The organism is Enterococcus hermanniensis (genome assembly GCF_001885945.1).
Taxonomy (GTDB): Bacteria; Bacillota; Bacilli; order Lactobacillales; family Enterococcaceae; genus Enterococcus_A; species Enterococcus_A hermanniensis.
Genome location: NZ_JXKQ01000003.1, coordinates 173015 through 230685, shown reverse-complemented (window position 1 = coordinate 230685; position 57671 = coordinate 173015). Strand labels below are relative to the sequence as shown.

Here is a 57671-nt window from a genome sequence, read left to right as displayed (position 1 = left end):
CGGATGCCGGATAAATCCTTTGATGGGATTATTGCTGGGGGAATTACTTTCAAAGAAAAAAAGAAGGGGACATCAGCTACGATTTCTACGAGAACTGACGGGAAAGGTTTAGCAATCAAAAATGAGTATTTTTATGTCATTGCCCTATTGATGAGACAAACAACTGCTAATGGTTCACCAGATTTAAAATTAACTAGTGCATATCCAGCTCAGCGAAATGCTCGAAATGTCATTAAAGGTGTTTTACAAAATTCCAATGCCACTTATTTAAATCAATTAGCTGTAAAAACAACCATCACAAAAAAAGATGATTCTAAGATTCTTTATACAAATGAACAATCTCAAATGCAAGTAGCACCAAATACCCATTTTGCGTTATCTGTGCCATTAAATGGAGAACATCTGCAAGCGGGAAAATATACGATGAACATGGAAGCGTATGGTGAAAAAATGGAAGCGGGCTCGTATCCATTTAGAGCTACTGATAGCCAAGCCGAAGAAAACTTTCGCTATCATTGGTCATTAGAGAAAGATTTTGAAATTAAAGTCGAGGAAGCAAAAAAATTAAATAGCTCTGATGTCACAATCAAAAATGACTATCCGTGGTTGTATATTTTGATCGGCATCCTTTTATTACTCTCGATTATTCTGTTTGTTATTTGGCAAAGGAAGCAATCTCAAAAAAAGGTGGATTAAAAAAATAGAAAAGCCATTGTATTTCTTAAATGAAATACAACGGCTTTTCTTGTTGAAATTTTATTTAAGAAATCCCTGTCAGCATCATAATACCGGGAATCCAGGTCGTGAAGATCCCACAAGCAATAGCAAAGTAATGGATCGATTTACCGAAGCGTACTTTGATGACAGCATCTAAAAATCCGCAGAACCATAAAACACCCCAAATCAACCAAATTAGAGCAAATATTGGATCACCTTCTATTTGCCAAGATATCCATGCAAAGGGAAGCGTGTTGATCGCAACAAATAGCGCGTAAATACCATAGATCCGCATATCTAAATCAAATAAATAGATAATTCCTACGAGTAGATAAGTAAAAGCAAATAAAAAACCCGTTCCTGCTTCATAATAGCTCCCTTGGATCGTATATAAAACATTGATAATAAAAGATAACGAACCGGTAAATAAATTAATCAAAGCTAACGAGCGATGATCAATATTCAATAAACTTCCCCATCCATTGATGATTAAGGTTATTCCTACAAAAAAAAGTCCAATTCCTAGCATAGTAGCCTCCTATTCTTAGCATTAGAATAACAAATTATTTTAATAAATAAAAGAGGTTCTTAAATTATGAGCTAAAAAAGCGAAGCACTTTTTTTTGGAAAGATCAAAAAATACTTCTTTCGACCCATGACGTAGTGCAAAAAATTAAGCATAATAGGAGTATAAAATCGAATGATTGAGGAGCGATCATCATGAATCAACGGGAACAAATTTTAACCTCCATAAAAAAAGGAATTTTAACGCCTGAAGAAGGCTTAGATTTTTTGGAACATCTTGAAACAACAGCATCAGAATCATTTACGGATAAGACGCTGTTTAAAACGGAGCAAGCAGAAGATGCCGCTGAACAAATTGAAGAAGAGGTCTTTCATGAAGAGCTAAATACTGAAGCGCCACAAGTGGACGCAACAACTTCTGAAGAAACTATTTTTCAACAATCTGATAGTGTGACGGATTTGATTGATGCTTGGGAAAAAGATTCATTTACAGCTGACTCAGCCGATCCTGTAACGAGTACGATGGAAGAATTTGATCAAACATTCGAACAAAAAAAAGCAGAGTTACGAACGTTGCAAGAGGAGTATCATGAATTGAATTTAGAATCGGAGTTAGGCATCATTACAAAAGAAAATGAACTTCGATACGAGCACATCCAATTACAAATCAAAGACTTGGAAAAAGAAATCCAAGGAATCAAAGATAGTTATGCAGCGTCGGAGGAAGATTTTTTTACTTCAACTTCTGATAAGAAGGAACAACCTGATTTTTTTGGAATACCAGATGACTTTGATGAACAATCTTATCGTCCAAGTGATCTGTTTGAAGAAGCACCACAGTCCTTTAACAATCGACTAGAGCGTTTTGTAGTTAAAGCTTCTAAGAAAGTAGAGACACTGGCTGATAAACTAAATAGGGAACAAGTTTGGAAAAATAGTAATCACAAATTTGGTTTCAAGAATGAATCGGCTACACAATTTAGCCGTCGTTTTTCATTTGATGACGTGTATGCAACAAGCATCGACATCAAAGTTGCTAAAGGAAAAGTTCAAATCAAAACGTGGGATAAACCAGATGTCGAAGTTGAAGCAAAGATCAAACTATTGGGTGAAATGGATCAAGCAGATCCCTTAGATGCCTTTCTTGAACGAAGCCAGATCGACATCGAGGATCATCAAATTTTGTTTCATGTCCCTAACAAACGCGTGGAGGCTCAATTGACCTTTTACCTACCGAAACGTCAGTATGATGAAACAATCATTCGTATGTTATCTGGCGATGTATCAATTGAGGGTTTAACGAGTGGACTATTATCGATCAAGTCAACGTTAGGTGATCTCATGATCAAAGAATCTGACGTTTCAAGACTCAAAATCAAAGGAACCACGAATAAAATTGAAATCCTAACTGGACAAATAGCTGATGCAGAAATCGAAACTGTCGATGGCAAGATTATTTCAAAAGCTGTGGTAAGTCATTTAGCCGCGTCGTTGATTAACGGAGATATCAAACTGACCTTGGGAAATGAGTCATTAAGGACACTGACTGCTCATACGATCAAAGGGGATGTCAAAGTTGCCTTACCGAAAACGGTTGGTATCGAAGGAACGGCTAAAACAGTTAGTGGAACGATCAACGAACGCTTTGATGATTATGAAACTGTTTTTGAACGCAATGAACGTACACAAAAGATTTTCCATTTTCGTAGAGTTGCTAAAAAATCAGCAATCGTAGATGTTTCTTCAAAAGCCGGGAGTGTCTATTTAAAAGATTACGAAGGAAGGTAGTTAGTTATGAATAAAAAATTGACTAAGTCATCAACGAATAAAGTTTTAACGGGAACGTTAGCCGGATTGGCTGAATATTTTGGGATTGATCCAACGATCGTACGGGTCGCATTTGTTGTTGCGATTTTTATTTTTGAGGGTACGCCAATCCTACTCTACCTTTTATTTGCGATGTTGATGCCTAAAAAAAATCGAAGCAGGAAAAATTTTGATAAGGATTCGTTTCAACAAACAAGTCAATCTACTAAAAAAGAAAGTGATTCAGAAGATAAGTGGAGTGATTTTTAGATGAATCTGATGCTCGTTCAATCATTTCAGATTGAACGAGCATTTTTTTCGTAAATTATAATAATTTCCATCTTTTTTGAGCAAATGATAATACTTCAAATTATTCAAAAAAACTGGTAGCATAATAGGATAAGTAGGCAGTTAGTTTGAATGGGGTGTAATTGATGAGAAGTGAGCTATTTGATTTGTTGGAAAAAAGAAATCGGGTGAGCTGTTCACTGATCGAACTTTTTCAATTAGAAGATGATTGGTTGGAAGTAAAAGATATCAGTTTAAATTTAGATATCAGTGATCGCAGTACGCAGAGGTACATTCATTACTTAGAAGAAGTGATTGATGAATATAACGATAGCGAAGAGAAACATATCAAAATGCATTACGAAAAATTTAAAGGAATCAAATTTGAGTTTGAAGATTCTTCGATTGAACAATTAAAACTTTATATTATCAGTAATGATGAAAGTTTGAAAGTATTGATTGATTTATGTTTACTACGAACCGATGTAATAAAAAAATACTCAGAAAAGAATTTTATCAGTGTATACTCGATCAAAAACTCCTTAAAAAAAATCGAACCATTATTGCGTTCCTTTAAAATTACTGTCGATTCAGGAAAGTTAACTTTTGTCGGCGAAGAAAAATATATTCGGATTTTTATTTATAGTATTTTGTGGTCGCTTTACAAAAATGATAGTTGGCCTTTCCAATATATTGATGAAGGTCGATTGTATAAATCAATCGATAGCATCGAAAAGAGTATGGATCTTACTTTTACCGACATCCACAAAAAGCAAATGACATATTTCATGGCGATTTGTTTGATTCGTAATCGAAAGAAAATGTATATTGAAGACTTTAAAGAATGGGAAGACTATGTAAACGTTGAGTCATTACGCAAAAATGAAGAAATTATTATCAAAGGCATGAACAATTATCAAATTTTCTCAAGTAGTGAGATCATCTTCATTTTAGTTGTGATGGAAACCAAACATCGGATGTACAAATCAGATGATATCAAGGAACGAGTACTAAAATATCATAAAAAGCGCCATTCAGATGTTTACCAATTAACCACATTAATAGTAGAAAAGTTTCAACAAGATTTTTCCCTATTCCGGAAGAAAGTATCGATATTTTCTTTACCTATTGCTTCTGTAGCCATTTACAATGCCGCATTTTTCCAGGGATCAATTTTGACTTAGAAGGCTATGATATTTTTGGTCATTCAGATACTTCTCGCAACTTGATTAAAAAATTACATCAATTCCTGGATGAGATGAAAGACGAATCAAATCAAGTGATGCTTGAGCAAGAAGAGTTTTTGATCAAAAAATACTTACCGCTATTTTCTTATTATGAAAGCTCAACGATTTATGAACCACAAATCGAATTGGTGATTGATTCTGATTTGCCCTTCTTAGTGCGTGAAGGATTGAAGAAAAGACTGCAAGGTCAATTTGAAGAACGCTTCAATTTAAAAATGACAGAGTCTGTTCCTGAGAATCAGGACAACTATCTAGTCATTACGAATATGCCCTCTTTAAATGAAGAAGCAAAAAATGTTTGTGTGATTGAATCCCCATTACGTCACGGTGATTTCCAATTGATTGAAAAAAAATTAGCTGAAAAGCTAGAACAACTGTATCGTGAAAAATAAAAGAACTAAAAACACAGCCTTCATTTAGGGTGTGTTTTTTTTGTGCCAAAAGTCCCAATAATATAATAGAAGAAAAATTTAAGTAATTGAAAAAAAGGTAGGTTCAAGGACGCTATAAAACAATAATTTTAGCGTAAAAAAAACGTCGGATTATCAGACAATACTTGTTATTATTGCTGGCACTAAATGCATTATTCTATATTCAACAAGGAAATAACAAAACAAACGGAGGTCGATAAAAAAGTAATCACAAAAGAGAGAACAATAAGGAAATAAGATAATGAGGGGGAAAAGACAATGAGGGAAACAATCAACCTGATTAAACAATTAGTGAATGGAGGTATTTTATCCGCGTTCAAAAATAGTGAAGTGGCCCGACAATTAAAATATTGAAAATTGAAAGAAGTGACACATGATGCAAGCCTTACTAGAGTACTGGAGTGACATGTTCAAATGGAATTATACAGCAACGAGAAAGCAGTATTGGATTCCAACTATCGTCTACAGTATCTTATATAACATTTTATTCTATAGCACTGGGATCGCTGTTACAGGATTTTCGTATATCGATTTTTCAACGACTAATTCATTTGTAGCAGCTTTAGGGGTTGTCTTCTTCATAGCACAATTCACGCTGACAACTCGACGGTTGCATGATACAAATCGTTCTGCCGCTTGGATCTTACTTGGATTGATCCCAGTCATTGGTTGGATCGCATTAATCGTTATACTATGCCAGCCCACAAGAACATACGAGAATCGAACATTTGCAACATACTTAAATCAATCAACACGTTAAACATAAAAAAAGGAGGGTCACACCATGACCAATTATGAAAAAAAAGAAATCAAAGTAGTAGAAACCATCGCAAAAACATTAGAAAAATTAGATACAGAATTATCAAAATTAGATTCATTAGAAGAAGGAACAAAAAAACATCCAATCAAAAAGTGGTTTGCAGAAAAGAAAGCACTTCATGAAATCAAGCATATCTTGCATGAAGCAAATCGTTATGAAAAATACGATGAAAAGGAAATGGTCAAGTTTGAATCCTACATTGATTCATTAAACATTTAAAAAAATAGAAAGTAGCTGACACGATGAAGAAAAAATTGATGAAAACAGGTTTTAGTTTAGGAATTATGACTTTAGGAATCGTCATTTTAGGTAAAAAAACAGGATTACTTGAAAATGATGCACACTTATACGATGAATATGATTCAACAAAATAGGTAATTGTAATGTAAAGGAGAATGAAACGATGCAAAAGAAAAAAGCAATCATGATCGGCGCGGGAATCGCGAATATGGCCGCAGCTGTTTATTTAATCCAAGAAGGCAAATGGAAGGGTGAAGACATCACATTTTATTCACTTGATGCTCATGGATCAAATGATGGAGCACCTACAGATACTGTTACCGATGAATACTGGAATAAGAATCATCCAATGGAAAATTCAAAAGGCTATATCGCCCGTGGTGGACGGATGTTGAATTACCGTACGTACGTAGACCTGATGGATTTATTGAGCCGAATCCCATCTGCTACTGAAGCAAATATGACCGCAGAACAAGACACACGTGATTTTGATTCGAAACATCGGACATTTGATAAAGCGCGCCTTTTAGAAGGTGGAAAAGGAATCATTGATGGCGGTAAATTAGGATTTAACAATCTGGACCGTCAACTATTGACGGCTTTGATCGCAATGCCTGATTCAGAAGAAGAAAAATTGGATAACGTCACAATTGCAGAATATTTCAAAGAAGATACTCATTTCTTTGAAACGAATTTCTGGTATATGTGGGAAACAACCTTCGCTTTTAGAATCAATAGCTCGGCTCAAGAATTCCGTCGCTATATGCACCAAATGATTTATGAGTTTACTCAAATCGAGCATTTAGTCGGTGTTAACCGGACACGATACAATCAGTTTGAAAGTATCATGTTGCCATTGATCAATTATTTGAAAGAACAAGGTTGTAAAATTGTCTTGAACCGTTTAGTGACTGATTTTGATTTCAAACAAACGGAAATGCAAGATGAAATTACTGTAACGGGAATCAAAATGACCAATACGCTAGATGATAGTGCAGAATATATCACGGTAGATGAAGATACGGCCGTTTTATTCACCAACGGTTCGATCACTGATTCTGCAACTTTAGGTGATTATGACACGCCAGCGGCAGAAAATATGGATTATGGTGCTGCTTCAAGTTTATGGAAAAATATTGCTAATAAATTTTATAACGTAGGAAATCCAGACAAATTTTTTGCTGATCGTGATTCAAGTGAATGGGTCAGCTTTACACTGACAAGCAAAGACCATGTACTACTTAATGAAATTATTCGCATTACGACACAACAACCAGGAAATGCATTGAATTCATTTATTTCAACAACACCGATCACACCATTGGGACAAAAAGATGTCAATATGTCGATCGTGGTGCATCACCAACCGCACTTCACGTCGCAAAAACCAAATGAAACAGTTATTTGGGGCTACTTCTTGTATCCACGTCGTGAAGGAGAATTTATTACTAAGCCATATATTGAAATGACAGGGAAAGAAATGGCCCAAGAATTGATCGGTCAATTAGCGAAAGTCGATCCTGGTCCTGTGAACATTCGTGAAAAAGAAGACGCGATTTTGGCTGGGATCGTAAATAATATCCCTGTGTATATGCCTTATGCATCCGCTTTGTTCAACAATCGAGCAAAAACCGATCGACCAAAAGTAATTCCGGAACATTCAACGAATCTAGCTTTTACTGGAGAGTTTGTTGAACAACCGTACCAAATGATCTTTACAGAACAAAGTGCTGTTCGTTCAGGTGAAATCGCAGCGTTCCATTTTGCGGGTGTACCAATGTCTAAACTTGTCAAAACACCAAGATACGATAAAGACATCAAAACGTTACTAAAAGCAGGAAAGAAAATGTTTGATTAATAAAGGACTAAAGTGAAGCGGGATGATAGTATCCGATCATCCCACTTTTTCTATCAATTAAAAATATACATAGTAGTACTTCACTAGTGAAAGCAACTATTTAATGAAAGGTGTGAAACCAATGAAATTTGAAAAAAACAGTATCCAATATCGAGTGACATTAGATACAGAACATAATCAATTTATTGTTTATGATTTAGCCAATACAGAATTTTATGCGCAAGGTTCAACGATTGAACAAGCCGTTGCAGAATTAGAACGAATGGAAATTAATAGCTGATCAAAAATAGCGTCAGCGCCAACCATAGAGAGGAGCATGGGAATGCAACTATGTTTAGTTAGCCTGATTTTATTTTTACTAAGTATTGCAGGTATCTGGTTCTACTCCGTGAAGCAGCCCAACGATAAAATCAGAAAAAGTTTGAGGGTAGCAGCTGCGCTTCTTTTTGTTGCTTTTGCCTGCTTTTTACCAGTTCAACAACTTCAAAGTAAATTAACAACGATTTCTGAGGATTATATCAAACAAGAGCAACAACAATATAAAGAACAAAAGAAACAACAACAAATGATGGTTGATTATCAAAAGTAATGACCTTCATTTGTTGTTGTACCTTTAAGTGCTGAGAAAATATGGCGTATAGTCAGACAAAAGCCGACATAAAAGAAGAAGGATCGCTTTTATAATAAAAGAGTAGCAAGAAATAGAAAATAAGTATAAATAGAAAGAGGAATTCAAAATGAAAAAAGTAGCATTAGTCACATTTAAAGATTCAGCAGCAACCTATGAGGCCTTCTCACAAGTTAAAAAGATTGCCAAAAGCAACACTTTAGAAATTAGACAGGCGGCGGTAATTGAAAAAAATGCGAAAGGGACCAATTTTACGATGCAAGATAGCGTAGATTATGAAAGTGGTGATCGGGTGATCAAAACCAGTTTGATCGGAATGCTAGTGGGTATTTTAGCTGGCCCACTAGGTATATTGTGCGGTTGGATCATTGGGGATATCGCCGGCTTGAGTACGAACTATTTAAAGAATAAGAAAACTGTCACAGTATTCGATAAAATTGCTGGTGAATTGAAAGAAGAACAATTAGGTTTGTTACTTTATATCGATGAAACAGATCCAGCATTGTTAGATACGATGATTGTTGAAAAATTTGATGGTTCAATCGAACGCTTTGATTACACTGACGTAAAAGAAGATGTTTCAACTGCTCAAAAACATTTAGAAAAATAATCAAGTTTTTAACGTAAAGATAGAAAAGTAATCAGAAAAATTTAGGCGTAGAAAGAAATGTTTTCTGCGTCTTTTTACTTAAAAAAATTTCTCAAAATACATAAGAAGGTGCATGATGAAAAAAATGAATTTAGTCGTTGGGGGACTACTAACATTCTTGATCGTAATTTTATTTATTTTTCAAATTTTTCAAAATGATTTACCTGAAAGTACTGTGTTGGGTAGCACAACTTCAGAGACAAAAGCCGCTTATTTTTTAACTAGCAAAAAAAAGAATCCAGAACTTCCTCACGCGGTGTCAAATAAAGCGATGAATCTTTCAGCAGAAGATAATCAAACCTGTAAGGTTATCCAAAGTGAATGGAAAGATAATGACAATGAGAATGGTATACGTCCTAACAATCTAATGATCGAATTGATTGGGGAATCGAATGCAGCGATTACGCCCGTAGTTTTGAAAAATGAAGAGAATTGGACAATACAAGGAGGCGATAGTGATGAATGGACATTTACCGATGTAAAAGCCTATACACCAGCTGGTTATCGATTAAATTATGAGGTGATCCAACAAGAGCAACAAGCAGTCTTAATGTTAACACTAAATTATACGGGAGCTGATCCCGATACTGTAAAGATTGAAGGACGACAAATTTGGCAAGACGGTGATAATCAAGATGCCTTACGCCCACAGAGTATGAAAATCCGTTTATTAGCGAATGGAACAGAAGTTGCTTCTGAAAGAACGGGCGAACAAGAAGGGTGGCATTACTCTTTTACGAATCTCCCAAAATTGGATGCAACGGGCACTGAAATTAGTTATAGCTTATCGGGAGAGGAGTTGCCAGATTATAACACTACAAATGCAGCAAATATGCTAGTCAGTACATATATTCCTAAAACGACTACGTTTATTTTGGAAAAGAAATGGGAAGATGGAGAAAATCGAGCAAATGCACGTCCTGCAAACGTACAGATCCAATTATATGCTAATGATGAAAAATTTGGTTCTCCAATTACGTTAAATGATGCTAATCAATGGCAATATACCTGGGAAAATCTAGCCTTAAATCAAAAAGGTAGTGAAGTAAATTATACTGTTAAAGAAACTACCAATGTCCCATATTATACTAAAACAATTGAAGAAACCGATAAGAATACCGTTATCCTAACCAGTACATATGATTCTACAGTTAAAAATTAAGGAAGCGTTTTTTTTGCTGGTTCACCAAACTAAGATCGTGCGGGCGTTTAAAAACAAACTTTTTGACACGAAAACGTTCTCAACGTAGACTACAACAAACGATAAAAATCTATGCCTAAACAAAATTAGTAGATTGAAAAATATATTTATGATTTTGATATGGAGGAGATAAGAATGACCGAACGTATTTCATTGGAAAAAGCAGCGATTGATTTTAGTGAGGAAAATGCAAGACATCCGCGAATTTATGAAGTACCACCCGAAAAAGGTCGAGCTTTACTAGAAAAAGTCCAGTCATCAGACGTAGAAAAGGCCGAGGTCGAATTTACAGATCACCTATTGAATACAGGCTCTTGGGGTGAGATCAATGTCCGAGTACTACGTCCTAAAAATAGCACAGGCAAACTACCAGTTATTTTTTATATTCATGGTGCTGGTTGGGTGTTTGGTAGTGCAAAAACACATGATAAATTGATTCGAGAATTAGCAGTTCGAACAAATTCAATCATTGTTTTTCCTGAATACAGTTTATCACCAGAAGCGAAATATCCAACTGCAATCGAACAGAATTATGCGATTTTACAGCAACTGCCAGAAGTGTTAAAAGAACAATCATTCGATTTGACTCGTTTAACAGTGGCTGGCGACTCTGTTGGGGGGAATATGGCGACTGTTATGACGATCTTAACGAAACAACGTAACGGATTACCGATTAAACAGCAACTTTTATACTATCCGGTGACAGATGCTAATTTTGATACAGAATCCTACCGACAGTTTGAAGAAAATTATTATCTTACTAAAGAAGGCATGGAATGGTTCTGGAATCAATATACAACAAGCGAAGAACAACGAGCAGAAATTACAGCATCCCCCTTACGAGCATCATTAGAAGAATTAAAAGAATTGCCTCCTACTTTGATCATTAATGCGGAAGCAGATGTCTTAAGAGATGAGGGCGAGGCTTATGCTCGAAAATTAAGAGCAGCAGGCGTGGAAGTTACACAAGCTCGTTTTCAAGGTGTTATCCACGATTTTGTGATGATCAATGCCTTAGATCAAACGAATGCTGCTCGTGGAGCAATGACCTTATCAAGTGAATGGTTAAAACAGCAAAATAGTAAATAGTTATTTTTAAAAGACTCGATCACTGATCGGGTCTTTTTTTGTTGTTATTAAATGGGCGAGGTAAAAAAATTTTAATAGCGAAATAAATGGATAGTTTTGTCCTTTTTTCCGACAACAATTGCGATTTTTATTGGTCCCATCGAAGGTAAACTAGGGTTAACTTAAGAAACGAAAGGAAAATAAAAAAATGAAAAAACAACATACTATGTCTAAGTTTGCTTTTTTTGCAATGACAGCATCGCTATTTATTACTGTTTATGAGTATCCAACATTTGCAGTTGTAGGAAAGTCTTTGATATTTTATCTGTTGCTATGTGGGTTGGGTTGGTTTCTTCCAGTCTCTCTTTGTTCCGCAGAACTAGCGACCATTGAGGGATACCAAGAAGGAGGAATCTACAGTTGGGTAGGAAAGCCATTAGGTGAAAAATATGGCTTCGCTGCATTGTTCTTTCAGTGGTTTCAAGTCACAGTTGGTTTTGTTACGATGATTTACTTCATTGTTGGAACCCTTTCTTACGCACTAGAGATACCGGCAATGAATAATGATCCTGTATTTAAATTCTTATCCGTCGTGGGAATATTTTGGATCTTGACCTTTTTACAATTAAGAGGAACAGAAACAACTGCTAAGTTAGCTAAATATGGTTTCAGCATTGGGATCATACTTCCAGTCTTAGTATTGTTTGGTTGTTCGATCAAGTACTTTATGAGTGGACATTCCATCTCACCACATTTCACCCACTCATCATTTTGGCCAACAAAAGCAACGATTGGTTCATTGACATCCTTTGTTTTAGCCTACATGGGAGTTGAAGCCTCGGCTACTCATTTTTCTGATTTAGAAGATGGCAAGAAAAACTATCCCAAATTATTGATGCTTTTAGTAATTGTCGGGATCGTGATGAGTACGATCGGCGGAAGTGTTGTTTCAATGGTCTTAACAGGCGATATTTCTTCAAATGAAGGAGTGATGGATACCGCAACAAAATTGATCTCACCAGGACATGTCAGTTTCTTTGTTAAAATGATTGGTTTCCTAACATCCTTTGGAATTTTAGCTCAAGTTAGTTCATGGATCGTCAGTCCAACTGAAGGGCTACAATTTGCAGCTACTAAAAATTTATTACCAAAAAAATTAGCTGAAAAAAATGCGAATGATGTTCCGGTAAGAATCTTAATGATCCAGGGTGTTATCGTCACTATTTGGGCCGCATTATTAACTTTTGGTTCTAGCGGTTCAGGTGGGAATGTTGGTTTTCAAACAGCGATTTCATTAACAGTATTGATTTACTTAAGTGCCTATATTTTATTCTTTGTTTCATACTTTGTTATCTTACGTAAACATAAAACGTTAGCACGGGAGTTTCAGATTCCCGGTGGAAATTTGGTCAAAGGGATTGTAGCGGGAGTCGGGTTACTGATTTCTATTGCGGCAGTATGTACAGCCTTTATTGTACCTTCAACGGTCCCAAGTAGCGAAAGTCATCTTTACTTAATCAGTTTATTAGCAGGATTTATTGTGACTTTAGCAATTCCATTTGTCTTCTATCATTTTTATGCTCGTCCGAAAAAAAAGAGTGCAATAATTGAAAGTGGTGAACAAGCTTGAAAATGGTAAAAAATGAGTTCAAAAATCTTTTAAAGAATAAAATTCTCTTGATATCAGTCATAGCAATCACATTTATCCCAATTATTTATACCTCTGTTTTTGATAAATCCTTATGGAACCCTTATGGCGGAATCAAAGATTTACCGGTGGCTGTAGTCAATGAGGATGAAAATGTCGAGATGATGGGTCAAAAAGTAAATGTTGGTGAACAGGTAATTGATAATTTGAAAAAAAATCATGATCTAGATTGGCATTTTGTTAGTAAGAAACAAGCTGAAAAAGGGATGAAGGATATGGATTACTACACCATAGTCACTTTACCAAAAGACTTCTCGGCTTCAGCAGCAAGTGTGATGAATAATGATCCTAAAAAAATGGAGATCACTTATACAACTAACGGTTCGTACAATTATATAGGAAAAGAAATTTCTGAAGTTGCTGCGAATGAGTTAGAAATGAAAGTTCGCGATCAAGTAGTGAAAGCCTATGTCAGTGCCGTAGATGGTGAGGCAAGTAAAATGATCGGTTCGCTAGAACAAGCAGCGGATGGTTCTAATCAACTGTCTTCAGGAACCAATCAATTAGCAACCGGTATTGGTCAATACACAAACGGTGTTTCTGAAGCGGATAGTGGTTCAGCAAAACTTGCCGCAGGTACCGCAGAATTAGCCGCTGGTGTGGGTCCATTATCTAGTGGTGTCGCCCAGTTAGATGCAGGTTCAGAAAAATTGAGTACGGCGTTAAATAGTATTGAAAAAGTCGTAGATACCAATAAAACGAAAATTTCGGAAATCGATGGTGGAATGGCAACATTATCCGATGCTGCTCAATCAATGGCTACGTCGTTACAAAATTTTGAGAATAATTTGAATCCGGAGGTTCGGACACAACTAAGTAGCCAAATCAAAGCAGCACAAGCACAACTTAGTGAGTTAGTCACAAATTCTGAGGAATTGAATCAAGCTTCAGTTGATGCCTCGCAATTAGAAAAACAAAATCAAGAAATATCAGCAAAATTGCAAACTTTAACCGGTGAAATTGGGTCGGTGAACAATACAATCAATAGTCAAATCAATAGTTTGATTCAAGGAAATGAAGAATTATCTGAGGCTTCAAAATCGGCATTGATTCAAAACATCAATCATGTAGTTGATAGCAATCTAGCAACGGCCGAACAGTCAATCGATAACAAAGTGAAAGATGTCAATAATAATTTGACCGCCTTATCCCAACTTACAGCGACACTTGCTCAGCAAGCAAATGAAGTAAGTAATGTTACTAGTAGTATGGCAAAGAATACTAAAAATATCCAAACAACTTTTGATGAAGTAGAAAAAGGCAGTCAACAAATTGAGGCAGCAGTCGGACTTGTTCCTACGTCAATCGATGCACAGACGGTTGTTACACAACTCAATCAACTGAGCGCAACACTTAGAACGGCGTCGAATGATATCCCAACTGCACTTTCAGCAGTACAACAATTAGCTTCAGGCAGTACCCAATTAACCAATGGGCTAGGTGAATTAGAAGCTAAGATTCCGACCCTAAGTAGCGGTGTCAGTCAATTGAATTCTGGTTCGGTTCAACTAGAAAATGGATTGAATGAATTAAATGGAAAATCACCAGAATTAGTTTCCGGTGTCACTAAATTAAAACAAGGTGCTGCAGAATTAGCTAGCGGGTTAGATTCTGGTGTCGATAAAGCTGAAAGTATAAAAATTACTCATAAAACAATCAATCAATTTACGAATCCAACTAGTTTAAAAAATGATCGTTACACTAAAGTGAATAATTATGGGGAAGCATTAGCACCATACATTTTATCATTAGCATTGTTTGTTGGTTGTATGCTATTTAACTTCGTCTATCCAGTTAGAAAGTCTTCTATGGATGGTCAGTCTAGTAAAGCTTGGCGCTTTATATCACCGCCTTAGTAACTGCTTGGTGTTATATGTCGATCGTTATGTTTTTAGCAATGACTTTTGATAATCCTGGACGGTTTGTCGCAATGATTTTACTCGTATTGCAATTAGGTGGCGCAGCAGGAACGTTCCCAATTCAAACACAAGGGAAATTCTTCCAAATCATCCATCCGTTCTTACCGATGTCATATTCATTGTATGCTTTTAGAAATGCAATTGCAGGTGGTATCAGCAACGCACTAGTAACAAAAAGTTTCACCGTTATGATCGTACTGATCATTGTCTTCTTAACACTATTACGTCTATCAATGGATTATTTGCAAAAACATCATTTAAGAGATGTCTCATTATTGAATGATAATCAAGAATTATTGGCTTTAGAAGTAGATGATCAATCCCGTTTATCATCACAGATTCAAGCGAATATTAAAAAAGAGAATGCGGAAAGCGAGGAAAAGAAACATGAATAATGCTAAACAGTTTTTTAAGTCATATCGGTTTCTACAGCTTTTGACAGGGCTCATTTATTTGATCATGGCGGTATTGGCAATGAGGTATACAGAAAGGACTATTATCCAATCGGTTCAGCTAGTCGGAATATTTTCATTGATCAAAGGCTTCTTTGAATTAATGAATCGCAAAAAAATCGCATTGCGAACACAACGTAATCAGTATTCCGCATTGATCATTGGATTCGTTGATATTTTGATTGGACTGATTCTTGTGGTGAATACGACGCTGGATGTCACTAGTTTAGCAATTCTGTTTGGTGTTTGGTTCATCTGTGATTCCGTCATCTCTTTCTTCATGTTAGATTTAGCGAAACTGATCGCAATGCCGTACTATTACATTTCATTGATCGTTGACTTGGTGGGCTGTATGATCGGTTTGCTGTTACTTGTCGGCGGAGAATCATTGATTATCAATATCCCATCACTGATTGGCAATTACTTCCTGCTATTTGGTTTCACCAAATTGATTGGCGGTGTCATCAACCGAGAAGATTTACATTCAGTTAAATAGATAAAAAAAAGAAACCATTTTATTGGTTTCTTTTTTTATCTGAATCAGTTATTTAAAACATATTTTTGGCGGTGAAAACGACAAGATCTATCCAATTTACCCAATATTTTTCTAATAGAATAGTTCTTGTAAGAAAGAGATAAAACAAATTAAACATTACTTTTAGAGCTAGTTGTTCTAGTTGGTAATTTTTAAGAGCTGTTTATACTTGCTATTGTTTTATTTTTAAAAATTTCTGTCAATAAAAAATAGTTATTTAAAGAACTTATCACGGACTGAAAAATGACGAAAAAAACGACAACATCTAAACATTTTGTCTAGTCATTATCCACTAGAATAGTTCTTGTAAGGTAGAGAAAAGAGGAGAAATGGCCAATGTGTACAAGTATTTTCATAGCAACTAAAGACAACAAACATCTTTTAGCACGAACAATGGATTTTTCATACCCACTAGGAGCTTCACCACTATATATACCTAGAAATCATACATGGAGCTCAGACAGTGATCATAAAAGTTGGCAAAATAGTTTAGGATTTCTCGGTACTGGAGAACAATTAGAAGACAACTACTTTGTGAGTGATGGAGTGAATGAAGCCGGGATTTCAGTAGCTGAACTTTATCTTCCCGGTGAAGTTGTTTATCAAAAAGAGATCGATCCAGCAAAGCTGAATTTTCGCCCGCATGAATTTATCATGTGGATCCTTGGAAATGTTCATTCTTTAGATGAGTTAAAAAAGCAGTTAGAAACAATTAATTTAGTCAATCAACCCGTCCCTGAACTAGGATTCATTACACCTTTGCACTGGATCATTACGGATGCAAATGGTCGATCAGTAGTGATTGAGCCAACAGAAACGACGCTTCATTTTAAAGAAAATCCGGTGAACGTAATGACGAATACACCGACTTTGGAATGGCATATTCAAAACTTACGAAATTATCTAAACGTGCAACCAATGCAATTTGCTCCAGTGGAATTCGGAGATTATGAAGCGCAAGCTTTCTCACAAGGCACTGGAACATCTGGACTTCCGGGAGGATATACACCACCTGAACGTTTTGTCCGTGCGGCTTTCTTCAAAGAAAAAATTGATGAGGCAGCTAATGAAGATGAAGGTGTAATGAATGCTTTGAACATTTTAGAAACCGTTAGTATTCCCAAAGGAATTGTGGTTAAGCAAACAGGAGAAGAAGATTACTCCCAATTTATCAGCATCATGTGTAATGAAAGTCAGACACTTTACTACAAAGACTATGCCAGTAACGGGATCACAAAGGTCTCAATGACCGAAGAATTATTGAATCAAACAGATGTAAAAATCTTTTCTGTAGATAGAACGCCTGTATATAAAAAAGCAAACTAAACTTAGGAGGAAATTATTATGAATAACAATATTCCATTATTTGGATCTAAACAAGCAGAAGGAAATGTCATTTTAAAAAAATTGAATCAGGAGTCAGTCGAACCTGAATTAGCATATCGTTTGATCAAAGACCAATTGATCGATGAAGGCGATGCACGACAAAATATGGCAACATTTTGCCAAACTTATATGGAACCAGAAGCCACTAAATTAATGTCAGAGACATTTGAAAAAAATGCAATTGATAAATCAGAGTATCCAAGCACCGCAGAAATTGAAGAATCATGTGTCAATATCATTGCTGATTTGTGGAATGCTCCAGATGAGGATAAAAAAATCGGGACTTCAACTGTTGGCTCTAGTGAAGCATGTATGCTAGGCGGAATGGCGATGAAATTCAGATGGCGTGAAGAAGCTCGTAAACGTGGGGTTGATGTCATCAATCAAAAACCTAACTTAGTTATTTCATCTGGCTATCAAGTATGCTGGGAAAAATTCTGTGTCTACTGGGATATCGAAATGCGTACCGTTCCGATGGATGAACAACACATGAGTATCAACATCGATAAAGTAATGGATTATGTCGATGATTATACAATCGGTATCGTTGGGATTCTAGGAATTACCTACACTGGTAAATATGATGATATCAAAGCATTAGATGCAAAAGTTGAAGCCTACAACCAACAAACTGGTCGTGAACTAGGCATCCATGTCGATGGTGCCAGCGGTGCTATGTTCGCACCATTTGTTTTCCCAGATTTAGAATGGGATTTCCGTTTGAAAAATGTGGTTTCGATCAATACTTCAGGGCACAAATACGGATTGGTTTATCCAGGTATCGGCTGGATCGTCTGGAGAGACCGTAAATATTTGCCAGAAGAATTAATTTTTAATGTTAGTTATCTTGGTGGAAGCATGCCGACGATGGCAATCAATTTCTCTCGCAGTGCCAGCCAAATATTAGGCCAATATTACAACTTCTACCGTTTTGGATTTGATGGATATAAAGAAATCCATTTACGGACTCAAAAAGTTGCTATGAAAGTCGCTCAAGCCGTTGAAGATACTGATTTATTCGAAATTTACAACAATGGCGCAAATATTCCAATCGTCTGCTATAAATTAAAAGAAAATCCAGACATTGCTTGGAATTTATATGATTTAGCTGATCGTTTGCAAATGAAAGGCTGGCAAGTTCCGGCATATCCATTACCAGAAGATTTAGATGAGGTAGTGATTCAGCGATTCGTTTGTCGCGGCGACTTTGGAATGAATATGGCAGATGCGTTGATTCGCGATTTAAATGCCTCAATCACAGAGTTAAATAAAGCCAATGTTTCAATGCATGCTAACGAAGGACCACATACTCAAGGGTTTACCCACTAAGGAGGAATAAAGAAGATGAAGACTTTAGCTTTGATTACGTATAAAGAAAATGCAACAGCTTATGAAGCACTTTCTAAATTAAAAACGTTAAATAACTGTAACACGATGAAAGTCAAACAAGCGGCGGTGATTGAAAAGAATCAATCAAATTCTGAAGTGACGATTAAAGACAGCTTGGATTTCCAAAGTGGGAATCGAGTAGCTACTGGTGGTTTGATCGGAATGATCGTAGGAATTCTAGGTGGACCATTAGGTGTTTTATCCGGCTGGATCATTGGTGATTTAGCAGGTGTTGGGACAAACTATGTAAAAACCAAAAAGAATACAACGATTTTTGATACAGTCAGTCAAAATTTAGCACCGGGTGCTTCGGGATTGATTATTTATATGGAAGAATCCGATGAAACATTGATTGATAGTGTTTTAGTAAATGAATTAGCTGGCTGTATTGAACGTTTTGATTATCAAGATGTAAAAGAAGATATTGATCACGCAAATGAATATATGGAGGAGAATTAAGATGAAAGTAAACAAACAATTAGGATTAGCAGCAGCAACTTTAGGAATGGTCGTATTATTAGGAGCATGTGGAAAAACAGAAGATGCTGGAACAGTCGTAGGTGAAACAGGTTCAGAAACAGTCTACACAGACAGCTCAGGTGATGATGTAGCTGTGGGTGAAGAAACATTAAAAAATGACGGTTATTTCAAACAAATCGTCACTGATGGGATCAATCCTAAGGTAAAAGATATCGTATCCTATGATACTCAATTCAGCAGTTCAGATTGGGATAAAATCAAATTTGACGTGGATCATGCCAAATTAGTAACGGTAAAAGATTTCAAAGATGAAGATGGCGATACGTATAAAACATTAGTATCATTGAACTATAAATTAGATATTGAAGATACGACGGATAAATACATTATGCCAGATCATGCGGAAGTAGAATTAAGTGATGGCAAGAAAGTTGATGCAGACTTCTTCATGGATATCTTTGATGATGAATTCTCAACGACGGACAAACATAAAGATGGCTTTATTCACTTCAAGATTAAAGACGAACAAAAATTAAAAGAAATCAAAGCAATAGATGTGACATTTAGAGCCAAAACAGACTCAAATGATGAAACAACTCATACGTATAAAATTGATTTTCCTTTAGAAGCAGAAGAATAAAAAATAGGAATCATCTAGATATAAAAAGAGTCGCTTTAAAACTTAGTGTTTAATGCGACTCTTTTTTTAGAGGTGATTCCTAGGGTGTCATTCAAGTAATAAAAACTAATTAAATGTAATCACCGATATAAGAATATTTTGGCAGATTAATGAAATCATAGGTACGTAAATCTTCAACCTGCCTAGTAAAAGCATGCAGCGATTCTGTCAACATGATATTGACTCTATCACCTATAGTAAGCAAACCAATCACGGGTTTTTGTAACATTGTTGCTATTCCGATCTCATAAGCTATTCCAGGATCAGTAATACCATGGTCATAATCTAAAAGAGCAACCAAACAATCAGCAGTTTTTATATGATGCATATCTTTTAAATAAGTTTCTTTGGCCCATTGAGGAGTGAATTCTTCAAATTCACCTGCTTGATCAAGGCGAGGAGAGTGAAAAGTATCAACGGTTGGATTATTTTTTAGAGCAGTTTCTACTTTTTCGATTAATTCGATTTGTTCTGCGGAAAAGAATGGACCAGCTAAATAAATTTTCATTTAGGCCACCTCTTTCATTTCAGCTAATTGCGTACTGATTTGATCAATAAATTCTTCATCCGCCGCATGAATCAAAAAATCAACTAAGGGCTTATAGAAGCCATCAATATCTAAAATTCCAATTGGTTTTTTAGGAATCAAACCAATGGAAATCGAACAAAGAACTTGAGATAGTTCTTCTAATGTTCCTAAGCCGCCGGGTAAAATCAAATAAGCATCTGATTTATTGATCAATAATTGTTTTCTCTCATCCATTGTCTCGGTATAAATAAATTCGGAAACTTCTTCTCGAGGCAATTCATCATCAAACAAGCCACGCGGATAAATCCCAGTTACATGACCATTTTTAGCAAGAACTCCGGTACTTACAGCACCCATTAAGCCACTAAATGATCCGCCATAGACCAAACCAAGTCTTTTTTCAGCCATATATTCGCCAATTTCTGTTGCTAAATTAGTATATTTTTTCTCTTTTCCGTAGCGTGCACCACAAAAAACAACTAATTTCATAAAATTACCACCTATCATTTTTCTTTGAGCATTTATCATAGCGCGAAAGAAAAAATAAAAAAGTCTATATATTGTATTTTTTTTGTGTTAATAATAATAGAGACACAATATATAGTGTTTATTTAAAACTTAGAATTTTTAATTATAAAAAAAGTCTAATTAAATTTATATTTTTGAATATTTACATTTATTTTCTGAAAAATAAATGTAGTTAAAATGATAAAAATGAGGAAATAAGAAATCTTTGGTGAATCGAGAAACAAATAAATGGAAATTGAATGTATTTCAGTTATGATAAGGACCGTCGCTAGTAACTTTTGGTTTGAAAAAAGGAGAACGCCTACTAATGAAAAATAAAAAAATGTTGTTGCTCGCTATCCCGATGCTCCTGATTGTCATTGGATTTGCTGGAAAAAATTATGCTGATAATATTATCAATTGGGGTGGTGAAGAAAATATCTCAACGATCAATAATAATTTAGACAAATTAAATACCTCATTAACAAATAAAGAAAAACAAATCGCTGAGTTGAATTCTAAATCAACGAATGCTCAATCGCAACTGACTGCGACTCAAACAAGTATCACTACGTATCAACAACAAATTACTGCATTGAAAACTGAAGGCACTCAATTGAACAGTGAAAAAACCAGTTTGGAATCACAACTAAATAGTAAAGATCAAGAAATTCAATCAAAGCAACAAGAAATCAATGATAAAATCAAAGAAATCGAACAAAAAACACAAGAAATCAATCAGAAAAATAATGAATGGAATGCTAAATTGCAAGAAGCACAAAGTAAAGCCAATACGCTACAGGATGCTGTAAATAGCTTAACGAATCAAATCAATACGGTAAACAATGAAAAAAGTTCATTGCAGGCGCAATTGGATACAACAAAACAACAATTAGCAAATTCAGAAAAAGAAAATTCTGATCTGAGAGACTATATCGCTAAATTGCAAAAAGCCAATGAAGACGTAAAAAATACTGCTGATAAATCACAACAAATTGTTGATCAACATCAATAAGACAAAAAAGCCGATCGAAGTGAAGTTCGATCGGCTTTTTTGTTCTTATAAATCTAAAACTAAATCATACCAAATTTCTCCAGCGTGTTGAGAACTTGAAATTCCTTCAACTTGATAACCATTTTTTTCATAAAAAGGGATCAGCTCCTTCAAACAGGTCAATGTGAGCCCGATTCGTTCCGCTTCACGAGAACGTTGAGCTAATTCGGTTAGCAAGGTACTAGCAATCCCCAATTTTTGATAAGCCGGAGCAACAACTAAACTTAGTATAGTTATAGTTTGGTATCCGCCAGTAGATGGATTAGGAACAGTTTTTTCAAACAGTTCATCGTAGAGATAACGCTCTGGAATCACTGGTCCAACAGCATATCCAATGGGCTGATCGTCTTCATTTACGACCAATAGAAAACTATCGTTGATCACTTGGATACGCTCGATCATGGCTTCTTTTGAAGCGGCTTCTGCGGGTGAAAAGCCTGATCGTTCAATTTCCATGATTTGTTCTAAATCCTGTATCAGTGGTCGTCTAAAAGAAAAATTCATCAATGTCACCTGGTTCATCAAAATTTCCAAGAAGGATTTATTTACTATAGCATATAATTCGAAATAACTATCGCCTCAAATGGGCGTAAAGTCATCACTTTAGTTAATTTCTGCTCGGGATAATTGGTTAAAATAATTTTATATTCTGCTTGCAGCCATCGATTAGGAAGGGTGACTACTTGAACTTTCTCACTTAAATTCACCAAAATTTTTGCTTTCTCCTGTGCGGTAGTTCTTGTATATGCCCAGACTTTCGGATGCTTTGGTAATTCAAGTTTGTAGTTGCCATCAGTAAATACAGACAACTCTTTTTTCAGCTTAATTAATTTCTTATAGTAATTAAGTGTGGAAGAGGGATCCTTTTGTTGACTTTCTACATTAATTTGATCCGCATTGGGATTAATCTTCATCCAGGGAATACTTTTAGAAAAAGCACCTGAAGCACCCCATTGCATAGGTGTTCTTGCGTGATCTCGAGCCCAATTTGTAGTTAGCTTAAGTGATTCAAGACTTGTGTAGTCTTTATCTAACCAATTTTGGTAAGCCATTAGTGAATCTGTCGCTCTGAGTTCGTCAATCGAACTAAATGGGTAATTGGTCATTCCGATTTCTCGGCCTTGATAAATAAAAGGCGTTCCTTTTAATAACATATAGGCCGTGGCAAGGGCCGTAGCGGATGCAGGAGTCTCATTACCAAAAATAGAATTACTCCGAGGGTTATCATGATTTTCTATATACAGAGCATTCCAACCTGAATTTTTTAAGCCAACTTGCCAACGGGACAACACCTCTTTTAGTGCTAACAAATCGCCTGTTTGCTTCCCTAAATCGCCAGTACGTTTTAGCTGTTCTAATTCAAATATCATGTCGATATACCCATTATCTTCGTTTGTCCAAAAAGCAGCCTGCTTACTTTTGACCCCACTAGCTTCTCCGACAGTCATAATATTATATTGATGAAATAGATCTTTCAGCTCAGTCATATAGTGTTCAATACCTGAAACATTAGAAAAAGGGGCCCATGGGTCGGTTTTTATCTTAAAATCCCAAGGTTCTTTTTGGATATGGCTAATCGCATCCAGACGAAAGCCATCGATCCCAAAATCGAGCCACCATTTAATCCTTTGATATATTTTTGTACGCATTTCGGAGTTTTTCCAATTTAAATCAGGCTGTCCTTTAGTAAAAATATGAAAATAGGCTTGTTTTGTTTTAGAGTCATAGGTCCAAGTAGATCCTCCGAAAAAACCTTGCCAGTCGTTGGGCATTTTTTCAGGCGTTGCATCCGCCCATAAATAAAAATTTCGATAAGGGTTATCAATGGATTTTTTTGCTTCAATAAACCAAGGATGCTGATCACTTGTATGATTAATTACTAAATCCATGATTATTTTAATATTGTGTTCATGTGCAATATGCAACAACTCTTTCAAATCATCTAATGTCCCAAATTCAGGATTTATTGATTTGTAATCGGAGATATCATAACCATTATCAATATTGGGACTTTTGTATATAGGGTTTATCCAGATAAAATCTATTCCTAATTCTTTCAAATAAGGAAGTTTACTTTGTATCCCTTTGATATCACCAATACCATCATTATTACTATCCATAAAACTTCGTGGATAGATTTGATAGCCTACAGCATTTTTCCACCATTTTGTCATGATTTAATCCTCAATTTCTACAGTGAATACATCCTATGGATTTCATTCTATAGGATTTTTTCTGTCGATAGTTTAGCTATATTATCGCACCCTGTATCGAAAACGCCAATCAATGTGTTTTTGGTACTAATAGTTGAATATCAGTGTGCTGTCCAAAGAAGCGATTCTTGGTTGGTAAGTATAGGAAAGGCGTATTTTATTAACTTTTATTTTTGGGATACCCTTTTTTTAGTTATGCAAAAAGGCAAATTACTAATCAGAGGAAAGTCGCCGTTCAATCCATCTATTTTTCTTTTTTAGATCTTGAATATTTTCATTGAAATTTTTTGCATAAATCAGTGAGAAAAGAGTATCTAAAATATATTCAAAAGCAACTTGTGACGAGAAAGTGCTGACTTTTATAAAATCCATTTCATCTTGAGCAAAAGCGATCGTTTGTCGGGCTAAAGGAATTAAATTAGAACGAGCATTTCCAGTCAGTAAGACTGAAGGGACATTTTCGTTTAAAAAGTGTTTTAAAATCCGTTCATATTGAGGAACTCTAGCTCGATAAGTAATAAATAATGCACAATCTTTTTGTGTAAGATTAACGGCATTCCAATCCTCATCAGAATATTCATCTGCGACGATCAAAAATTTATTGATTTTGACCAATTTATTTTGAAAACTCCGACCACAGATTTGCGAATCGCCTTGGGCAAATAAAAAAATTCGTTCGGCATTTGCAAGTAGGGCAGCTGCAGCGGCTAGGGAGTCTTGGTCTAATTGTGCATATGTTCGTTTAACGGTATCAACTGCTAAGTCAGCCATTTTTTTGGCTATTTCTTGCGTTGAGTCTTGTGGTAAAAAAGGAAAATTAGCATCAACCTGATCTTCACGGTATAGATTACTGTGGGCAACCGCTGAAATCGCCACTCGAAAGTCACGAAATCCTTCGTAGCCCATTTTTTTGGCTAACCGGATTACTGAAGAATGAGAAGTATAGGTCTTTTTAGCGAGTTCATCCACATTGATCGAAGGGATTGCCGATAAATGGTTCAAAATATATTCCGCAATTCGTTTTTCTGTTGTCGTTAAGTCTGCTTGGATTTTCAATTTATCAATTAATAACATAGGCACACCTTTCATCATTATTCTATTGTTATCATACCTTAAATATCTTGATTCCAGAAGTTAAACAAAATCAAAGCGAATCACTTTGGTACAAATGTTCAAAAATTTGTTGAGATCGATCGAATGATTGAAGAAAACGACCTGTTTGTTCTAGATTCCTTTTTTCTAACGTATCTTTTTGTATACTTAGGACAGCAATAAAATACTGGAGGAATCTGTTATGTTAACTATCGCTTATATCGGGAACGGCAAGAGTACAAATCGGTATCATTTGCCTTTTTCAACTAAACTCAAAGATAAAATTAAAATAAAAACGATCTATTCACCAAGTGGCAAGATTACTTGGGACAAAATACCAACTGTCAATTATACGAAAGATATCAATGATATTTATAATGATTCTGAGGTTCAACTGGTTGTTGTTACCACACCGAGTCCGTTACATTTTGAATTAGGAAAAGAAGCTTTGGAACATGGAAAGAATGTTTTGATAGAAAAACCATTTACGGAGACGTCAGCAGAGGCCAAAGAGTTATTTCGATTAGCTGATGAAAAAGGTCTATTTGTTCAATGCTATCAAAATCGCCGCTATGATTCTGATTTTTTGACTGTCCAAAAAGTGATCGAAAGTGGTGTATTAGGAGATCTTTTGGAAGTGGAAATGCATTATGACTATTTCCGTCCAGAAGTCCCAGCAAGTGTTACGTCTTTTTCGATTGGCACAAGCTATCTCTACGGTCATGCTTGTCATACGTTAGATCAAGTCATCTCCTATTTTGGCGAACCAGATGATGTTCATTATGAAGTAAGACAGCTTTTAGGTGATGACCGGATGAATGATTATTTTGACTTGGATTTATTTTATGGTCGCATGAAGGTTTCAGTAAAATCGAGTTATTTCCGTTTGAAAGAACGTCCAAGTTTTATTGTTTATGGTAAAAAAGGTGTCTTTGTAAAAGAAACAAAAGATCGGCAAGAAGAACATTTAAAAATGTTCTATTTACCAGAGCATGAAGATTTTGGCATCGACTTGCCTGAACATTATGGTACTTTGACCTATATCGATGATGAAGGTATTTACCACGAAGAAAAAGTTGTTTCAGAAATCGGCGATTATAGTCGTGTATATGAAGATATCTACCAAACATTGATCAATGGAAAACCTAAGTCCGTTAAAGATGAAGAGACCATTTTACAAATTGAAATGTTGGAAAAAGGAATTCAACAAATCGTTCAATAATGATTGAAGAAGGAGGGAATGAATATGAAATTAGCGATCTTAGGGTCAGGGAAAATCGTGCATGATTTTTTACCGGTCGTTAAGGATATACCGGAGATTGAAGTCAAAGCAATTTTTGGGACCGTTCGTAGTATCGGAAAAATGGAAATTTTACAAACACAATTTTCAATTGATCAAGTTTATACGGATATCGAAGAATGTTTAGCAAGTGAAGCATTCGATACGGTTTATGTGGCATTGCCCAATCACTTACATTTTAGTTTTGCCAAAAAAGCATTAGAACATGGAAAACATGTTATTTGCGAAAAGCCTTTTACGTTACAAAATGCTGAGTTGTTAGAACTAGAAAAATTAGCGTCAGAAAAAAATTTAGTATTGATCGAAGCGATCACCAATCAATATCTACCAAATTTTAAGAGCATCAAAACAGCATTAGAGACTATTGGTCAATTAAAAATTATTGAATGCAACTATTCTCAGTACTCTTCACGTTATGATGCCTTCAAAGAAGGAACGATTTTACCGGCCTTCAATCCTAAAATGGGCGGTGGAGCATTGATGGATATTAATATCTATAATATTCATTTGGTCGTAGGACTGTTAGGAAAACCGTTGAAAGTAAATTATTATGCGAATGTTGAACGTGAAATCGATACGTCAGGTATGCTAGTACTAGATTATGGAGAACAAAAAGTTGTTTGTATCGGTGCGAAGGATTCATCCGCTTCGATTCGTTCAACGATCCAAGGGACAAAAGGAGCAATTATCATAAATGGTCCAACCAATACATTGGAGAGTTTTACAATTGAATCATTAGGGGCAGTGCAATCCATAAACGACAACCAGCATACTCATCGTATGTATGAAGAATTCCTGGTATTTAATCGAGTTATTCAAGAAAATGATCAAAAGTTTGTAAAACAGCAATTAGCTCATAGTAAAATCGTAATGGAAATTGTGGAGGCAGCTTTGGCGGATGCTAAGATATCACTAGGTTAAATCCACAAGCGTTCAATAGTTAAAAAAGCTATTTCCATGAACTTTTCTTCTAGCTAGAGCTCTTAAAAGAAAGTAAAAATTTTGAGCGCTTGATAAATTAAATTAAAAATAAATAACAAAAATAGAGTCTCGAATGAGGCTCTATTTTTGTTATAAAGTAAGCAACTATGGATCTATTTCAGATAGTCTTTTCTTTATCGATTAAAAAGCTACATTTATCAAAAAAGTAATTTAGCCATTCCACAAAGCTTTTTGTCTCTTCGTCCACAAATCGTTGAAAAGCTAGTTTGAAGATCAACACAATCAGTTCTGCTGTAGTATCACAATCATTTTGATCGACTAAACCTGCACTTTTTAGAGCGTCTTTGATTGTTTCAGTCAACTCGAACATCTTTAAAAGTTCTCTTTCTAATAAGTCAGGATGATTTTGAATAATGTGATATCTAGTTATTATCCTCTCACGTTCAGCAGAAAACATGGGTGCTGTAAGGTCAATAAAGGCATCTACCCCAGTTCTGATATAATTAGAATTGCTATTATCCTGTTCTTTGATATATGCTGCTACAGATTTACCTAATTTATTGTCAGCATCAAATAATACATCAGACTTATCTTTAAATTGGCGATAGAATGTTCGCTTTGTCACGCCTGCTAATTGGGCAATTTGCTCAATAGTTGTGTTCTCATAGCCATTTTCAATAAATAATTTGTTAGCAGCCAGTTGCAATTTTTCTTTACTTTTCATGGATGAATTCTCCTCGGTGTCACTTTGAGACATTTTTTGTTGACAGTATAAAAAAATGGTAGTAAACTCCTGAATGTCACTTTGAGACATTATTCTATCAAATAAGGATGGTAAAAACAATGAAAATCACACTTTTAGGTTCTTTAGGAAATATCAATCGTAATTTAGTTCCACAATTAATTGAAGCAGGTCATGATGTTACTGTTATTACTTCAAGACAAGAAGGGGTAAAACCACTTCTGGCTCTTGGGGCTAAGGCAGCTCTTGGTACCAATACTGATTCAGATTTTTTGACTCGAACTTTTGAAGGAAGCGATGTTGTGTATTTGATGATTTCAAGCAAAGCATACAGTCCGACTGAGACTTCTATGCTAGATCTAGCAGATATTTATAGTCAAGCCATTCGAAATTCCGGTGTAAAGAAAGTAATTAATCTAAGTTCCGTGGGGGCACAAACGCCAGAAGCTGGTATTTTATACCAATATCATTATATGGAAGATGCATTAAATGCAATAGAAGAAGTTGCAATCACTCATATACGGCCAATGGGTTTCTATACGAATCATTTTAGTGAATTAGAAACAATTAATTCTGAAAATACAATCTATGAAGCAATCGCTAGTGATACCAAACGAGCGTGGGTCGATCCTGCTGATATTGCAGACTGTATATTTCAAGAAATACTCAATCTTCATTCCAATCAGACGGTTAGTTCGGTGAAATATGTAGTTAGCGATTGGGCAACTGGACAAGATTGGATCGATGCACTAGCTGAAAACGGACTTACGGTTAAGTACATTAAGATTACTATAGATACTTTAATTGCTAATTTTATGGAAGCTGGATTGCCTGAAACTGTTGCGAAAGGATTTGGCCAAATGGCACGGTTCCAACAAACTCCGGATAAATTATATGGAGAAATCACCCAGTCCAACTACTTTTTAGGAAAAGTAAAAAATAAAGACTTCGCAAAGGTATTCGCTAATATTCAGAAAGCACAAACTTCAAAAAATAATTAGCGTATGAACTGATCAGCGACTATAAGGGGAAGTAGACTTGCTTTCGAGCAGATAGTTAGAAAATCTCTTCTAAGTCTTTTCTTATAATAGTAAAAGTATTTTCATCGGCCACTCGGAAAATCACCCGAGTGGTTTTTAAGTATTATTTATAAAGAAATACCAGGAAGAACCATATGCCTTATATAAGATTGATCTGTGGAAATATTGAATATAATTAAAGTGTAGAGCAGGTTTTAGATGACATGTCTTATAGACTTTTAAATTATCAGCTAAACCTTTAACATTTAATAGAAAAAATGAACGTTGACCCTTTTTCAGGACTACTTGAAACAGTAACCTCTCCATCAATAAGCTCTAAAATTCTTTTCACGATCGATAATCCCAGTCCTAAGCCTTTAGCTTCTGAATTTTTTTGTTTTTGATAAAACTTATCAAAAATTTTGTTTTTTGTTTCTTCATCCATCCCAATACCAGAATCTTTAAAAGAAACAATATATTTTTCTCTCACTACTTTAGATGAAACTGATATTGCGCCATTTTCAGGTGTAAACTTAATTGAATTAGTTAAAATATTTGTCCATAATTGCTGCATCATGGACTTATTTCCATAATATGCCATTGGAACCAAATCTACATTTATGGCAATATTTTTGTGGGTAAGTTGAGGCATTAAAAGGATGATAACCTGTTTCAATTGTTCTTCTAAGGCGTAGGACTGCATTTCAACAACAATTTCTTGAGATTCCAAAGAAGTTAATAACATAATATTATTGGATAATTCACTTAGCCGAGCAGACTCATTTGCGATGATTTTCAAATAGTTATTTTTATCGTCTTCTGGGATATCAGTCTTTAGTAGCAACTCGGCAAAGCCTTGTATTGAGGCAATAGGTGTTTTAAATTCATGAGAAAAGTTATTAATAAAATCACTTTTCAAGGTAGTTACGCTATTCAACTCATCAGTCATTTTATTAAAATTTTTGAATACATCCTTGTAAGGGCCACCTTCAGCAACATCCAATTTTACAGTATAATCACCATTGGCCACATCATTTATTCCATCAGTTATTTTTGTGGTATATTGAAATGATTTTTTTGATACAAAGTAGAAAACAATAATTAATACAATAATGATTAAATAACTAGCACCTAGTTCCTTTTCAGGATAATATTTTTTTCTATTATTTAAAATATAATTTTGAAAAAAAGCATTCCATTGTATGGCCATATTGACCGTAATAAAAATAATTGTTGATTGAAAAAAGACCCATAGTCTAAAGGGGTTTTTTTTCTTATTTTTTTTCTTAAACCAAGATTTCACCTTTATAGCCCAATCCTTTAACCGTTTTAATTTTAAACTCTTCAAAAATTTCACACTTCTTCCTAATACGACTTATGTGGGTTTTTATGGTATCTTCACCGCTTTCAGAATCAAACCCCCAAATCTCATCTAATAATTGGTTTTTTGTAAATATTTGATTTGGATAAGATAGAAGCTTAAATAGTAAAGCAAATTCCTTTTTTGGTAATTCAATCCCATAATTATTTTTACTAATCATGTAGGTATCTTCATTCAAAATAACTTCACCAATTTTTATTTGACGAGCTACTTCAATATGGGCTCTGCGCATTAAGGCCTCGACTCGTAATATCAACTCTTCATAATTGACAGGTTTTGTTAAGTAATCATCTGCTCCAGAATGGAATCCTGTTCTTTTATCGGAAATAGTTTGTTTAGCCGTCAACATAATGATGGGCATTTTATACCCAGATTGACGAATTTCAGTGACCAAATCAATTCCATCCATACGAGGCATCATTATATCTGTGATCAATAAATCTATATGGGTTGTTTCAATTATCTCCATTGCTTCCAAGCCATCGTTCGCCACAATAATCTCATAAAAGGCTTTTAATTGCGCTTGAATTAATAGTTGAATATTTTTTTCATCTTCCGCGATTAATATAGTTGCCATTTAAAATTCCTCCTTTTTTATAAGAATACTTGTTAAAAGAAAACTCAAAGTAAATTAAGGGTTTAATATTTATAATTTTAACATGACTTCTATAGTAAGAAGAATCTATTAAAGCCTTATTTGTTTTCAGAAATTTTTTTGTTTACTTACAGTTTACTTATAAAAGTTATTCTCATTTCAGCAAAAAGATAAACAGAAAAGGAGTCTTATTTATGAATGCTATTGAAATAAATAATCTTACTAAAGATTTTGGGCATGGTCGTGGAATATTCAATGTTAATTTTGCTGTTAAAAAAGGAGAAGTTTTTGGCTTTTTAGGACCCAATGGTGCTGGTAAAACAACTACCATACGTCATTTAATGGGGTTCACACAACCTGACCAAGGAAGTAGTAAAATTTTAGGTTTAGATGCAAGTAAAAATTATGCAAAAATCATGGAAAATATCGGCTATTTACCGGGCGAAATTAATCTTCCAGAAGGATTAACGGGCTGGCAATTTATTAGAATGATGCAAAAAATGAGGAAATCAGAAAATGACGATTATTTGAATTACTTACTAAAACGATTTGAATTGGATCCTGAGGGAAGTACTAAAAAAATGAGTTTAGGCAACAAACGAAAACTTGCGATTGTAACTGCCTTTATGAATGATCCTGAGGTTCTCATTTTAGACGAGCCCACAAGTGGTTTGGATCCAGTAATGCAAGAACAATTTGTTCAATATATGATTGAAGAGAAAAAAAGGGGAAAAACTATTCTTCTTTCTAGCCACATTTTCCCTGAAATTGAAGCGACTTGTGATCGAATTGCTATTATAAAAGATGGTCGATTAATTTCGGAAATAGATGCTAGTACACTGAAAAATGAAGATGAAAAAAAATATGCGTTGCAAGTGAGTTCCAAAACAGAATTAAATTTGTTAAAGAAACAATTACATTCAATAAATATTCAATTCAATCCAGTTGGAATGGGACTTGAAATAAGTACTCGTAAAGAGAAATTAAATGAACTTTTTTCAGAACTAAGCCAATTTAAGATTACAAAATTCAAAGAGATCCATTTTAACCTGGAGGAATATTTTTTAGATTTTTATCGTTCGGATAAACTATTTAAGGGGTTGGAAAAATGATAACGCCAATAATAAAAGTAGAACATTTAACAAAAGATTATGGAAAGCAAAAAGGGATTTTTGATTTTAATTTTGAAATAAAAAAAGGAGAAGTCTTTGGGATTGTCGGCGTAAATGGTAGTGGAAAGACCACGACTTTGCGTCAGATGATGGGCTTTTTAAAACCAACAGCTGGGAATATATCTATTTTAGGAAAAGATGCATGGAAAAATCCAGCTGAATTAAAAAAACATATAGGTTATGTCCCAGGAGAAATTGCTTTCCCGGATACTAAATCTGGGAATACTTTCTTAAAAATGCAATCAGAACTACTACACTTAAAGGATGCTACTAAAATTAACCGGTTAATCCAAGATTTAAAATTAGACACCTCAGCAGATATAAAAAGGATGAGCAAAGGAATGAAGCAAAAAACTGCGATTGTCGATGCTTTTATGTCTGAACCTGATATTTTATTGCTAGATGAACCAACTACCGGTCTAGATCCTGTAATGAGAGACATATTTATTCAATTAGTTTTAGATGCAAAAGAAAAAGGGACAACCATTGTAATGAGTAGTCATATGTTTAATGAGTTAGAACCAACATGTGACAAAATAGCGTTTATTCAAAATGGAAAAATGATAGATATCATTGACCAAAGTAAAATCCAAACAATAAATACGTTCCAAAAAGTAACTATTAAATTGAAAAAAAGAACTGACTTTAAAAAAATTATTAAAACAAACGTGAACATTCTTAGCAGAGATGATTCAAAAAATACTTTAACAGTACAAATAACGGACAAAGAATTCAACATTTTTACTGATCAGATCAAACAAGTTGAGATTGAAAATATGACATTTGATCAACGTGGTTTAGACGATTATTTTGAAGAAAAATTAAACTTGGAGGTTTTATAAATGAGTTTTCCATTACTTAAACAATCAATCAAAGCAAATATATCCTTATGGGGTATCGTAACAGTTATTATGAATGTCATTCTAGCTCAATTACTATTAATGGACGGAATGTCACAATTAGTTCCGACCATGTATTATGGAATGTTATGTTTAATGATGTGTGCGTTGTATATTGTCATAGCAACAAATAATTTATTAGCTGGGCAAGTTGATAGAGGTTCTATGGCATACATTCTTTCCACACCGATCAAGCGGTCTAAAGTGGTGATCACTCAACTGATTTATCTAGCAGGTTCTCTATTTGTAACCTTTTCTTTATTAACGATTAACTTTTTACTTTGTAATCAAACACTTTCGGCTCAGGCATCCTTTGCAACAGATACCATCGTTTATATGAACTTGGGAGCTCTTTTAGTTGCACTTGCTTTAAGTAGTATTTGTTTTATGACCTCAGGGATTTTCAATTTATCTAAATATTCTATTGGATCTGGTGGAATGATTGTTGTAGCCTTTTTACTATTAGCATTAATCGGTTCATTTTCAAATTATGGAGTAACAGGGCTAGATGTATTTAAAGATTTAACGATTGTGTCTTTGTATAACATCGGGGATATCATTGCTGATAAAGGACAATGGGTTGCGCAACTGAGCATTTTAGGAATAATTGCTATCATAGGATATAGTGTAGGTGGAATTTGGTTTACAAAAAAAGATTTACCTCTCTAAAATGGGATGTATAAATCACTTAAACACTACTCAAAAGTTAGGAATGGCTTAACTTTTGGGAAGTGTTTTTTTTAGCTTTTAGTAAAAAAGCTTTGTAATTATCCCAGTAACCCTCAGTTAACGAAGCTCTAAAAAAAGCAAAGTTTACACTAATGTTACTTGAATAAATTAGTGTAAAGACAAGAAGAACAGGGGGAGTGAACCAATTGATCACACTAACATTACTAGCCGTGAGCTACATTATATATCAAGCAAATAAATTTTTTTCTTTTTTACGTAACATCATAGATTAGTCTAGTTATTACGTTGCTATTTCTAACGAGCATAAGACTACCTATCGAGTGGCTCAGTCCACAAGTTTATAGTTAAAAGGAACTATCGTTTGCTGTTAAATGAAAAAAGATTTAGTTACTATTATTTTATGCGAAACCTCACTTGCATTAGTAATTATTTATGGAAAAGATGGGTACTCTAAATTAATTAAACGAAAAAAATAATAATAAGAACGCTTTTTTTGTTGACTTGGAGTGTACCCCAAGTTGTACTATCCAAAATATAATAATAAGGAGATGATCGCATGGAAATGATAACTTTAAATAATGGTATTGAAATGCCTCTTTTAGGATTAGGTGTGTTGAGAACCACCGCAGATGAAACAGAAGAAATGGTAAAAACAGCATTACTTAATGATTACCGATTAATTGATACGGCAGCTGGGTATATGAATGAGAAAGCTGTTGGTAAGGGGATCAAAGCAAGCGGTATTCCAAGAAAAGAAATTTTTTTAACAAGCAAATTATGGATTACTGATACAGGCTACGAAAATACATTAAAAGCGTTTGAACGAACGTTAAAATTATTAGATACTAATTATTTAGATTTATGGTTGATACACCAGCCGTACGGTGATGTATTCGGGTCATGGAAAGCAATGAATGAATTATTAGATAAAAAATTGATTCGTGCAATTGGGGTCTCAAATTTCTATGAAGATCAATTGATGAATTTGATTTGTAATGGTGGTGGAGTAGTACCAGCTGTCAATCAGATTGAAACACACATATATAAACAAAATAGAAAAGAATTAGAATTTATGACTCAAGAGGGTATTACGATGGAAGCATGGTCACCTTTTGCATCGGGAATAGAAAATGTCTTTGAAAATGAGATTCTAATGGATATGGCTACTAAACGGAATGTATCAGTTAGCCAAATCATACTTAGATGGTTGACACAAAGAGGAATTATTGCCATTCCTAAGACGACACATGTCAACCGTATGATTGAAAATATAAATAGTTTTGATTTTAAACTTACAGATAGTGATATGGAAATAATCAGCCAACTAAATAAAGATCACTCCGTGTACCCTAGCCACAGAGACCCAGAATTCATTAAAATGTTAAGTCAGCAAAAACTCACATTCGAGGTATAAAATAAAAGAGTTGACGCAAGGGATGCGAGGCTATATATTACATACTATCAATTATAGAAAATGATTGATCGCTTCGTTTTAAATAAATGACTAATAATAAACCAGTTTGGAGAGAAGAGTACTATGGTTGTAAAAGAAATTAATTTTCCAGTTTCTATGAAGCAAGCAGCTAAGCTCGCTAATACTACAGAAGATACTATTAGGTATTATGAACAAATTGGGATTATTGTACCTATAAAACGTGCTGCAAATGGGCGAAAACAATTTTATGAAAACAATATTGAACAAATTCAATTTATAATTCAAATGAGGAAAGCCGGTTTGGGAATTACAGCCTTAAAAGAATATATTTCTTTAATAATGGAAGATAGTGAAAGTACTATTCCCCAACGAAAAGAACTATTAGAAAAAGAAGGACAAAAATTACTAGATAATGTTGATTTAATTTGCGCATCATATCAGTTATTGCAAAAGAAAATAGAAAATTATCAAGCTCATATGGAGAAAAACGAAGTACATTTTCACCAATCAAAATAAAGATTACCACCATTAAAATGGAAAAAGACGATTGAGAAGCGTTATAGCTAACTCGATCGTCTTTTTATTTTAGCAGAATAGTCAATTATAATTTGCTATAGATTTTAGTAGAAATAAAATGAAAAAGAGTTTGCCAATTTTTTGAATCATAAATATTGTTGAAATAAAAACGTTCACTATTTGGGAAATGGCCTTCATAGGTATTAGAAATCAATAAATATGCTTTTGAAGGTTCTGTTACAAAATTTAGAAGGGTAGGGTTAAAAACATTTAATAATTTATTTTTTATAGTGTAAGCATGGATAATATTATTTGTATTTTCAATAAAAATATTAATTGGTTGAACAGCTTTATTTAAATTTATTATTTGGTAGTAGAAAAACAAAATATAGTCTTTTTCGATCTCATCTTTATTACTGAAATCAATATATTGTGCTAAAAATTTTTCTAGTTTGGGAAGACTTTCTTTAAGTAATTGATTTTTTTCAAAGACTTGTCTGTTTTTTGTTAACGAATTTTCGTAAATAGGATCAACAATTAAATTTAAATGTTTCTGAAAAATAAGTCCTAAAATCAAGAGATAATAGGATTCAATGTAATTTTTATCTGTATAACAGAATTCGAATAGATGACTTAATTCAAATAGTATATATTCAGCTTGCTTGCTAATAGTCAATTTCGAAGCGCAATATTTTTCTACAATTTTTTTACGTTGTTCAAAGGAATATACTTCATAAATCAATCCTTGGATAAAAAAACTAAGCATAATTGATTCATTCTCAAGTATTTTCCTACTTTTAAGGGAGTATTCTGAATGTAAAAGTGGTTTTCCGTTGTAAAAAAATTGAATATCTTCTAACATCTTTTCATCAACATTCAACGATTTTTTTCGGTACAACATTCGCCAAGCAGAAATTCCATAAATCAATCGCACCCGATTTTCTTGTGATTTGGACAGTTCTTTTGAAATATCCAGTTGCTCTTTAAGTTTTTCTATAGTCAAAAGTTCTGTTGGAAAATTTTTTCTGAAAGGCGTATCCGTAGTTGTTCTAAATATGCCTCCATAAACTAGGTAAAAGAAATAGCGAATACCAAATTCATTTCCAGTAAAATTACTAGGATCTTCAAGACATATTTTGACATCAAAATTTTTCAAGATGGTATTTAACACCGCTAAAGAACGGTATAAATTAGGCATACTCATATTGGTTTCTTGAGATAATTGCTCAATCGTCTCAAAATTTGAATTAACCAATGTCCGAAGTAATAAAAATAGTTGGTTTTTTTCAATGTAGAAATACCTTAACTGGTCAATGGTAAAATCTGCAGTATAAGTCGTCTCTTCATTAAATGCTACATAGAATTTCCCACTAAATGCTTCTTTTAAAATTACTTCACCATATGTACAAGAAAAAAGGTCTTCTATGAGCTCTTTAAGATACCGAGTTCCAGTACTTTGATTGATTTCGGGAAAGGCCAAAATGATCTCTTTTTTCGTTTTCCCTTCTTTAGAAAACAAAATATATTTATATAATTCAATTTTTTTTAGCTCTTTATTAGTTAAAAAATACTCAAACACATTCTCACCTCATTCTATTTCCAGTAGACATAGAGAACTATTTTTCTTTCAACTATTCTAACATACATATTTAAATAGAGTTTTACGAATAGAGTAAAAAAATTGTCTTAGTAGTGATTATCAATTTTTGACTAAATTTTACACAGGAAAAGATAAAATAGTCTCTTTGGTCTAGTTTAAACTGAGTCCAGTTGATAATTATATATAAAAATCAGGTATGGATAAAAAATGAAAATCTTGCCAGCTAGATAATTAAGAGAGGATTTAATGATTATGGAACCCCAAATTACATATTACATAAATTATAAATGTGTTTAGATAGTTAATATGAAAAAAATATCAGGAAGTAATTGAAATATTAAAAAAAAATTAGAACAAATATAATTAATATATATATATAAATATGACTGTTTTGATAATGAAAATGATGCTTTTTGATAGAAAAATATTATATGTAAAGAATTATTTTGGTTATATATTTCTAATTATAACTTTCGTTCCTTGAACACTCGTTATTTAAGAGTTAACATATTAGTCAGATATAAATTACAAACGTTATAAAATGATAAGGAGTTTTTTACAGTGAAGAAAATAGGCGTTATGAGTATGGTTACTTTAAGTTCGGTTGCAGCATTATCCGTTGCAACAAATCAAGTAAAGGCTGTTGAAAATGTAACTACTCAATCAAGCGACAATAGTTCAGTTCTAGAGTATAAAGAACCATTGCATGTCAATAACTTGAGTATTACGAGAACGGATACTGGCGAACTGATCAATTCTGGAGTGGTTCATTTTAGATCGGGTTCAATTATACCAATTAGTTTTGATGGAACCTTTAGTGGGGGAAAAATCACAGACTTTCCAAGTGGACAAAAATTAAGTTTGCAGAATATTCCTGAAGGAGTATTTATTGATGGAGGGGTCGCTTCAAATAATGGGCAACACCTAATTGGAATTGACACTATTCATATTGGTGAAAATGTTACAAGTCAATTTGAACTAACTTTTACAATAGTTGGCGATGGTATTTCAGATGTTCAAACACAAACAATTACATTTGTCCTTGATAGCTCAGATGATGGTAGTGATACAAATACTCACCCAACAGACCCAACAGACCCAACAGACCCAACAGACCCAACAGATCCAACAGATCCAACAGATCCAACAGATCCAACAGATCCAACAGACCCAACAGATCCAACAGATCCAACAGATCCAACAGATCCAGTAGACCCAGTAGACCCAGTAGATCCAGTAGACCCAGCAGATCCAGTAGATCCAGTAGATCCAGTAGATCCAGTAGACCCAACAGACCCCAAAGGAGATGACAATACAGATAAGCCAGTAAATCCTAAAACTCCAATAAAACCATCAACACCTGATATTAATATTGATAAAGATACCAATATTGATTTAAATAATGACATTATTGGAAATTTAAAGCTTCCTAAAAATAGTCGTGATCTAAGCAGTAACTCAATCGTACTTGGAAAAGGGGAATCTGCAAAGGTTGTAGATATTCCAACTATTGGTAGTAGTAGCGAAGTTCCATTAGCGGATAATGCATCTTATAGCTCACCAGAAACTATTCAATCTGACTCGTTACCCAAAACTGGTGAAAAAAATAATAAAGGTACAATTTTTAGTGGAATTGCGATGGTCATTAGTTCTATTGGGTTAATGATTTTAAAGAAAAATCAGCTATAGAAAAGTATGGATTGTATAGCCTAAAAAGTTTTACTTTTTTAGGCTATTCTTTCTTTAAAAATAATATTTTACTTAGAAAATAATTGATGATTAGCGCAGTTCCATGACTGACGATTTTACTAGAAGTCACGCCAAATTTTAGCCAATCATATAAAATGAACAAAATAATTAGTTCAACAACTAAAGAGCAAATTCGTGAGCCAAAAAAGAGTACGATTTCTTTTAAGGTAATAACTGAACTGGAATTGAAAACAAATAACTTATTAACTATGTAGGAGAGTGAGACAGTCACAAACCAAGAAATCAGATTGGCCGTTTGATACTCAAAACCTAATTTTAAGAATAGTAGATGATAAAATACAATATTGAAAATCATCGTGGCAATACCCCATAGTAAAAATTTAATGGTTTGCCATTCTCTTTTCTTATTGATAAGGGATCACTCCTAGAGTAAGTATTTTCAACACCTAATATCCGTAAAGCATTGAAAAGTAAGCAGAAATAGGCTCATTTTTTTAAAGCAGAAAAACAATATCCTTAATTAATTATACCAAAAATAGCAAAAAATTATTTCGGTGCTTTAAAATCAACGTATTATTAACTTAAAATAAAAAAGCGCTCGATAATGTGAACGCTTAGCATCTGAAAAGAATCATTTTTTTCTAAATTGCTGGATTAAGAAGATAAAAATAAAAAAGAAGAGTGCTTCCCAAAGGGTTGTGGTCCAACTGTAGCGGGGAGTAATGGCAAAAAATAAATTGCCGATATTTGAGACGATTAAGTAAATAAAAGTAGCAAGCAAAGCGTTAAGTAATCTACGTAACATAACGATTCCTCCTTCATTAAAAAGTATAAAGGAGAAAGTTCTTTCCGTCTATCGATAGTAGATCACACAGTTAAAAAAGTCTAGATTTACTGGATACTACAGGTTATATCAGCTTCTTCCATGATTATTTTGAAGTATTCCAACTCTTCGGAATGCAATTGCGGAATGTCATGCATTTTATAATTACGATCTAAAGAGGTATATTTTTTTTCACCAAATTGATGAAAAGGTAATAGTTCAATTGTTGTAATTCCTAACTGGTTAAATAAATCAGCGAAAGCTTGAGCGTTTTTTGCGCCATCATTATAACCGGGAATGACTGGCACTCTGACGATAACTTCTAATTGTTTATCAAGTGCAGTCATAAGATTTTTTAAAATTGGTTTTAAGGAAACTCCGGTTCCAAGTTTGTGTTGAGTTTCATCGTGATGTTTTACATCAAAATAAAGCAAGTCGACCTGATCGATGTAGCGACTGAAAACATCAGGTTTCGCAAAACCAGTTGTTTCACTAGCTGTATGGATGCTTTTTTCTTTCAGACGGCGCAAAAGTTCAGTGGCAAACTCAGCTTGGTACAATACTTCACCCCCGGATAGAGTCACACCGCCATTTGACTCTTCATAAAAGGCTTCATCTTTCATTACTTCTGAAATGACTTCGTCAAGCGTTTGATACTTGCCAACTGTTGTTAGCTGATTCTTTTGACTATCTTTCATTTTTTCTGGCTTCCCAGATTGAGATTCTGGATTTGAGCACCAATAACACTTTAACGGACATCCTTTAAAAAACACCACTGTCCGAATACCAGGACCATCATGGATACTAAATTTTTGAATATTAAAAATGCATGCTGTATCGATCATCATTCTGCCTCCTTTAATACATGTTAAGTTTAGCATAATATGTTTTTAACACAAGTGTTTTTGGTTTCGTACGTAATTAAAAATACCGTATAATTGTTCCTTTGGTAAAAATATGCTAATCTTTAACTACATGTCATAAGTTATTGGAGTAGAAATGATGTCTCGAGAAGAAGAAATACTTTCCATTGTCAGTGATAAGAAGAAGATTGAAGTAAATGAGCTTTCTAGATTGCTGAATGTCTCAAAAGTAACAATCAGAAAAGATTTAGATAAATTAGAGCTACGTGGCCTTTTACATCGTCAGCATGGGTATGCATTACTAAATAATACAGATGATATTAATTACCGCCTGGCTCAAAATTATGATTTGAAACGAAAGATTGCCTTAGAAGCAAGTAAAATAGTTAGCGATGGAGAGGTTGTGATGATCGAATCGGGATCTACTTGTGCATTATTAGCAGAAGAATTAGCATTCAATCGCAATGATATCACTATCATAACCAATTCTTGTTTTATCGCTTCATACATTCGAAAAGCTGATACAGTCAAAGTTATTTTGCTTGGTGGGGAATATCAAAAAGAATCTCAAGTAAATGTTGGCCCATTGATAAAAAAGGTGGTCGATGAATTCCACGTAGACAAATTATTTATTGGAATCGACGGCTTTGATCAACGGCGTGGATTTACTGGAAGTGATATCACAAGATGTGACACTACGAGGATGTTAGCCAGTGCAGCAAATCAAACAATTGTCTTAACTGATTCAAGTAAATTTATTCAAAACGGTGTTGTGTCCGAATTTTCATTCAATGAAATCAGCAGAGTATTTACGGATAAAAAAATCAATCCAAAAATCACAAAATTTTTAGTAGCAGAAAATATCAATGTTCAAACCATTTGAACAACAAAATCGTGTCGTTAAAATAGGAATGCACATCTGTGCACTCCTATTTTTTTATTTTGCAATTGGTTTGATTTAAGTTGACTGTGATAAAATACACATGCTACTATTGTTACGAAAGAAGTATTAATAAGTTACGTATGAAAATGGAGGCGCAAAAATGACTATTCAAATAAAAGAAAAAACCATTCCTTATTTTGGAAAATTAACGAATCGGATGGACCAATTCCGAGAAGCTGTGCTGACAAAGAAACCTTATATCGATGCAGAGCGTGCATTATTAGTAACGGAAGCTTATAAGGAACATCAGAATCAACCGAATACTGTCAAACGTGCATTGATGCTTAAAAATATTTTGGAAAAAATGTCGATTTATATTGAAGATGAGACTTTGATTGTTGGTAATCAAGCCGCATCAAATCGTGATGCACCGATCTTTCCTGAATATACGCTGGAATTTGTGTTAAATGAATTGGACTTGTTTGAAAAACGCGATGGAGATGTCTTTTATATTACGGAGAAAACAAAAGAAGACTTACGCTCAATTGCGCCTTTTTGGGAAAATAATAATCTACGTGCAAAAGCAGGGGCATTATTACCTGATGAAGTAAGTGTTTTTATGGAAACTGGTTTTTTTGGAATGGAAGGAAAGATGAATTCTGGAGATGCTCACTTAGCTGTTGATTATGGACAGATGCTAAAGGTCGGGCTTAAGGGGTATCAACAACGGACATTGGCAGAAAAAGCAGCATTGGATCTGACACAACCGGAGAGTATCGATAAATACTGTTTTTATAATTCGGTCTTGATCGTCATTGAAGCAGTAAAAATATATGCAGAACGTTACTCCCGTTTAGCAAAAGAACTGGCGGAAACTGCTAGTCCAAAACGGAAAGCTGAACTATTAGAAATCAGTCGTATATGTGGGAAAGTTCCTTATGAGCCAGCAGAAACTTTTCAGGAAGCTATCCAAGCAACTTGGTTCATTCAATTGATTTTACAAATCGAATCAAATGGTCATTCTTTGTCTTATGGACGCTTTGATCAATACATGTACCCTTATTTGAAAGCAGATTTAATTAAAGGGTCAATTACTGAAGATCAGGCGGTAGAACTTTTGACAAATCTTTGGATCAAAACATTAACAGTTAACAAAGTTCGTAGTCAAGCCCATACTTTTAGTAGTGCGGGCAGCCCACTTTATCAAAATGTAACGATTGGCGGTCAAACGAGAGACAAACAAGACGCGGTCAATGAATTATCTTATCTAGTTTTACGCAGTGTGGCGCAAACTAAATTACCACAACCTAACTTAACGGTTCGTTATCATTCGGGCTTAGATAATCAATTTATGAATGAATGCATCGAAGTGATGAAACTTGGCTTTGGCATGCCGGCTTTCAATAATGATGAAATCATTATTCCATCATTTATAAAAGTAGGAGTGAGTGAAACAGATGCCTATGATTACAGTGCTATTGGTTGTGTAGAGACAGCAGTACCAGGAAAATGGGGCTATCGTTGTACAGGGATGAGTTATATGAACTTCCCTAAAATTTTAATGATTGCAATGAATAATGGTATTGACCCTGTTTCTGGAAAACGCTTTGTTAAAGGCTACGGTCATTTCAAAGAGATGACTTCGTATAAAGAATTGCAAGATGCATGGGACAAGACCGTCCGTGAATTGACGCGAATGAGTGTGATCGTAGAAAATGCCATTGATCTAGGTTTAGAGCGCGATGTACCAGATATTTTATGTTCTACATTAACTGAAGATTGTATTGGACGCGGCAAAACCTTAAAAGAAGGCGGGGCAGTTTACGATTTTATTTCAGGTCTACAAGTTGGAATTGCTAATATGGCAGATTCATTAGCTGCAATTAAACAGCTCGTCTTTGACGAAGCAAAAGTTGCCCCAGAAGAATTATGGGAAGCATTGATGACTGATTACGCTAGTGAACGTAGTCAAGAAATCCAACAAATGATTTTGGAAGAAGTCCCTAAATATGGTAACGATGATGATCAAGTCGATCAATTGATCACAAAAGCATATGATAGTTATATTGATGAAATCGCTAAATATCCAAATACACGTTATGGACGTGGACCAATCGGGGGCATTCGCTATTCAGGAACATCATCCATTTCAGCCAATGTTGGGCAAGGGCGAGCAACGATGGCTACACCAGATGGCAGAAAAGCTTGGACACCGCTAGCAGAAGGGTGTTCTCCGTCCCATAATATGGATAAAAATGGTCCGACAGCAGTATTAAAATCTGTCTCTAAATTAAGCACAGAAGATATTCTTGGTGGGGTATTGTTAAATCAAAAAGTCAACCCTCAAACGTTAGCTAAAGAAGAAGACAAACAAAAATTAATCATGCTTTTAAGAGCCTTCTTCAATAGGCTTCATGGCTATCATATCCAATATAATGTAGTCTCGCGAGAAACCTTGATCGATGCCCAAAAACACCCAGAAAAACATCGTGATTTAATTGTTCGAGTCGCCGGATATTCGGCTTTCTTCAATGTATTATCAAAAGCAACACAAGATGATATTATTGAACGAACAGAGCACATCATTTAATAAACAAAGCGAGTAGGAATTTCCTGCTCGCTTTTTATAATATGAAAACCTTCATATATCTTCAAAAAAATGCATATTTTTTGATTTTATCGTTAAAATAGACTATCGTTTTAGTATAGAGTAGCAGAAAAGATTAGTTAAATACGCATAAAATGTAAAACATATCAGTTGTAAGAAAGATCCAAATATGTAATTGATAATTATTAAACTTTAGGAGGATTTCATATGAGTAAACATGATGATAAGAATACTAAAACACCAATTTCAGCCCACCCAGATCCAATCACACCAAATGAATCACATGGTGCAAAAGAGTTAAAAAATGAATCTGCACCCGTTTCGGCTCATCCAGATCCGGTTGTTCCCGATGTAGAAAAAAAAGTAGCAGCAGCACATCCGAATAACCAGTCAAATCATTCTGATAAAAATGACCGCCCTTCTGGGGATTCAAAAGGCAACTTATCAAGTAATCATGCAGTTGAGTCCACTCATGATGCCAAACATGACTCAGCAAATGAAAAGAATGATGGTTCGTTGAAATTTGAAGATAAAGCGATTCAACAGATTATTGCTCAAGCAATCAATGATATCGATGGTTTATTAGCGGTAGATGGCGGTGTATTTTCAAATACAGCTGAAAAACTTGTTAATGTTGAGAATGAAAGAGCTGGCATCAAAACTGAAGTTGGCGAAAAACAAGTCGCGGTTGATTTGAAAATTGTTGCTGAATATGGAAAAGATATCGAAGACGTTTATAATAAAATAAAAGAATTGATTCAAAAAGAAGTTCATCGTGCGACTCATTTAGATGTAATCGAAGTGAATGTCGATGTTACAGATGTGAAAACGGCAGAGCAATTTGAAAAAGATAGTGAGACAGTTCAAGATAAAGTAACAGATACAGCACAAAAAGCAGGCGCAGCAGTTTCTGAGCGATCAGAAAAAGTAAAAGATTCGGTCAATCAGGCTATGGATCAAGGGAAAGAAGATAGTAATGTGGAATAAATAGTAAAAAAGCTCTCTAGCCGCTGAAGGTTAGGGAGCTTTTTTTTAAGTGAAGTTAAGAGTAATTAAAATAAATAGGGCAGTCCGAATTATAGTTCCTTTTTATCGCGAATTAAAAATAGACTGGCCAAAACACCAACCAAAAGTAAGCTAGCAATCATCAAATTGGCATGTTTCATGCCTTGATTATAGGCGCCAAAGACCATTTCTTTGACTTGAGAAAAAATAGGTATTTGACTATAAGCTTTTGCTTGAGCACTTTCAAAGATTTGTTGACCAGCAAACGGTCCAGCTTTATGCAAGAGTCCGGTTAATTGATTTTTGATGTCAGTTGGTAAGCTCGTGATAGTGGCTAAGCTTTTATTTAAGCTATCGTTATAGCCATTCGTCACACTGATTCCCAACATCACAACACCAAAAGAAATCCCGACTTGTCGAAAGACATTTAAAACACCAGAGGCCATCCCGACATGTATTTCATCTACAGAACTCATGGCAGCATTAGAAATTGGTGGATTGACCAAAGCATTACTGATTCCTAATAAAATAAATCCCGGAAGCAAGTAATTCCATTTAAAAGGTACTTTGATCAAATGATTGATCACTAAAACGCCACTCATTCCAATCAACAAAGCCAAGGCAATCAGCCAGCGATTTCCAATTTTTCCAGAAATAATTCCAGTAATCGGTCCAAGAACTAACGTGAACACACTAATTAACAGCAATTTTAACCCTGTTTCAAATGCTGTGTAGCCCATATAACTTTGTAATAAAATCGAGAGATAAGTAAAACCACCATATAATCCAGCGCCTAAAGTGAAAGCAGCGATGTTTGCTCCGACGAAAGAGCGCGAAGAAAACATGCTCAATTGAATCATCGGCTCTTTGACTTTTCGTTCGATCAAAATAAATAGAACAAGAGAAACTAAAGCAATTCCTAATAAAGTTAAGATTTTCCAGTTTGTCCAAGCGTAATCACTGTGAGTTTCTTTTTGGATCAAAGCAAAAACCATACTAAAGATCGTTAAGGTACTAAAGAAAAGTCCAGCAAAATCAAGTCTACCTGATTTTATTTTTGTGATATCTTGAATCGTAATCGTTCCTAAAATCAAAGCTAATAAACCTACAGGTAAGTTAATCAAAAAAATTGACCGCCACCCTAAAGTATCTACTAGCAGTCCACCGATCAAAGGCCCAATCGAAACCGCTAATCCAACCGCACTGCTCCAAATTCCTAAGGCTAACCCACGTTGTTTTTCAGGAAATGACGAGGTAACAATCGATAAAGAAAGTGACATCATAGCCGCTCCACCGATTCCTTGGAAACCTCGGAAAAGATTTAGCCATAAATTACTAGTTGCTAATCCACTAGCTAATGAACCAATCATGAAAATAAGTAATCCAATTAAGAAAATTCTTTTTCGGCCGAATAAATCTCAGAGTTTAGAGAGTGGCAAAAGCGCTACAGCATAAACTAAAGTATAAGCATTTAGTACCCACTGTAAACTAGCAAAACTTTCGGAAAAGCTTTTTTGAATTTCTGGCAACGCAACGTTGACAATCGTAATATCTAACATCGCCATAAAGACGGCCAAACTGACCGTGCCTAACACCCACCATTTGCTGTTTTTAGTTTTCATTTTTTTAGTTCCTTCTTTCAAAAATATTATCCAAACGTGCGCATGAATGCATAGATAATCCTTATAAGAAGCACTACCTAAATTTGTTTTAGGAGTGCTTTCATATTATCTGAAGCTGATTCAAATTTGTGTGCGATTTGTTCTTTGTCAACACGATAAAAAACTTCTCGGCCTTCTTTGCGACGTTCGACTGCACCAAAACGGTTCATGTAGTCTAGATGACGTGATATCCCTGAGCGATTTTGAGGAAAGTTTTCAGCAATTTCGCCAATTGATAGTTCACCATTACTAGCTAGAAAAATCAATAACTCACTTCGGACAGGATCACAAATAGTTCTAAAAAATTCGATATCAATCGTCTCTTGAATCAGTTCCCGACATTTTTCGGGATCATATTTCGCATTCATACAGCACCTCCATGAACTTATTATATGCATGATGGCGCATATGTCAAAGGATATTTTTCATTTTGTTCCTCGTTAGATAATTAGCAAGCGTTTTCTTTGCATCTATATAAGCCTCCATTCATAATAAAAGCAAATTGAAAAGAGGCGAATCAAAATGGCTACGATGGTATTTGTTAATTTTCCGGTAAGCGATCTAAACGCAGCAACTGAATTTTATGAAAAACTAGGATTTAAAAAAAACGCAGATTTTTCTAATGAAACATCTAGCTCAATGGTATGGGATGACACTTTTTGGATTATGTTATTGAAACACGAATTTTATCAATTATTTTTGAAAAGCAAAAAAATTGCAGATACAAAAAATGATAGTGGGGCATTGACTGCCTTCTCAGTTGAGAATGCTGAGACAGTTAAAAAAATTGCCGAAACTGCTAAAGCAAATGGTGGAGATTACTTCTCAGTTGAGATGGGGATTCCTGAGGATCAAATGTTTAGTTTAGAAATATTGGATTTAGATGGTAATCAATTGGAACCAGTTTGGATGAAAGGTTTTGAATAAATTGAAGGCATAAATACTCAAAAAAGATCCTTCAAACAGAGCTCAATCTTTCAATGATATGAGAGCTCATTTACATTTAGAAATATGCAAAGACTAGTTAATTTCAAGGGTAGTCGGTTGATCCTACAACTATTAATTTTGGCTAGTCAAAGAAACAGCTCTTTTAAGGGTTGTTTTTTTTTGTACTTAAAAAATTTTTTGAAATTCATTTATTTTAAGGATAGAAAATTTTTTCATACATAAAATATTATATTTATTTTGCAAAAAAATATCTTATATACTATTAAATAGCATGTCGTATAAAACGACATGTTTTGAATCACACTTTTTTATTAAGAGTGTAGAATATAAAGTATGAATAGCGGAACATAATCATGTGATCTTGCATGCGCCATTGACAAAAAAATCAACTTTAGCAACTACAACTATCGTAGGAAAAAAGCTTTGCCGAAAATTACACATAGGCTATTTACTGGTTTAGTCTTTACGCGGGTTGTGGGTCTGTACTATTACACACTAAACGTTATTTTTTAGGATGTATTTCTTTTTATGGGAATCGCGACGATTGTTTTTTCTTATGAAGACATTGATCTACGTCATGGTCAGCGTCACTGTGTTGTATACCTTAGTTCAAACAATCGCTACTGGAATTTTAGGAACAATGATTGTAAAGTATGATGTTTCAATCGATGAAGCAATGAAAATCGGGATTGGCAATGGGCGGATACCATCGTTATTTTAGGAGTATTCATTTCAATTTTTTTTGGTAGCCTTGGTGCAGCATTCATACAGTATGTTCCATCTATTTTGGCTGTGATCAAATTCAAAAAAACAAAACAATTCCCTAATAATGGATTTAGTCTAAAGGGGGGATACACGATCCCGATTTTAGCATTAGCCATCTCAATGTACTTATTAACGAACTTCAATATGAAAGTCCTTTTAGTTATGGGCATTGTATTTTTATTAGGTGTTGTTCTATACGAAACCAAAATCAAAGAAAAATCTAACAAAAAACATGAGGTCGCTAAAGCGGCTAAATAATCAAATAGGAGGAAATTATTTTGGATAAACTACAAGAAGAAAAAATAGAAAAACTTGGTGCATTTGAGATTGATGAATTATTAATACAAGCGGCAGAAAAAAACAAAAATTTTTTAAATGCGGGGAAAGGTAATCCTAATTGGATCAATACAAAGGCTCGATTAGCGTTCTGTCAGTTAGTAGAATTTGGAGTTATTGAGTCTCAACGAACATACAATCAAACCGATATTGCAGGTGATATTGCTACAGCAGGCATTTATGAGCGCTTTTCAGCCTTCCTAACAACGCGTGATGATGAAACGGCTGAATTTTTATTGGCTTGTTTGGCTTATTTTAAAACAGAATTTTCAGTACCATTAGATGATTTAGTAGCGGAGTTGATTGATGGAGCGATTGGAAATAATTATCCCACGCCGAATCGAGTATTGAAACATAGTGAAAAAATTCTAGCAACTTATTTAAAGGAAGTGTTATTCAATGGTGCAGAGTTAGCAAACGAAACTGAAATCTTCCCTACCGAAGGCGGAACGGCTGCGATGGTCTATATTTTTCAGTCTTTGAAGGAAAATAAATTAATTCGTCCGGATGATAAAATCGCAATTAGCAGTCCGATTTTTACTCCGTATTTACAAATTCCAGAATTGCATGATTATCAAATGGTTGAAATCGATTTGCAGTCAAGCGAAGAAAATAATTGGGAAGTACCAGTCGAAGAATTTGAGAAATTATTGGATCCTAACATCAAAGCCTTTTTCTTGGTCAATCCTAGCAACCCAGGATCTAAAGCATTGGGTGAAAAAGAACTAGCCAAGATTAAACAGATTGTTGAAAAACGACCAGATTTGATGATTATTACTGACGAAGTTTACGGTTCATTCGTCAAAAATTTCCAATCTGTCTATACAGCCGTTCCTCATAATACGTTACTAGTTTATTCTTATTCAAAATTATTTGGAGCAACCGGTTGGCGTTTAGGGATGATCGCTTTAAATCAAGAGAATGTCTTTGATCAGGCCATCCAAAATCTTTCGGAAAATGATCATCAAGAATTGACCGAACGCTATAGTTTAGTCACGCTATATCCTGATAAAATGAAATTTATTGATCGAATCGTCGCAGATAGTCGTTCGATTGGGTTATACCATACGGCAGGGTTATCTACACCGCAACAAATGATGATGGTTTTATTCAGTTTGACCCACTTAATTTGTTTGGAAAAGCCTGATAGATATATCAACGAATCCAAAAATATTATTCAAAGTAGATACGAATTATTACATGATCAATTAAATTATCCAATGGATAACAGTGAGTTGAATTCAAAGTATTATTCGTTGATTGATATCTATCGCTTAGCAGATCAATTATATGGTCAAGAATTTTCAGTATATCTAAAAGATTATTTTGAAGAAATCGATTTTTTAGTCAATTTGGCTGAAACAACGGGAGTAGTTTTGATGGACGGTGTTGGATTTGGTACTAAAGCAGGAGAAATCAGAATCTCTAATGCCAATTTACCTACTGAAGACTACGCAATTATTGCAGAAAGAATCCTTGAATTATTGAAAGACTATCATTTGCGGTTTTTAGAAGCGGCTAAATAAAAAATTAGGGGGAAAGAATGATGAAAACAAAAAGAAATGGATTAAAAGAAAATAGAATTGCCTTTGGTGATCAAAAAGAATTAGAAAAATTTGAAAAAACGATCGATAAAAACAGAGCATCTGTAGAAGAAAGAAAAAAAGAAAAAGAGCAAAAGCGAGCACATAAATAATCGATTATTTGGTTGTTTTACAAAAAAGAAACATGATAAAAAAGACAAAAAGATAAAATCTTTTTGTCTTTTTTTATTTTTACGGACGAGCGTATAAGGGTTATTAATGTGATTTATTAATAATTTATATGCTCGTAAATAGGCCTTGAATGAGGTAATAGTAAGCTTAAACTTTATTTTTTGTTAAAAATCAGCGAAATAATTAAGTTTTTTAAATGATTTATTGGATAATTCACAATCTAATATTTTTGAAAGCGTTTTTTGTTGTGCTACACTATTTTTGTAGCCATCATTTATTGTTTTATGAAGAAACTTGCAAGGAGGGAGATTATGTTTTCTTTTATTGATCGCAACAAAGAGATTGAGAAATTAAAATCAAAAAAATTTGATCTATTAATCATCGGGGGAGGAATCACTGGAGCAGGAGTGGCTTTACAAGCGGCAGCTTCAGGACTATCTGTAGCACTACTTGAGATGCAGGATTTTGCTGAAGGAACATCCTCAAGATCAACCAAATTAGTTCACGGGGGGCTCCGCTATCTAAAAACATTTGATGTTGAAGTCGTCGCGGATACCGTTGGTGAACGGGCTAAAATCCAAGGGGTTGCTCCACATATTCCAAAAGCAGATCCGATGATTTTACCGATTTTTGACGAACCAGGATCAACTTTTAATATGTTTTCAATTAAAGTAGCAATGGATCTATATGATCATTTGGCAAGTATTACTGGTGGAAAATACGCTAACTACATGCTAAGTAAAGAAGAAATCTTGAAACGTGAACCTCAATTGGAATCAAAAGGGTTATTAGGCGGTGGAGTTTATTTAGATTATCGTAATAATGATGCTCGTCTAGTGATCGAAAATATAAAGAAAGCAGTCGAAGATGGGGCGGTCGCTGTCAGTCGCTTGAAAGTTGAAGAAATTTTTCATGCCGACGATGGAAAAGTTGCAGGCGTTAAAGCGAAAGATTTGTTAAGCGATGAATCGATTACGATTAATAGCCAACTAGTTATCAATACAGCAGGGCCGTGGTCTGATATCGTAAAAAAATTAGACAAAGAAATCGATCATAAACCACATATGCGTCCAACCAAAGGTGTTCATCTAGTTGTTGATGGTGAAAAATTAAAAGTGCCACAACCTACCTATTTTGATACTGGCGAACAAGATGGTCGCATGATCTTCGTTATTCCTCGAGAGAACAAAACTTATTTTGGTACGACCGATACTGACTATCAAGGTGATTTTGATAATCCAAGAGTGGAACAATCCGATGTGGATTACTTATTAAAAATCGTTAACCGTCGCTACCCAGAGGCAAATTTATCAGTAAATGATATCGAGGCTGCTTGGGCGGGGCTACGTCCGTTGATCAGCGAGGCCGGCGGTGATTACAACGGAACGACCAAAGAAAAAATAAGTGATGAGAATTTTGAAAAAATTATCAATGCGGCCGAAGATTATTCGAAAGGCAATCAATCGCGAGCAGCGGTTGAAAAAACGATTACTGGGGCAGCCAAAGAAGAGCCGAAAGATAATCCCTCGGCAGTTTCTCGTGGCAGTGATTTAACGATTGCAAAGGACGGTTTATTGATTCTTTCTGGCGGTAAATTAACTGACTATCGTTTAATGGCTTCTGAAGCAATGAAGAAAATCGTTGATTTATTAGATCAGAAAGTCGAATTAATCGATTCATCGAAGTATCCTGTATCTGGCGGCGACTTTGATGCTAAAAATGTGGATGAGGAATTAGAAAAATTCGCTAAAGCAGGTGAAGACCAAGGGATCAGCCAGGAAGATGCTAAATACATTGCAGATTTATACGGATCAAATGCAGAAAAAGTTTTCGCTTTGAAAGATGAAAAAGTTTTTGAGGGGTTAAGCCAAGTTGAATCCATGTCATTGCTATATGCTTTGCAAGCTGAAATGGTCGTAACACCAGTCGATTATCTATTACGTCGTTCCAATTACATGTTATTCATCAGTCATCGATTGATGGAAATCAAAGATGCCATTGTTGATGCAATGGCAGAATATTTTACTTGGGACCAAGCAACCAAAGAAAACTATCAATCAGATTTAGAAAATCAAATCCGCATCACGCAATTAGCGGATTTAAAAGAATAGGAGTGGGAATATGGAATCATACATCATGTCAATCGATCAAGGAACAACATCTTCACGTGCTATTATTTTTGATAAAGAAGGAAAAGAAGTCAGCTCTTCGCAAAAGGAATTCAATCAATATTTTCCAAAACCTGGTTGGGTAGAACACAATGCTAATGAAATCTGGAACTCTGTTCAATCGGTTATTGCCGGAGCATTGATTGAAGGTGGTATCCGTCCAACTCAAATCGAAGGAATCGGAATCACCAATCAGCGTGAAACAACGGTTATCTGGGAAAAAGATACCGGACATCCAATCTATAACGCTATCGTATGGCAATCAAAACAAACAAGTGACATCGCCGATGAATTAAAAGAGCAAGGTCATTCAGAAATGATCCAAAAGAAAACGGGTCTATTGATTGATTCTTACTTCTCAGCAACCAAAGTAAAATGGATTTTAGACAAAATCGATGGTGCGCGGGAACGGGCTAAAAAAGGTGAATTATTATTTGGGACGATCGACACATGGTTAGTTTGGAAATTAACTGGTGGGAAAGTTCATGTAACAGATTATAGTAATGCGAGTCGTACAATGTTGTTCAATATTTACGATTTAGAATGGGACCAAGAAATTTTGGACTTATTAGATATTCCTAAAGAAATGTTACCAGAAGTGAAATCAAATTCAGAGGTTTATGGACATACTGAAGATTATCACTTTTACGGCAACCAAGTACCTATTGCTGGGATGGCTGGAGATCAACAAGCAGCACTAGTTGGACAATTAGCCTTTGAAAAAGGAACTGTTAAAAACACCTATGGAACAGGTGCCTTTATTGTGATGAATACCGGAGATAAACCAATTCTTTCTGAAAATGGATTATTGACGACGATTGGTTATGGTATCGATGGCAAAGTTACTTATGCACTCGAAGGAAGTATTTTCGTAGCTGGTTCGGCGATTCAATGGTTGCGTGATGGATTGAGATTATTCCAACAGGCACCACAATCAGAAGATTATGCTAAGCGAGTAGATAGTAGCGAAAACGTGTATGTTGTACCGGCGTTTACGGGTCTAGGTGCACCATATTGGGATCAACAAGCTCGCGGAGCAATTTTCGGGTTAACTAGAGGAACAACCAAAGAACATTTTATTCGTGCGACCCTTGAATCATTGGCGTATCAAACAGCCGATGTTGTCAAAACGATGGTGAAAGATTCAAATACTGAAATCAAACTATTGAGAGTTGATGGTGGTGCTTCGAAAAATGATTTATTGATGCAATTTCAAGCAGATATTTTACAAACACCAGTTGAACGTGCACCTTATTTAGAAACAACTGCTTTAGGTGTGGCCTACTTAGCCGGATTAGCGGTTGGTTTCTGGAAGGATATTGAGGAAATCAAAAAATTCGCTTCAGATGGTCAACACTTTGAACCTGAAATGGATGAAGAAATTACTGAAGACTTATATGAAGGCTGGCAAGAAGCAGTCAAAGCCACAATGCAATATAAACATAAACCCCTAGATAAAGAAAATGAAGATTCAAAAAAATAATCGATCATAATGACTGAACGGTAGTAAAAAATCATTGTGATAGAAAGAAACCGGAGGAAAGCTCTATGGATACGAGTATGACGACGCAAGTAATTGGAGAAATTATCGGTACGATGGTCTTGGTATTACTAGGTGATGGTGTTGTGGCAGGAGTAAGCTTACGTAAAAGTAAAGCTGAAGGCGCAGGTTGGATCGCTATTACATTAGGTTGGGGAGCAGCAGTGACAATCGGTGCATATGCCGCAGGATATATGTCATTTGCCCATTTAAACCCAGCAGTAACAATCGGGATGGCAATTGTAGGTAAAATCGGCTGGGATATGGTCGTTCCTTATATTTTAGGTCAAATGATCGGTGCGATTATTGGTGCGGTTTTAGTTTTTATCCACTACTATCCACATTGGAAAGAAACAAAAGATCAAGCAGCTATTTTAGGGGTCTTCTCAACTGGACCAGCAATTCGTAGCTTAGGAGCCAATTTGATCAGTGAAATCATTGGAACCTTTATGTTAGTTTTTGCTTTATTGACATTTGGTATGAGTAAATTTGGCGATGGATTAAATCCGATTGCCGTAGGTATCTTGATCTTGGTCATTGGTTTGTCGTTAGGTGGGACAACGGGGTACGCAATCAACCCGGCACGAGACCTTGGCCCCCGTATCGCACATGCATTCCTACCAATTCCTAACAAAGGGGGTTCTGACTGGGGCTACGCATGGGTACCCATCGTCGGTCCAATTATTGGCGGAATTTTAGCAGCCTTATTATTTATGGCATTACCAATTTAGTTATTAACAGGGTGATAGTTTACTATCGCCCTTTAAGACTTTTTTAAAAGGGAGGAAATACGATGAAAAAAATTATTAATGATCCAAAAGATGTAGTTGAAGAGATGGTGAGTGGCCTCGTCAGTGCCTATCCCAAATATGTCAAACAACTTCCAGAAACATTAGTAGTTGCTCGCAACGATGATTACGATCAAGTAGCGTTAGTCAGTGGTGGAGGAAGTGGTCATGAGCCTTCACATGCGGGATTTGTCGGTGACGGTATGCTGAGTGCAGCGGTTTGTGGACAAGTATTTACCTCACCTACACCAGATCAGATCTATGCAGCGATCAAAGCAACGGACAAAGGTAAAGGAACATTATTGATCGTTAAAAACTATTCCGGTGACGTGATGAATTTTGATATGGCTAAAGATATGGCCGATATGGATGATATCCAAGTTGAAACAGTCTTAGTCGATGATGATATCGCGGTAGAAGATAGTACGTATACCCAAGGGCGTCGCGGTGTCGCAGGAACCGTTCTAGTCCATAAAATTTTAGGTGGGTTTGCCCGTGAAGGAAAATCAGTCACTGAATTAGCCGAATATGGCAAAGAGTTAGTTCAAGATATCAAAACGGTTGGCATCGCTCTGTCTGGCGCGACTGTTCCAGAAGTTGGAAAGCCAGGTTTCACTTTGGCTGATGACGAAATGGAATTCGGTGTAGGAATTCATGGAGAACCGGGGTATCGGCGTGAAAAAATCAAACCTTCAAAAGAAATCGCTGAAGAAATTATCGGTAAACTAAAAGCCGAGTTTAATTGGCAAAAAGGCGATAAATTTGGTTTATTAGTCAATGGCATGGGAGGAACGCCACTGATGGAATTATTTATCTACTTTAACGATGCTAAAAAACTTTTAGAAGCTGATGGAATTGAATTAGCTTTTACAAAAGTAGGCGATTATATGACTTCGCTTGAAATGGCAGGTGCTTCGATCACCATGATTAAATTGGATGACGAACGTGCACGTTTACTAAACGAACCTGTGCATACAATTGCTTGGTAAAATTAATTAAATTTGTAAAGAAGGAGAAGCTTATGTTCACACCAGAAAATTTACGTAAAAGTCTAGAATTATTTAACGAAAAAATTCAAGCTAAGAAAGATTATTTGAGTGAGTTAGATACACCAATTGGCGATGGGGACCATGGGAATAATATGGCAAGAGGAATGAATGCTGTTATGGCGACTGACTTGTCCGGTGATTTGCCAGAAATTTTCAAAGCAACAGCGATGGCATTGATCAACAAAGTTGGCGGAGCTTCAGGGCCTTTGTATGGGACAGCAATGATGGAAATGATGAAAGCAAGTAAAGAATCGCATGATCCTGAGACATTGCTTAAAGCAGCAATTGCTGGGATTGAAAAACGTGGGAATTCTCAGCCAGGAGAGAAAACCATGCTAGATCTTTGGGTGCCCGCAGTTGATAATTTAAACAACGGAACATTAAATTCGGCAACTTTAGAGATCCTAGTTGAGCAAACAAAAAATATCAAAGCAACAAAAGGGCGAGCTTCATATGTAGGCGAGCGCTCTATCGGTCACATTGATCCAGGTGCAATGTCTTCAGCTTATTTCTTTGAATCATTGATAGAGGCAGGTGTGTTTAATGAGTAGAGGCGTCGTTTTAGTATCTCATATTAAAGAAATTCCAGAAGGATTAAAACGTTTGATCAGTGAAGTCGCTAAAGATGTTCCAGTGACGACTGCAGGTGGCTTAGAAGATGGCGGTATTGGGACTTCGATGGAACGCATCTCTAAAGCTATCGAAGAAAATTCTGCAGATCAAATTTTAGCTTTTTATGATTTAGGAAGTGCCAAAATGAATTTAGAAATGGCCATTGAAATGACAGATAAAAAAGTTACATTATTTGATACAGCATTTGTAGAAAGTGCTTATACTGCTTGTGCGTTGTTAGCAGCAGATGCTGAAGAGTCAGAAATCGAAAAACAATTAGCTGAGCTCAAAATAAAATAATATCTTTTAATAAAAGAAGCCTGTTATGGCTTCTTTTATTTTGCTTAAAATAATTATATAAAAAGAAAAAATTCATTTTTTGTTTCTCTAGTTACAAAAGAAAAACATTTTTTTGATTTTCCCTGTGCTATGATTTTTTATAAGGGAGGAATGAAAATGGGTACAGTCAAAGAGGCAACACTGCA

At 34.9% G+C, this 57671-nt stretch carries 62 protein-coding genes and 1 pseudogene (2 of these 63 running past the window's edge); 47 read left to right on the top strand and 16 right to left on the bottom strand.

What is annotated here, in order from left to right; translation table 11 throughout:
- On the top strand, positions 1–696 hold the 3' portion of the coding sequence (locus RV04_RS05040; protein WP_071857377.1) for a WxLIP family cell surface protein. Its footprint begins 390 nt before the window's first position; the window shows 696 of its 1086 coding nt (coding positions 391–1086); its start codon lies beyond the left edge, outside the window; it ends in the stop codon at positions 694–696.
- 64 nt (positions 697–760) lie between these two features.
- Here RV04_RS05040 and RV04_RS05035 read toward each other — a convergent pair whose 3' ends face one another.
- On the bottom strand, positions 761–1246 hold the full coding sequence (locus tag RV04_RS05035) for an AmiS/UreI family transporter (protein ID WP_071857376.1): 486 nt from the start codon (positions 1244–1246) through the stop codon (positions 761–763).
- A gap of 191 nt (positions 1247–1437) precedes the next feature.
- Between RV04_RS05035 and liaX the strand changes: the two genes are divergently transcribed.
- From liaX to RV04_RS04940, 21 genes are all read left to right on the top strand, one after another.
- Positions 1438–3030, top strand: coding sequence for a daptomycin-sensing surface protein LiaX (gene liaX / locus RV04_RS05030; RefSeq protein WP_071857375.1), 1593 nt, complete (start codon positions 1438–1440; stop codon positions 3028–3030).
- A 6-nt stretch (positions 3031–3036) separates the two neighbouring features.
- Positions 3037–3318: a PspC domain-containing protein gene (locus RV04_RS05025; protein ID WP_071857374.1), complete on the top strand. Its 282-nt coding sequence runs from the start codon at positions 3037–3039 to the stop codon at positions 3316–3318.
- Positions 3319–3482: 164 nt separating this feature from the next.
- Positions 3483–4520 carry a helix-turn-helix domain-containing protein gene (locus RV04_RS05020; protein WP_071857373.1) on the top strand — a complete coding sequence of 346 codons (1038 nt, stop codon included), beginning with the start codon at positions 3483–3485 and terminating at the stop codon, positions 4518–4520.
- Positions 4521–4594: 74 nt separating this feature from the next.
- Entirely contained in the window at positions 4595–4975 is a 381-nt protein-coding gene (locus tag RV04_RS13495; RefSeq protein ID WP_071857372.1) for a hypothetical protein, read from the top strand.
- A 412-nt stretch (positions 4976–5387) separates the two neighbouring features.
- Complete coding sequence (locus tag RV04_RS05010; protein WP_071857371.1) at positions 5388–5774, top strand: DUF805 domain-containing protein; 387 nt, start codon at positions 5388–5390, stop codon at positions 5772–5774.
- 24 nt (positions 5775–5798) lie between these two features.
- Complete coding sequence (locus RV04_RS05005) at positions 5799–6053, top strand: hypothetical protein (protein ID WP_071857370.1); 255 nt, start codon at positions 5799–5801, stop codon at positions 6051–6053.
- Positions 6054–6076: 23 nt separating this feature from the next.
- The gene (locus tag RV04_RS05000; protein WP_071857369.1) at positions 6077–6208 is read left to right on the top strand and encodes a methanol dehydrogenase; all 132 of its coding nucleotides are present in this window, start codon (positions 6077–6079) and stop codon (positions 6206–6208) included.
- Positions 6205–7932 (top strand): oleate hydratase, encoded by a 1728-nt coding sequence (locus RV04_RS04995; protein ID WP_281246544.1) that lies wholly within the window; start codon positions 6205–6207, stop codon positions 7930–7932. Before RV04_RS05000 ends, RV04_RS04995 begins: the two co-directional genes overlap by 4 nt.
- A 121-nt stretch (positions 7933–8053) precedes the next feature.
- A complete protein-coding gene (locus tag RV04_RS13200) occupies positions 8054–8212 on the top strand; it encodes a hypothetical protein (protein ID WP_169818185.1) in 159 nt (52 codons plus the stop codon).
- 42 nt (positions 8213–8254) lie between these two features.
- Entirely contained in the window at positions 8255–8521 is a 267-nt protein-coding gene (locus tag RV04_RS04990; RefSeq protein WP_071857367.1) for a hypothetical protein, read from the top strand.
- A gap of 148 nt (positions 8522–8669) precedes the next feature.
- A complete protein-coding gene (locus RV04_RS04985) occupies positions 8670–9170 on the top strand; it encodes a hypothetical protein (protein ID WP_071857366.1) in 501 nt (166 codons plus the stop codon).
- A 115-nt stretch (positions 9171–9285) separates the two neighbouring features.
- The gene (locus RV04_RS04980) at positions 9286–10371 is read left to right on the top strand and encodes a Cna B-type domain-containing protein (RefSeq protein ID WP_071857365.1); all 1086 of its coding nucleotides are present in this window, start codon (positions 9286–9288) and stop codon (positions 10369–10371) included.
- A 174-nt stretch (positions 10372–10545) separates the two neighbouring features.
- Positions 10546–11499 (top strand): alpha/beta hydrolase, encoded by a 954-nt coding sequence (locus RV04_RS04975; protein ID WP_071857364.1) that lies wholly within the window; start codon positions 10546–10548, stop codon positions 11497–11499.
- A 187-nt stretch (positions 11500–11686) separates the two neighbouring features.
- On the top strand, positions 11687–13108 hold the full coding sequence (locus RV04_RS04970) for an amino acid permease (protein ID WP_071857363.1): 1422 nt from the start codon (positions 11687–11689) through the stop codon (positions 13106–13108).
- Positions 13109–13110: 2 nt separating this feature from the next.
- The gene (locus tag RV04_RS04965; protein ID WP_245791051.1) at positions 13111–15042 is read left to right on the top strand and encodes a YhgE/Pip domain-containing protein; all 1932 of its coding nucleotides are present in this window, start codon (positions 13111–13113) and stop codon (positions 15040–15042) included.
- A complete protein-coding gene (locus RV04_RS13490; protein WP_245791047.1) occupies positions 15018–15500 on the top strand; it encodes a YhgE/Pip family protein in 483 nt (160 codons plus the stop codon). The genes RV04_RS04965 and RV04_RS13490 overlap by 25 nt, the downstream gene beginning before the upstream one ends.
- Positions 15469–16053 (top strand): HdeD family acid-resistance protein, encoded by a 585-nt coding sequence (locus RV04_RS04960; protein ID WP_342741673.1) that lies wholly within the window; start codon positions 15469–15471, stop codon positions 16051–16053. The genes RV04_RS13490 and RV04_RS04960 overlap by 32 nt, the downstream gene beginning before the upstream one ends.
- Before the next feature lie 375 nt (positions 16054–16428).
- Positions 16429–17418: a choloylglycine hydrolase family protein gene (locus tag RV04_RS04955; RefSeq protein WP_071857361.1), complete on the top strand. Its 990-nt coding sequence runs from the start codon at positions 16429–16431 to the stop codon at positions 17416–17418.
- 18 nt (positions 17419–17436) lie between these two features.
- Positions 17437–18807 (top strand): glutamate decarboxylase, encoded by a 1371-nt coding sequence (gad, locus tag RV04_RS04950; RefSeq protein WP_071857360.1) that lies wholly within the window; start codon positions 17437–17439, stop codon positions 18805–18807.
- Between the two features lie 15 nt (positions 18808–18822).
- On the top strand, positions 18823–19326 hold the full coding sequence (locus RV04_RS04945) for a hypothetical protein (protein ID WP_071857359.1): 504 nt from the start codon (positions 18823–18825) through the stop codon (positions 19324–19326).
- Between the two features lies 1 nt (position 19327).
- Positions 19328–19987: a hypothetical protein gene (locus tag RV04_RS04940; protein WP_071857358.1), complete on the top strand. Its 660-nt coding sequence runs from the start codon at positions 19328–19330 to the stop codon at positions 19985–19987.
- A gap of 109 nt (positions 19988–20096) precedes the next feature.
- Here RV04_RS04940 and RV04_RS04935 read toward each other — a convergent pair whose 3' ends face one another.
- Both RV04_RS04935 and RV04_RS04930 read right to left on the bottom strand, forming a co-directional pair.
- On the bottom strand, positions 20097–20534 hold the full coding sequence (locus tag RV04_RS04935; RefSeq protein ID WP_071857357.1) for a nucleoside 2-deoxyribosyltransferase: 438 nt from the start codon (positions 20532–20534) through the stop codon (positions 20097–20099).
- Complete coding sequence (locus RV04_RS04930) at positions 20535–21044, bottom strand: LOG family protein (protein WP_071857356.1); 510 nt, start codon at positions 21042–21044, stop codon at positions 20535–20537.
- 346 nt (positions 21045–21390) lie between these two features.
- Between RV04_RS04930 and RV04_RS04925 the strand changes: the two genes are divergently transcribed.
- A complete protein-coding gene (locus RV04_RS04925; protein WP_071857355.1) occupies positions 21391–22077 on the top strand; it encodes a DNA-directed RNA polymerase subunit omega in 687 nt (228 codons plus the stop codon).
- Between the two features lie 45 nt (positions 22078–22122).
- On the opposite strand, the gene RV04_RS04920 is transcribed toward RV04_RS04925, so the two are convergent.
- The 3 genes from RV04_RS04920 to RV04_RS04910 all read right to left on the bottom strand — a co-directional run bounded on the left by RV04_RS04920 (position 22123) and on the right by RV04_RS04910 (position 25403).
- Positions 22123–22620 carry a GNAT family N-acetyltransferase gene (locus tag RV04_RS04920; RefSeq protein WP_071857354.1) on the bottom strand — a complete coding sequence of 166 codons (498 nt, stop codon included), beginning with the start codon at positions 22618–22620 and terminating at the stop codon, positions 22123–22125.
- A gap of 44 nt (positions 22621–22664) precedes the next feature.
- Positions 22665–24290 (bottom strand): glycoside hydrolase family 13 protein, encoded by a 1626-nt coding sequence (locus RV04_RS04915; protein ID WP_071857353.1) that lies wholly within the window; start codon positions 24288–24290, stop codon positions 22665–22667.
- A 252-nt stretch (positions 24291–24542) separates the two neighbouring features.
- Positions 24543–25403: a MurR/RpiR family transcriptional regulator gene (locus RV04_RS04910; RefSeq protein ID WP_071857352.1), complete on the bottom strand. Its 861-nt coding sequence runs from the start codon at positions 25401–25403 to the stop codon at positions 24543–24545.
- Positions 25404–25623: 220 nt separating this feature from the next.
- Here RV04_RS04910 and RV04_RS04905 point away from each other — a divergent pair, with 220 nt between their 5' ends.
- Together RV04_RS04905 and RV04_RS04900 are read left to right on the top strand one after the other, a co-directional pair.
- Complete coding sequence (locus RV04_RS04905; protein ID WP_071857351.1) at positions 25624–26643, top strand: Gfo/Idh/MocA family oxidoreductase; 1020 nt, start codon at positions 25624–25626, stop codon at positions 26641–26643.
- Between the two features lie 24 nt (positions 26644–26667).
- Positions 26668–27642, top strand: coding sequence for a Gfo/Idh/MocA family protein (locus tag RV04_RS04900; protein WP_071857350.1), 975 nt, complete (start codon positions 26668–26670; stop codon positions 27640–27642).
- Positions 27643–27820: 178 nt separating this feature from the next.
- On the opposite strand, the gene RV04_RS04895 is transcribed toward RV04_RS04900, so the two are convergent.
- Entirely contained in the window at positions 27821–28387 is a 567-nt protein-coding gene (locus RV04_RS04895; protein WP_071857349.1) for a TetR/AcrR family transcriptional regulator, read from the bottom strand.
- Between the two features lie 119 nt (positions 28388–28506).
- Here RV04_RS04895 and RV04_RS04890 point away from each other — a divergent pair, with 119 nt between their 5' ends.
- Entirely contained in the window at positions 28507–29406 is a 900-nt protein-coding gene (locus RV04_RS04890; RefSeq protein WP_071857348.1) for an NAD(P)H-binding protein, read from the top strand.
- 277 nt (positions 29407–29683) lie between these two features.
- Here the strand turns inward: RV04_RS04890 and RV04_RS04885 are convergent, their stop codons facing one another.
- Positions 29684–30772, bottom strand: coding sequence for a sensor histidine kinase (locus RV04_RS04885; protein WP_143139487.1), 1089 nt, complete (start codon positions 30770–30772; stop codon positions 29684–29686).
- Complete coding sequence (locus RV04_RS04880; protein WP_071857346.1) at positions 30711–31382, bottom strand: response regulator transcription factor; 672 nt, start codon at positions 31380–31382, stop codon at positions 30711–30713. Before RV04_RS04880 ends, RV04_RS04885 begins: the two co-directional genes overlap by 62 nt.
- A gap of 212 nt (positions 31383–31594) precedes the next feature.
- Between RV04_RS04880 and RV04_RS04875 the strand changes: the two genes are divergently transcribed.
- From RV04_RS04875 to RV04_RS04855, 5 genes are all read left to right on the top strand, one after another.
- Positions 31595–32512: an ABC transporter ATP-binding protein gene (locus RV04_RS04875; RefSeq protein ID WP_071857345.1), complete on the top strand. Its 918-nt coding sequence runs from the start codon at positions 31595–31597 to the stop codon at positions 32510–32512.
- Positions 32509–33414: an ABC transporter ATP-binding protein gene (locus tag RV04_RS04870; RefSeq protein WP_071857344.1), complete on the top strand. Its 906-nt coding sequence runs from the start codon at positions 32509–32511 to the stop codon at positions 33412–33414. The genes RV04_RS04875 and RV04_RS04870 overlap by 4 nt, the downstream gene beginning before the upstream one ends.
- Positions 33415–34140 carry an ABC transporter permease subunit gene (locus RV04_RS04865; RefSeq protein ID WP_245791045.1) on the top strand — a complete coding sequence of 242 codons (726 nt, stop codon included), beginning with the start codon at positions 33415–33417 and terminating at the stop codon, positions 34138–34140. It abuts the gene before it with no gap.
- A gap of 577 nt (positions 34141–34717) precedes the next feature.
- Complete coding sequence (locus RV04_RS04860) at positions 34718–35575, top strand: aldo/keto reductase (protein WP_071857343.1); 858 nt, start codon at positions 34718–34720, stop codon at positions 35573–35575.
- A gap of 123 nt (positions 35576–35698) precedes the next feature.
- Positions 35699–36112: a MerR family transcriptional regulator gene (locus tag RV04_RS04855; protein ID WP_071857342.1), complete on the top strand. Its 414-nt coding sequence runs from the start codon at positions 35699–35701 to the stop codon at positions 36110–36112.
- A gap of 85 nt (positions 36113–36197) precedes the next feature.
- Here RV04_RS04855 and RV04_RS04850 read toward each other — a convergent pair whose 3' ends face one another.
- Positions 36198–37691 (bottom strand): helix-turn-helix domain-containing protein, encoded by a 1494-nt coding sequence (locus RV04_RS04850; protein ID WP_071857341.1) that lies wholly within the window; start codon positions 37689–37691, stop codon positions 36198–36200.
- A 582-nt stretch (positions 37692–38273) separates the two neighbouring features.
- Between RV04_RS04850 and RV04_RS13385 the strand changes: the two genes are divergently transcribed.
- A complete protein-coding gene (locus tag RV04_RS13385) occupies positions 38274–39401 on the top strand; it encodes an LPXTG cell wall anchor domain-containing protein (protein WP_071857340.1) in 1128 nt (375 codons plus the stop codon).
- Positions 39402–39444: 43 nt separating this feature from the next.
- Here the strand turns inward: RV04_RS13385 and RV04_RS04840 are convergent, their stop codons facing one another.
- The 3 genes from RV04_RS04840 to RV04_RS04835 all read right to left on the bottom strand — a co-directional run bounded on the left by RV04_RS04840 (position 39445) and on the right by RV04_RS04835 (position 41090).
- Positions 39445–39807: a GtrA family protein gene (locus RV04_RS04840; protein WP_281246543.1), complete on the bottom strand. Its 363-nt coding sequence runs from the start codon at positions 39805–39807 to the stop codon at positions 39445–39447.
- A gap of 246 nt (positions 39808–40053) precedes the next feature.
- Positions 40054–40227: a hypothetical protein gene (locus RV04_RS13190; protein WP_169818184.1), complete on the bottom strand. Its 174-nt coding sequence runs from the start codon at positions 40225–40227 to the stop codon at positions 40054–40056.
- Between the two features lie 86 nt (positions 40228–40313).
- Positions 40314–41090: a glycyl-radical enzyme activating protein gene (locus tag RV04_RS04835; RefSeq protein WP_071857338.1), complete on the bottom strand. Its 777-nt coding sequence runs from the start codon at positions 41088–41090 to the stop codon at positions 40314–40316.
- Between the two features lie 157 nt (positions 41091–41247).
- On the opposite strand from RV04_RS04835, the gene RV04_RS04830 reads away from it, so the two are divergent.
- The 3 genes from RV04_RS04830 to RV04_RS04820 all read left to right on the top strand — a co-directional run bounded on the left by RV04_RS04830 (position 41248) and on the right by RV04_RS04820 (position 45586).
- Positions 41248–41991: a DeoR/GlpR family DNA-binding transcription regulator gene (locus RV04_RS04830; protein WP_071857337.1), complete on the top strand. Its 744-nt coding sequence runs from the start codon at positions 41248–41250 to the stop codon at positions 41989–41991.
- A 160-nt stretch (positions 41992–42151) separates the two neighbouring features.
- Complete coding sequence (locus RV04_RS04825) at positions 42152–44581, top strand: glycyl radical protein (RefSeq protein WP_071857336.1); 2430 nt, start codon at positions 42152–42154, stop codon at positions 44579–44581.
- A gap of 225 nt (positions 44582–44806) precedes the next feature.
- Positions 44807–45586: an Asp23/Gls24 family envelope stress response protein gene (locus tag RV04_RS04820; RefSeq protein ID WP_071857335.1), complete on the top strand. Its 780-nt coding sequence runs from the start codon at positions 44807–44809 to the stop codon at positions 45584–45586.
- Positions 45587–45675: 89 nt separating this feature from the next.
- On the opposite strand, the pseudogene RV04_RS04815 reads toward RV04_RS04820, so the two are convergent.
- The 3 genes and pseudogenes from RV04_RS04815 to RV04_RS04810 form a co-directional block, all read right to left on the bottom strand.
- Positions 45676–47010 (bottom strand): annotated as a pseudogene (locus RV04_RS04815) (MFS transporter); the annotation flags it as partial.
- Between the two features lie 12 nt (positions 47011–47022).
- Positions 47023–47247: a hypothetical protein gene (locus RV04_RS13485; RefSeq protein WP_245791043.1), complete on the bottom strand. Its 225-nt coding sequence runs from the start codon at positions 47245–47247 to the stop codon at positions 47023–47025.
- A 56-nt stretch (positions 47248–47303) separates the two neighbouring features.
- Positions 47304–47633: an ArsR/SmtB family transcription factor gene (locus RV04_RS04810; RefSeq protein ID WP_071857334.1), complete on the bottom strand. Its 330-nt coding sequence runs from the start codon at positions 47631–47633 to the stop codon at positions 47304–47306.
- Between the two features lie 154 nt (positions 47634–47787).
- Here RV04_RS04810 and RV04_RS04805 point away from each other — a divergent pair, with 154 nt between their 5' ends.
- The 12 genes from RV04_RS04805 to RV04_RS04760 all read left to right on the top strand — a co-directional run.
- Positions 47788–48192, top strand: coding sequence for a VOC family protein (locus RV04_RS04805; RefSeq protein ID WP_071857333.1), 405 nt, complete (start codon positions 47788–47790; stop codon positions 48190–48192).
- 565 nt (positions 48193–48757) lie between these two features.
- On the top strand, positions 48758–48934 hold the full coding sequence (locus RV04_RS13380; protein WP_211271174.1) for a hypothetical protein: 177 nt from the start codon (positions 48758–48760) through the stop codon (positions 48932–48934).
- A gap of 65 nt (positions 48935–48999) precedes the next feature.
- Positions 49000–49236: a hypothetical protein gene (locus RV04_RS13375; protein WP_071857332.1), complete on the top strand. Its 237-nt coding sequence runs from the start codon at positions 49000–49002 to the stop codon at positions 49234–49236.
- 20 nt (positions 49237–49256) lie between these two features.
- Positions 49257–50840, top strand: a complete 1584-nt coding sequence (locus tag RV04_RS04795; protein ID WP_084405525.1) for a bifunctional aspartate transaminase/aspartate 4-decarboxylase — start codon at positions 49257–49259, stop codon at positions 50838–50840.
- A gap of 17 nt (positions 50841–50857) precedes the next feature.
- Positions 50858–51010, top strand: a complete 153-nt coding sequence (locus RV04_RS13185; protein ID WP_169818183.1) for a hypothetical protein — start codon at positions 50858–50860, stop codon at positions 51008–51010.
- A gap of 330 nt (positions 51011–51340) precedes the next feature.
- Complete coding sequence (gene glpO / locus RV04_RS04790; protein WP_071857330.1) at positions 51341–53140, top strand: type 1 glycerol-3-phosphate oxidase; 1800 nt, start codon at positions 51341–51343, stop codon at positions 53138–53140.
- A 10-nt stretch (positions 53141–53150) separates the two neighbouring features.
- The gene (gene glpK / locus RV04_RS04785; protein WP_071857329.1) at positions 53151–54680 is read left to right on the top strand and encodes a glycerol kinase GlpK; all 1530 of its coding nucleotides are present in this window, start codon (positions 53151–53153) and stop codon (positions 54678–54680) included.
- A gap of 65 nt (positions 54681–54745) precedes the next feature.
- On the top strand, positions 54746–55468 hold the full coding sequence (locus RV04_RS04780; RefSeq protein ID WP_071857328.1) for an MIP/aquaporin family protein: 723 nt from the start codon (positions 54746–54748) through the stop codon (positions 55466–55468).
- Between the two features lie 62 nt (positions 55469–55530).
- Entirely contained in the window at positions 55531–56514 is a 984-nt protein-coding gene (gene dhaK / locus RV04_RS04775) for a dihydroxyacetone kinase subunit DhaK (protein WP_071857327.1), read from the top strand.
- Between the two features lie 32 nt (positions 56515–56546).
- Entirely contained in the window at positions 56547–57125 is a 579-nt protein-coding gene (gene dhaL, locus RV04_RS04770) for a dihydroxyacetone kinase subunit DhaL (RefSeq protein ID WP_071857326.1), read from the top strand.
- Positions 57118–57486 carry a dihydroxyacetone kinase phosphoryl donor subunit DhaM gene (gene dhaM / locus RV04_RS04765; protein ID WP_071857325.1) on the top strand — a complete coding sequence of 123 codons (369 nt, stop codon included), beginning with the start codon at positions 57118–57120 and terminating at the stop codon, positions 57484–57486. The genes dhaL and dhaM overlap by 8 nt, the downstream gene beginning before the upstream one ends.
- 156 nt (positions 57487–57642) lie before the next feature.
- Positions 57643–57671, top strand: the beginning of a protein-coding gene (locus tag RV04_RS04760) for a M20 metallopeptidase family protein (protein WP_071857324.1). 1144 nt of this gene lie beyond the right edge of the window; the window shows 29 of its 1173 coding nt (coding positions 1–29); its start codon is at positions 57643–57645; its stop codon lies beyond the right edge, outside the window.

Excerpts from the sequence above, each read along its gene's own strand:
- RV04_RS05035 (WP_071857376.1), bottom strand. The coding sequence starts at position 1,246 with ATGCTAGGAATTGGACTTTTTTTTGTAGGAATAACCTTAATCATCAAT.
- liaX (WP_071857375.1), top strand. The coding sequence starts at position 1,438 with ATGAATCAACGGGAACAAATTTTAACCTCCATAAAAAAAGGAATTTTA.
- RV04_RS05025 (WP_071857374.1), top strand. The coding sequence starts at position 3,037 with ATGAATAAAAAATTGACTAAGTCATCAACGAATAAAGTTTTAACGGGA.
- RV04_RS05020 (WP_071857373.1), top strand. The coding sequence starts at position 3,483 with ATGAGAAGTGAGCTATTTGATTTGTTGGAAAAAAGAAATCGGGTGAGC.
- RV04_RS13495 (WP_071857372.1), top strand. The coding sequence starts at position 4,595 with ATGAAAGACGAATCAAATCAAGTGATGCTTGAGCAAGAAGAGTTTTTG.
- RV04_RS05010 (WP_071857371.1), top strand. The coding sequence starts at position 5,388 with ATGATGCAAGCCTTACTAGAGTACTGGAGTGACATGTTCAAATGGAAT.
- RV04_RS05005 (WP_071857370.1), top strand. The coding sequence starts at position 5,799 with ATGACCAATTATGAAAAAAAAGAAATCAAAGTAGTAGAAACCATCGCA.
- RV04_RS05000 (WP_071857369.1), top strand. The coding sequence starts at position 6,077 with ATGAAGAAAAAATTGATGAAAACAGGTTTTAGTTTAGGAATTATGACT.
- RV04_RS13200 (WP_169818185.1), top strand. The coding sequence starts at position 8,054 with ATGAAATTTGAAAAAAACAGTATCCAATATCGAGTGACATTAGATACA.
- RV04_RS04990 (WP_071857367.1), top strand. The coding sequence starts at position 8,255 with ATGCAACTATGTTTAGTTAGCCTGATTTTATTTTTACTAAGTATTGCA.
- RV04_RS04985 (WP_071857366.1), top strand. The coding sequence starts at position 8,670 with ATGAAAAAAGTAGCATTAGTCACATTTAAAGATTCAGCAGCAACCTAT.
- RV04_RS04980 (WP_071857365.1), top strand. The coding sequence starts at position 9,286 with ATGAAAAAAATGAATTTAGTCGTTGGGGGACTACTAACATTCTTGATC.
- RV04_RS04975 (WP_071857364.1), top strand. The coding sequence starts at position 10,546 with ATGACCGAACGTATTTCATTGGAAAAAGCAGCGATTGATTTTAGTGAG.
- RV04_RS04970 (WP_071857363.1), top strand. The coding sequence starts at position 11,687 with ATGAAAAAACAACATACTATGTCTAAGTTTGCTTTTTTTGCAATGACA.
- RV04_RS04965 (WP_245791051.1), top strand. The coding sequence starts at position 13,111 with ATGGTAAAAAATGAGTTCAAAAATCTTTTAAAGAATAAAATTCTCTTG.
- RV04_RS04960 (WP_342741673.1), top strand. The coding sequence starts at position 15,469 with ATGCGGAAAGCGAGGAAAAGAAACATGAATAATGCTAAACAGTTTTTT.
- RV04_RS04955 (WP_071857361.1), top strand. The coding sequence starts at position 16,429 with ATGTGTACAAGTATTTTCATAGCAACTAAAGACAACAAACATCTTTTA.
- gad (WP_071857360.1), top strand. The coding sequence starts at position 17,437 with ATGAATAACAATATTCCATTATTTGGATCTAAACAAGCAGAAGGAAAT.
- RV04_RS04945 (WP_071857359.1), top strand. The coding sequence starts at position 18,823 with ATGAAGACTTTAGCTTTGATTACGTATAAAGAAAATGCAACAGCTTAT.
- RV04_RS04940 (WP_071857358.1), top strand. The coding sequence starts at position 19,328 with ATGAAAGTAAACAAACAATTAGGATTAGCAGCAGCAACTTTAGGAATG.
- RV04_RS04935 (WP_071857357.1), bottom strand. The coding sequence starts at position 20,534 with ATGAAAATTTATTTAGCTGGTCCATTCTTTTCCGCAGAACAAATCGAA.
- RV04_RS04930 (WP_071857356.1), bottom strand. The coding sequence starts at position 21,044 with ATGAAATTAGTTGTTTTTTGTGGTGCACGCTACGGAAAAGAGAAAAAA.
- RV04_RS04925 (WP_071857355.1), top strand. The coding sequence starts at position 21,391 with ATGAAAAATAAAAAAATGTTGTTGCTCGCTATCCCGATGCTCCTGATT.
- RV04_RS04920 (WP_071857354.1), bottom strand. The coding sequence starts at position 22,620 with ATGAATTTTTCTTTTAGACGACCACTGATACAGGATTTAGAACAAATC.
- RV04_RS04915 (WP_071857353.1), bottom strand. The coding sequence starts at position 24,290 with ATGACAAAATGGTGGAAAAATGCTGTAGGCTATCAAATCTATCCACGA.
- RV04_RS04910 (WP_071857352.1), bottom strand. The coding sequence starts at position 25,403 with ATGTTATTAATTGATAAATTGAAAATCCAAGCAGACTTAACGACAACA.
- RV04_RS04905 (WP_071857351.1), top strand. The coding sequence starts at position 25,624 with ATGTTAACTATCGCTTATATCGGGAACGGCAAGAGTACAAATCGGTAT.
- RV04_RS04900 (WP_071857350.1), top strand. The coding sequence starts at position 26,668 with ATGAAATTAGCGATCTTAGGGTCAGGGAAAATCGTGCATGATTTTTTA.
- RV04_RS04895 (WP_071857349.1), bottom strand. The coding sequence starts at position 28,387 with ATGAAAAGTAAAGAAAAATTGCAACTGGCTGCTAACAAATTATTTATT.
- RV04_RS04890 (WP_071857348.1), top strand. The coding sequence starts at position 28,507 with ATGAAAATCACACTTTTAGGTTCTTTAGGAAATATCAATCGTAATTTA.
- RV04_RS04880 (WP_071857346.1), bottom strand. The coding sequence starts at position 31,382 with ATGGCAACTATATTAATCGCGGAAGATGAAAAAAATATTCAACTATTA.
- RV04_RS04875 (WP_071857345.1), top strand. The coding sequence starts at position 31,595 with ATGAATGCTATTGAAATAAATAATCTTACTAAAGATTTTGGGCATGGT.
- RV04_RS04870 (WP_071857344.1), top strand. The coding sequence starts at position 32,509 with ATGATAACGCCAATAATAAAAGTAGAACATTTAACAAAAGATTATGGA.
- RV04_RS04865 (WP_245791045.1), top strand. The coding sequence starts at position 33,415 with ATGAGTTTTCCATTACTTAAACAATCAATCAAAGCAAATATATCCTTA.
- RV04_RS04860 (WP_071857343.1), top strand. The coding sequence starts at position 34,718 with ATGGAAATGATAACTTTAAATAATGGTATTGAAATGCCTCTTTTAGGA.
- RV04_RS04855 (WP_071857342.1), top strand. The coding sequence starts at position 35,699 with ATGGTTGTAAAAGAAATTAATTTTCCAGTTTCTATGAAGCAAGCAGCT.
- RV04_RS13190 (WP_169818184.1), bottom strand. The coding sequence starts at position 40,227 with ATGTTACGTAGATTACTTAACGCTTTGCTTGCTACTTTTATTTACTTA.
- RV04_RS04835 (WP_071857338.1), bottom strand. The coding sequence starts at position 41,090 with ATGATCGATACAGCATGCATTTTTAATATTCAAAAATTTAGTATCCAT.
- RV04_RS04830 (WP_071857337.1), top strand. The coding sequence starts at position 41,248 with ATGTCTCGAGAAGAAGAAATACTTTCCATTGTCAGTGATAAGAAGAAG.
- RV04_RS04825 (WP_071857336.1), top strand. The coding sequence starts at position 42,152 with ATGACTATTCAAATAAAAGAAAAAACCATTCCTTATTTTGGAAAATTA.
- RV04_RS04820 (WP_071857335.1), top strand. The coding sequence starts at position 44,807 with ATGAGTAAACATGATGATAAGAATACTAAAACACCAATTTCAGCCCAC.
- RV04_RS04810 (WP_071857334.1), bottom strand. The coding sequence starts at position 47,633 with ATGAATGCGAAATATGATCCCGAAAAATGTCGGGAACTGATTCAAGAG.
- RV04_RS04805 (WP_071857333.1), top strand. The coding sequence starts at position 47,788 with ATGGCTACGATGGTATTTGTTAATTTTCCGGTAAGCGATCTAAACGCA.
- RV04_RS13185 (WP_169818183.1), top strand. The coding sequence starts at position 50,858 with ATGATGAAAACAAAAAGAAATGGATTAAAAGAAAATAGAATTGCCTTT.
- glpO (WP_071857330.1), top strand. The coding sequence starts at position 51,341 with ATGTTTTCTTTTATTGATCGCAACAAAGAGATTGAGAAATTAAAATCA.
- glpK (WP_071857329.1), top strand. The coding sequence starts at position 53,151 with ATGGAATCATACATCATGTCAATCGATCAAGGAACAACATCTTCACGT.
- RV04_RS04780 (WP_071857328.1), top strand. The coding sequence starts at position 54,746 with ATGGATACGAGTATGACGACGCAAGTAATTGGAGAAATTATCGGTACG.
- dhaK (WP_071857327.1), top strand. The coding sequence starts at position 55,531 with ATGAAAAAAATTATTAATGATCCAAAAGATGTAGTTGAAGAGATGGTG.
- dhaL (WP_071857326.1), top strand. The coding sequence starts at position 56,547 with ATGTTCACACCAGAAAATTTACGTAAAAGTCTAGAATTATTTAACGAA.
- dhaM (WP_071857325.1), top strand. The coding sequence starts at position 57,118 with ATGAGTAGAGGCGTCGTTTTAGTATCTCATATTAAAGAAATTCCAGAA.